The organism is Brevibacillus sp. HB1.3 (assembly GCF_013186635.1).
GTDB lineage: Bacteria > Bacillota > Bacilli > Brevibacillales > Brevibacillaceae > Brevibacillus > Brevibacillus brevis_D.
In genome coordinates, this window is the sequence record NZ_JABMIT010000009.1 from 171777 (window position 1) to 229447 (window position 57671).

The 57671-nt window shown below is 45.1% G+C and carries 35 protein-coding genes and 2 other RNA genes (2 of these 37 cut by a window edge); 13 read left to right on the forward strand and 24 right to left on the reverse strand.

Features of this window, described 5'->3' with window-relative positions:
* From HPY31_RS20790 to HPY31_RS20825, 8 genes are all read right to left on the reverse strand, one after another.
* Nucleotides 1-4207, reverse strand: partial view of a non-ribosomal peptide synthetase gene (locus HPY31_RS20790; RefSeq protein WP_172142288.1) — the 5' portion only. It extends 5336 nt beyond the left edge of the window; only the first 4207 of its 9543 coding nucleotides appear in the window; it begins with the start codon at nucleotides 4205-4207; its stop codon lies off the left edge, out of view.
* Between the two features lie 10 nt (nucleotides 4208-4217).
* Complete coding sequence (locus tag HPY31_RS20795) at nucleotides 4218-11321, reverse strand: amino acid adenylation domain-containing protein (protein ID WP_172142289.1); 7104 nt, start codon at nucleotides 11319-11321, stop codon at nucleotides 4218-4220.
* A gap of 860 nt (nucleotides 11322-12181) precedes the next feature.
* The gene (locus HPY31_RS20800) at nucleotides 12182-17146 is read right to left on the reverse strand and encodes an Ig-like domain-containing protein (RefSeq protein ID WP_172142290.1); all 4965 of its coding nucleotides are present in this window, start codon (nucleotides 17144-17146) and stop codon (nucleotides 12182-12184) included.
* A 224-nt stretch (nucleotides 17147-17370) separates the two neighbouring features.
* Nucleotides 17371-17898, reverse strand: coding sequence for a hypothetical protein (locus HPY31_RS20805; RefSeq protein WP_172142291.1), 528 nt, complete (start codon nucleotides 17896-17898; stop codon nucleotides 17371-17373).
* Complete coding sequence (locus HPY31_RS20810) at nucleotides 17879-19639, reverse strand: sensor histidine kinase (RefSeq protein ID WP_371811753.1); 1761 nt, start codon at nucleotides 19637-19639, stop codon at nucleotides 17879-17881. The genes HPY31_RS20805 and HPY31_RS20810 overlap by 20 nt, the downstream gene beginning before the upstream one ends.
* A gap of 20 nt (nucleotides 19640-19659) precedes the next feature.
* Nucleotides 19660-20340, reverse strand: a complete 681-nt coding sequence (locus tag HPY31_RS20815) for a response regulator transcription factor (protein ID WP_172142293.1) — start codon at nucleotides 20338-20340, stop codon at nucleotides 19660-19662.
* Between the two features lie 275 nt (nucleotides 20341-20615).
* Nucleotides 20616-23186 carry a winged helix-turn-helix domain-containing protein gene (locus HPY31_RS20820; RefSeq protein ID WP_172142294.1) on the reverse strand — a complete coding sequence of 857 codons (2571 nt, stop codon included), beginning with the start codon at nucleotides 23184-23186 and terminating at the stop codon, nucleotides 20616-20618.
* Nucleotides 23187-23374: 188 nt separating this feature from the next.
* Entirely contained in the window at nucleotides 23375-24493 is a 1119-nt protein-coding gene (locus tag HPY31_RS20825) for a hypothetical protein (protein WP_172142295.1), read from the reverse strand.
* A gap of 139 nt (nucleotides 24494-24632) precedes the next feature.
* On the opposite strand from HPY31_RS20825, the gene HPY31_RS20830 reads away from it, so the two are divergent.
* Complete coding sequence (locus HPY31_RS20830; protein ID WP_172142296.1) at nucleotides 24633-25706, forward strand: RDD family protein; 1074 nt, start codon at nucleotides 24633-24635, stop codon at nucleotides 25704-25706.
* A 47-nt stretch (nucleotides 25707-25753) separates the two neighbouring features.
* Here the strand turns inward: HPY31_RS20830 and HPY31_RS20835 are convergent, their stop codons facing one another.
* The 4 genes from HPY31_RS20835 to brnQ all read right to left on the reverse strand — a co-directional run bounded on the left by HPY31_RS20835 (nucleotide 25754) and on the right by brnQ (nucleotide 32244).
* Nucleotides 25754-28075: a S9 family peptidase gene (locus tag HPY31_RS20835; RefSeq protein ID WP_172142297.1), complete on the reverse strand. Its 2322-nt coding sequence runs from the start codon at nucleotides 28073-28075 to the stop codon at nucleotides 25754-25756.
* A 206-nt stretch (nucleotides 28076-28281) separates the two neighbouring features.
* A complete protein-coding gene (locus tag HPY31_RS20840) occupies nucleotides 28282-29874 on the reverse strand; it encodes a sensor domain-containing diguanylate cyclase (protein WP_172142298.1) in 1593 nt (530 codons plus the stop codon).
* Between the two features lie 171 nt (nucleotides 29875-30045).
* Nucleotides 30046-30693, reverse strand: a complete 648-nt coding sequence (locus HPY31_RS20845) for a 2OG-Fe(II) oxygenase (RefSeq protein ID WP_172142299.1) — start codon at nucleotides 30691-30693, stop codon at nucleotides 30046-30048.
* 204 nt (nucleotides 30694-30897) lie between these two features.
* The gene (gene brnQ / locus HPY31_RS20850; protein WP_172142300.1) at nucleotides 30898-32244 is read right to left on the reverse strand and encodes a branched-chain amino acid transport system II carrier protein; all 1347 of its coding nucleotides are present in this window, start codon (nucleotides 32242-32244) and stop codon (nucleotides 30898-30900) included.
* Nucleotides 32245-32870: 626 nt separating this feature from the next.
* Between brnQ and HPY31_RS20855 the strand changes: the two genes are divergently transcribed.
* Nucleotides 32871-34421, forward strand: coding sequence for a hypothetical protein (locus HPY31_RS20855; protein ID WP_172142301.1), 1551 nt, complete (start codon nucleotides 32871-32873; stop codon nucleotides 34419-34421).
* 287 nt (nucleotides 34422-34708) lie between these two features.
* On the opposite strand, the gene HPY31_RS20860 is transcribed toward HPY31_RS20855, so the two are convergent.
* Nucleotides 34709-36232, reverse strand: a complete 1524-nt coding sequence (locus HPY31_RS20860; protein WP_172142302.1) for an Ig-like domain-containing protein — start codon at nucleotides 36230-36232, stop codon at nucleotides 34709-34711.
* Between the two features lie 384 nt (nucleotides 36233-36616).
* Between HPY31_RS20860 and HPY31_RS20865 the strand changes: the two genes are divergently transcribed.
* Both HPY31_RS20865 and HPY31_RS20870 read left to right on the forward strand, forming a co-directional pair.
* Nucleotides 36617-36922, forward strand: coding sequence for a DUF6220 domain-containing protein (locus HPY31_RS20865; RefSeq protein ID WP_172142303.1), 306 nt, complete (start codon nucleotides 36617-36619; stop codon nucleotides 36920-36922).
* Nucleotides 36919-37542, forward strand: coding sequence for a DUF2306 domain-containing protein (locus HPY31_RS20870; RefSeq protein WP_172142304.1), 624 nt, complete (start codon nucleotides 36919-36921; stop codon nucleotides 37540-37542). The genes HPY31_RS20865 and HPY31_RS20870 overlap by 4 nt, the downstream gene beginning before the upstream one ends.
* 147 nt (nucleotides 37543-37689) lie before the next feature.
* Here the strand turns inward: HPY31_RS20870 and HPY31_RS20875 are convergent, their stop codons facing one another.
* The gene (locus HPY31_RS20875; protein WP_172142305.1) at nucleotides 37690-38334 is read right to left on the reverse strand and encodes a hypothetical protein; all 645 of its coding nucleotides are present in this window, start codon (nucleotides 38332-38334) and stop codon (nucleotides 37690-37692) included.
* Nucleotides 38335-39002: 668 nt separating this feature from the next.
* Nucleotides 39003-39731, reverse strand: a complete 729-nt coding sequence (locus HPY31_RS20880) for a hypothetical protein (protein WP_172142306.1) — start codon at nucleotides 39729-39731, stop codon at nucleotides 39003-39005.
* A 76-nt stretch (nucleotides 39732-39807) separates the two neighbouring features.
* Between HPY31_RS20880 and HPY31_RS20885 the strand changes: the two genes are divergently transcribed.
* A complete protein-coding gene (locus tag HPY31_RS20885) occupies nucleotides 39808-40521 on the forward strand; it encodes a hypothetical protein (protein ID WP_172142307.1) in 714 nt (237 codons plus the stop codon).
* 254 nt (nucleotides 40522-40775) lie between these two features.
* Here HPY31_RS20885 and ssrA (HPY31_RS29315) read toward each other — a convergent pair.
* The 7 genes from ssrA (HPY31_RS29315) to secG all read right to left on the reverse strand — a co-directional run bounded on the left by ssrA (HPY31_RS29315) (nucleotide 40776) and on the right by secG (nucleotide 48598).
* Nucleotides 40776-41126, reverse strand: a transfer-messenger RNA (tmRNA) gene (gene ssrA / locus HPY31_RS29315).
* A 214-nt stretch (nucleotides 41127-41340) separates the two neighbouring features.
* Entirely contained in the window at nucleotides 41341-43995 is a 2655-nt protein-coding gene (locus HPY31_RS20890; protein ID WP_172142308.1) for a KGGVGR-motif variant AAA ATPase, read from the reverse strand.
* Nucleotides 43996-43997: 2 nt separating this feature from the next.
* Entirely contained in the window at nucleotides 43998-44423 is a 426-nt protein-coding gene (locus HPY31_RS20895; RefSeq protein ID WP_172142309.1) for a hypothetical protein, read from the reverse strand.
* 131 nt (nucleotides 44424-44554) lie between these two features.
* Nucleotides 44555-44910, reverse strand: a transfer-messenger RNA (tmRNA) gene (ssrA, locus tag HPY31_RS20900).
* A 158-nt stretch (nucleotides 44911-45068) separates the two neighbouring features.
* Nucleotides 45069-45542: an SsrA-binding protein SmpB gene (gene smpB / locus HPY31_RS20905; RefSeq protein WP_016740379.1), complete on the reverse strand. Its 474-nt coding sequence runs from the start codon at nucleotides 45540-45542 to the stop codon at nucleotides 45069-45071.
* A gap of 148 nt (nucleotides 45543-45690) precedes the next feature.
* Entirely contained in the window at nucleotides 45691-48213 is a 2523-nt protein-coding gene (gene rnr / locus HPY31_RS20910) for a ribonuclease R (RefSeq protein WP_172142310.1), read from the reverse strand.
* A 142-nt stretch (nucleotides 48214-48355) separates the two neighbouring features.
* Nucleotides 48356-48598 carry a preprotein translocase subunit SecG gene (gene secG, locus HPY31_RS20915; RefSeq protein WP_007728789.1) on the reverse strand — a complete coding sequence of 81 codons (243 nt, stop codon included), beginning with the start codon at nucleotides 48596-48598 and terminating at the stop codon, nucleotides 48356-48358.
* A 281-nt stretch (nucleotides 48599-48879) separates the two neighbouring features.
* Between secG and HPY31_RS20920 the strand changes: the two genes are divergently transcribed.
* From HPY31_RS20920 to HPY31_RS20940, 5 genes are all read left to right on the forward strand, one after another.
* Nucleotides 48880-49275: a YqzM family protein gene (locus HPY31_RS20920; protein WP_026134028.1), complete on the forward strand. Its 396-nt coding sequence runs from the start codon at nucleotides 48880-48882 to the stop codon at nucleotides 49273-49275.
* Between the two features lie 82 nt (nucleotides 49276-49357).
* Nucleotides 49358-50110 carry an ABC transporter ATP-binding protein gene (locus HPY31_RS20925; protein ID WP_172142311.1) on the forward strand — a complete coding sequence of 251 codons (753 nt, stop codon included), beginning with the start codon at nucleotides 49358-49360 and terminating at the stop codon, nucleotides 50108-50110.
* Nucleotides 50107-50871: an ABC transporter permease gene (locus HPY31_RS20930; protein ID WP_172142312.1), complete on the forward strand. Its 765-nt coding sequence runs from the start codon at nucleotides 50107-50109 to the stop codon at nucleotides 50869-50871. Before HPY31_RS20925 ends, HPY31_RS20930 begins: the two co-directional genes overlap by 4 nt.
* Nucleotides 50872-50978: 107 nt before the next feature.
* The gene (locus HPY31_RS20935) at nucleotides 50979-51503 is read left to right on the forward strand and encodes an RNA polymerase sigma factor (RefSeq protein ID WP_172142313.1); all 525 of its coding nucleotides are present in this window, start codon (nucleotides 50979-50981) and stop codon (nucleotides 51501-51503) included.
* Entirely contained in the window at nucleotides 51493-52731 is a 1239-nt protein-coding gene (locus HPY31_RS20940; RefSeq protein ID WP_172142314.1) for a YjgB family protein, read from the forward strand. The genes HPY31_RS20935 and HPY31_RS20940 overlap by 11 nt, the downstream gene beginning before the upstream one ends.
* Before the next feature lie 41 nt (nucleotides 52732-52772).
* On the opposite strand, the gene HPY31_RS20945 is transcribed toward HPY31_RS20940, so the two are convergent.
* Entirely contained in the window at nucleotides 52773-53768 is a 996-nt protein-coding gene (locus HPY31_RS20945; protein ID WP_172142315.1) for an ABC transporter substrate-binding protein, read from the reverse strand.
* Between the two features lie 183 nt (nucleotides 53769-53951).
* Here HPY31_RS20945 and HPY31_RS20950 point away from each other — a divergent pair, with 183 nt between their 5' ends.
* From HPY31_RS20950 to HPY31_RS20960, 3 genes are all read left to right on the forward strand, one after another.
* Nucleotides 53952-54959: a FecCD family ABC transporter permease gene (locus tag HPY31_RS20950; protein WP_172142316.1), complete on the forward strand. Its 1008-nt coding sequence runs from the start codon at nucleotides 53952-53954 to the stop codon at nucleotides 54957-54959.
* Entirely contained in the window at nucleotides 54959-55996 is a 1038-nt protein-coding gene (locus tag HPY31_RS20955; RefSeq protein WP_172142317.1) for a FecCD family ABC transporter permease, read from the forward strand. The genes HPY31_RS20950 and HPY31_RS20955 overlap by 1 nt, the downstream gene beginning before the upstream one ends.
* Nucleotides 55997-56561: 565 nt before the next feature.
* Nucleotides 56562-57389: an ABC transporter ATP-binding protein gene (locus HPY31_RS20960; RefSeq protein ID WP_172142318.1), complete on the forward strand. Its 828-nt coding sequence runs from the start codon at nucleotides 56562-56564 to the stop codon at nucleotides 57387-57389.
* A gap of 167 nt (nucleotides 57390-57556) precedes the next feature.
* Here the strand turns inward: HPY31_RS20960 and eno are convergent, their stop codons facing one another.
* A protein-coding gene (gene eno / locus HPY31_RS20965) for a phosphopyruvate hydratase (RefSeq protein WP_015893463.1) crosses the window boundary here: on the reverse strand, nucleotides 57557-57671 show its 3' portion. It continues 1172 nt past the right edge of the window; only the last 115 of its 1287 coding nucleotides appear in the window; the start codon falls outside the window, past its right edge; the stop codon is at nucleotides 57557-57559.

Consider the following 57671-nt stretch of genomic DNA (forward strand, 5'->3'; position numbering starts at 1 on the left):
TGCCTCCCACATACATTTCCCCTACGAGACCGTCAGGAACTACCTTTACCATTTCGTTTAAGATATAGATTTCTGTACCATCGATCGGTTGACCGATCGGAACGGAGTGCTGAATTGCGCTCTTATTTTTTATAGGATAATAGCAAGTAAATGTCGTGTTTTCTGTCGGGCCATACCCGTTAATTACTAGTGTATCTGGTAACATGTCCAAGGCACGTTGCGCATGCTTGGCAGACACGATGTCGCCACCAGCCAACAATTGACGCACTCCGATTAAATCTTTGATCCGGTAATCGATCATTTGATGAAAGACGCCCGCGGTTAGCCATAACGTACTGATTTTTTCATCACGCAGCACCTGTCCCAACTCTTCCAGAGACAGACCGGGAAATGGATAAATCACCAATTTCGCGCCATTTAGCAAGCCCCCCCATATTTCGAAGGTCGCTGCATCAAAGGAGATGGACGCGAGTTGCAGCATGGTTTCATCCGGTGTGAGTGATACATAAGAGACTTGCTTCGTAAGGCGGATCACCCCGCGATGTGGGATGAGCACCCCTTTGGGATTTCCTGTCGAACCAGATGTATACATTAAATAGGCAAGGCTTTCTGAAGTTGTACTCTCACCTAGATTTACATCGGATTCCTTGCTGATCTCGCTGGCGTCCAGATCAGGACAAACGATTTTCAAACTTTCTGGCAGTCTGGATATCAAGCTTTCCTGTGTCAGTACAATGGAAATGCTTGCATCTTGCAGCATATAAAGCAATCGTTTCTCGGGGTAGGCAGGATCAAGCGGGACATAGGCACCGCCTGCCTTTAAAATAGCAATCATACTGATGATCATTTCAAACGAGCGATCCATATACAAGCCAACTCGGCTATCTGCTCCAACCCCACACGATTTTAAATAATGTGCCAATTGATTCGCTCTGCTATTCAGCTCTTTATAGGACAGGCTAATGCCTTTGTATAACAATGCAGTGGCGTCAGGATGAAGCTCCACTTGTTCTTCAAATATGGTAGGGATGGAATCCTGCGTGGAGACTGTAACCCTGTTGTGATTCCATTCGAGCAAGAGTTTGTGTCGTTCTTCCTCGTTTAACAATTCCAGCAAGGCCATCGGCACATCCGGTGCGTTTACAAGCTCTTGCAACCAATGCGCGAAGCGGTCTGTCATTTTTTCAATCGTGGATAGATCAAATAGATCTGTGTTGTAGATCATGTTCATTACGAGACCGTCCTCAGACTCACCCATGGATAACTGAAGATCAAATTTCGCCACATTGATCTGAACCGGCATTTTCTCTAATTGCCCACTGGACGTGCGATAGACAACTGCTCCCATTTCCGCCCATGTAAACACCGTCTGAAATACCGGGGAATAGCTCGTATTGCGTTCCAGTTGCAGCATTTCTACGATTTTTTCAAACGGGACATCCTGGTACTCCTGTGCCTGTAACGCTTTTTCTTTTACTTGGGCAAGCAATTGCTTGAACGTTGGGTTGTCTTGGAGGTTAGCCCGGTAGACGAGCGTATTGACGAAAAAGCCAATCAAGCCTTCGATTTCCGTTATATTTCGGTTCGCGATTGGGCTACCTACTAAAATATCAGTCTGTCCGGTATATCTGGATAAAAAGCCTTGGTAAGCGGCTAGCAGGGTCATGAATAAGGTGGTATTCTCTTGGCGACTGAGCGCTTTCAGCTTTTCAAGCAGCTCAGATGCCAGTACAATCTTGTGCATACTTCCGGCATAGGTTTGAATACTTGGTCTCGGTCGATCAATCGGCAATTGCAAGACAGGAAGCTCCCCAGATAGCTCCGCTTTCCAATAATCCAGTTGTTGGCTCATCACCTTATCTGTCAGCCATTCACGCTGCCATACCGCGAAATCCGCGTATTGAATCGGCAATTCTGGCAGCTCTGCACGTGTTCCACTCTCTGCTTCCTCGTAAAGAGCCAGCCATTCTTCCAATAAGATATCCTCTGACCAGCCATCCGTGATGACGTGATGCATCGTGCATAGCAAAAGGAACTGATTCTCTTCCACGATGATTAACCTGGTTTGAATCAAAGGCCCTCGCTGTAGATCAAACCTTCTGTCTGCTTCCTGCATGATAGTATCGTGGATTTGCTCCTCTTTTTCAGCGGCAGATCGATCGCGTAGATCAATCACCGGCAACGTTCGATACACATGGGGTTCAATGACCTGGAAAGGTTGCCCCCCTTCATTCGCAAACACTGTGCGCAAAATGTCATGGCGTTGCAGTAGCGCATTCCATCCTTTTTCCAGCGCCTGCACATTCCACTGCCCGGTTAACCGCCACATGTGAGGAACGTTATAAGCCGTACTCTCCGGCTCCAACTGATGCAAAAACCATAGACGCTGCTGGGCATGCGATAACGGCAGCTTGTCCCGATGAGTGACTCTCGCAATAGCTGGTGTCCGTTCTCTTTTGCCATCCCGGCCCAGCTCCATGATTTTAGCATCTAGGCTTGCAATCGTTGGGCATTCAAACAAGATGCGCAACGGGATCGACAGATGAAAGGCATCCTGCAAGCGGGACATGACCTGCGTCGCAAGCAGCGAGTGTCCGCCCAAATCGAAAAAGGAGTCATGGATGCTAAGACGCTCCACCTTTACTATTTCCCGCCAAATCTCTGCGATCCGATTCTCTGTATCCGTACGTGGTGCGACAAATTCATCCTTCGTCGTGCGTATTTCTGGCAACGGCAATGCTTGACGGTCTACCTTCCCGTTGGCTGTAAGCGGGAAAGCGTCCATTTTCACAAAATAAGAAGGGACCATATAAGGCGGCAATTGTTCACTCGCATACCGTTTCCATTCATCTACATCCCCGTCTCCCGCGATATAAGCAATCAGACGTTTATCATCTGCTCCATATTCATGGACAAGGACGACGGCTTCCCTTACACTCTCATGCTGGTTGAGAACAGCTACGATCTCACCGAGCTCAATCCGGTTTCCTCTTATTTTGACTTGATTATCTTTTCGACCGATAAATTCGATTCCTCGCCCCGGCACAAATTTCACCAGATCGCCTGTTCTGTATAATCGCACTTCGGAATCTTGTTGAAAGGGATGGGGAATAAATTTCTCTTGATTCAACTCCGGTCGATTCCAGTATCCAAAAGCCAGTCCCTTTCCCCCCACATATAATTCGCCCACAAGACCAACAGGAACGAGCTTTTGCTTATCGTTTAGGATAAAGACCTCCGTATCATTGATGGGTCGACCGATTGGAACGGAATGTTGAATCTCACTCTTCTGTGTTATGTGATAAAAGCAAGTAAATGTCGTGTTTTCTGTCGGGCCATACCCATTAATCACCAGTGTCTCTGGTAACATGTCTAAAGCTCGTTGCGCATGCTTGGCAGACACGATGTCGCCGCCAGTCAGCAATTGACGCACGCCTTTTAAATCTTCGATGCGGTAGTCGATCATTTGGTGGAAAACGCCTGCGGTAAGCCATAGCGTACTGATTTTTTCGTCACGCAGCACATGTCCCAACTCTTCCAGAGACAGACCGTGAAATGGATAAATCACCAATTTCGCGCCATTTAGCAAGCTTCCCCAGATTTCGAAGGTCGCCGCATCAAATGAGATCGACGCGAGTTGCAGCATGGTTTCTTCCGGAGTGAGGGTTACATAAGAAGCATGCTTCGTCAGTCGGATCACCCCACGATGGGGGATGAGCACCCCTTTCGGATTTCCTGTCGAACCGGACGTATACATCAAATAGGCTAGGCTTTCCGAAGTCGTGCTCCCGCCTACATTCGCATCTGATTCGTTGTTGATCTTGCTCGCGTCCAGATCGGGACACACGATTTTCAATCCGTCCGGCAGTCTGGACACCAGCCTTTCTTGTGTCAGCACAATCGAAATGCTTGCATCTTGCAGCATATAAAGCAATCGTTGCTCAGGGTAGGCAGGGTCAAGCGGGACATAGGCCCCGCCTGCCTTTAAAATAGCGACCATACTGATGATCATTTCAAACGAGCGATCCATGTACAAGCCAACTCGGCTCTCAGCTCCAACCCCGCACGATTGTAAATAATGCGCCAATCGATTCGCTCTGCTGTTAAGCTCCTTGTAGGTAAGGCTTGCATCTTTGTATACCAATGCAATGGCATCAGGATGAAGTTCCACTTGTTCTTCCAATAATGCGGTAATGGAATCTTGCATACAGCACCTCCTAATGATTACTCCACATTTCCAGCAGTTGTTTTTCTTCCTCTTCTGAAATCAGTCGCAAGCCTTCTATTGATTCCTCAGGATATGCCATCACTTGTTCGAGCCAATTCACAAAATGTCCGATCATTCGTTCTATGCTAGACGGATGAAATAAGTCTGTATTGTAGCCAAATGAAATCGTCAACGAGTGCTCTGAATTGACTTCTATGGAAATGGACAGATCAAATTTGGCAACCTTGATGGTGCTTTTCACTGGCTCAATGGTTCGATTTGGCCATTTCTTTACGTCTCTCAGGTGGGTCTGCATCGTAAAAATCGTTTGGAAGACAGGGGAGTAACTTGCATTTCGCTCTGGCTGGAGGACCTCTACGATTTTTTCAAAGGGCACATCCTGATTTTCTTGCCCGCACAATGTTTTTTCTTTGACTTGGGCGACCAATTGCCTGAAGCTTGGATTGTCTTCGACGTTTACTCTGTAAACCAACGTGTTTACAAAGCACCCGATTACCCCTTCCATTTCTTTTCGCGTGCGATTCGCAACCGGACTCCCTACTAAAATGTCTGTTTGTCCGGTATAGCGAGAGAGAAAGCCCTGATAGGCGGCCAGCAATGTCATGAACAGGGAAGCACCCTCTTGCTTGCTGAAAGCTTTTAGCTTTTCTAGTAACGCAGGAGCCAAATCGATATGCTGCATGTCCCCTGCATACGTTTGAATGGCTGGTCTTGGACAATCGAATGGCAACTGAAGCACCGTGAGCTCGTCTGCAAGCTCCTTTTCCCAATACGCCACTTGCTCTTTCATCGTCTCGTCTGATAGCCATTGTCTTTGCCACACAGCAAAGTCCCCGTATTGAATGGATAACGGTGGCAGATCGGCAGGCGTTCCGCTGACTGCTTCTTCATAAAATGCCATCCATTCGTCCAACAAGATATCCTCTGACCAGCCATCGAAGACAATATGATGGACGGTACAAAGCAGAACATACTCCGATTCATCCTGCTTAATCAGCTCGGCTTCAATCAACGGTCCTTGACTCAAGTCAAATACGCGATCAGCACTCCGTTGAATACAATGCTGGACCTGCTGTTCTCTTTCATCCGCGGAGATGCTACTTACATCAATGACGGGTAGTGCTCTTGGCTGATGCGGCTTAACGAGTTGAACAGGGACGCCATTTTGTTTTGCGAATACGGTACGAAGCATTTCATGACGCTCAATTAATTGGTTCAATCCTTTTTCTAAGCCGGCAACATCCCATGAACCGCTTAAGCGCCATACATAGGGAATGTTATAGACGTTGCTTCCGGGTTCGAGTTGGTCAAAAAACCACAACCGGTGCTGCGCAAAAGATAACGGGATCGGTTCCGTTCTATCCACTTGCAGGAGTGCAGGCAATGGAACCATTTTTTCACCTTGTCGCAATTCAGTTATCCGCTTAGCCAAGCCCTCAATGGTCGGGCAATCAAAGATCGCTCGGAGAGGTGGATGCTGACCAAATACTTCTCGTATGCGCGATACAACCTGTGTTGCCAACAGGGAATGTCCACCCAATTCAAAGAACGAATCAAATACTCCCATTTGGTTTACTTTTAAAATTTCACTCCATATGTGAGCGAGCAATTCTTCCGTTGAGTTTCGCGGCGCTGTGTAGTGATGACTGATAATGTGGATCTCAGGCAGCAGCAATGCTTTCCGATCCAATTTGCCACTCGAGGTGAGCGGCATTTCCTCCACCCGTACAAAATAAGAAGGAATCATATAAGGTGGTAATTGCTTCTGTAAATGACTTTTTAACGTCTCGACCTCTGATGCCCCACTGTAATAAGCAATTAATCGCTTGTCCCCCGGCTCATATTCATGGGCAATAATGGCAACCTCTCCTGCCCCCTGCTGCTTCCTCATAACCGCTTCGATTTCACCTAATTCAATCCGATAACCGCGAATTTTTACTTGATTATCCATACGCCCGATGTACTCTATATTGCCGTCTGCCATCCACCGCGCGTAGTCACCTGTTTTGTATAGCCTTTCAGATCGCTTGCCAAAAGGATTCGGGACAAAACGTTCAGCTGTTAACTCGGGCTTTCCGATATACCCTCGCGCAAGACCAATGCCCCCAATAACCAATTCGCCCATCACACCTATTGGTTGCAGGTCCCCTTCCCTATTGAGGATGTAAGCTTGAATATTATCCATAGGTTTCCCAATGGGGATTACCTCGCTATCGGCCTGGCAATCATAGTAGGTCACTTCAATGGTCGTTTCCGTAGGACCATACAGATTGGTGAGCGTCGTCTGATTCCGTTGCCCGATTAACCGATGAAAACGTTGAACCTGTTCCGTACTCAGAGCTTCCCCAGTCGTATAAACTCGCTGTAAAGTTTTGATTTCCTCAGCGCAATCCACGTTTTCTATATGGTCTAAAAAGATGCTGAGCATAGAGGGAACAAAATGAATATAGGTTATTTGGTGCTGGGCAACCGTTTTGACAATAGCCTCCGGGTCTTTCTCTGCTTGGGGAGCGAGGAAACATAGTTTGCTGCCAGTGAAAAACCACAGGACTAATTCCGTTACGGAAACATCAAAACAATAGGGAGTCTTTTGCAAGATGGTGTCATGCTCGTTCATGGGATAGCGATGGACCATCCAGTTCATCCGATTGACAACCGAGCGATGCTCGATCATGACTCCTTTCGGTGCTCCCGTCGAACCTGAGGTATAGATGACGTACGCCAAATTTTTCGAATGAGAAACGGACTCCAGATTCTCGCATTCTACATCCAGATCCGACCTATTCTCTTCCAACAACAGGACAGGTCCATTGAAATCAATCGCTGTCCTGAATTTCTCTTGCATGACGACGACCTTCGTATTGCTATCCTGAAGAATATAGGACAGTCTTTCTTTTGGAGCCGCTGTGTCCATCGGCATATACGCTCCACCCGCTTTTAGAATGGCAAGAATACCAATCATCATGTCGGGAGAACGCTCACTCATTAACCCTACTAATGTATCCGGCTTCACTCCCAGGTTTCGCAATTTGCTTGCCAGGAAGTTTGCCCGGTTGTTTATTTGCCTGTAGGTCCATTGCTCGTTGCCGAATACAACCGCCATTCGCTCTGGTGTCCGGGCAGCCTGCTCCTCGAAAATTTGATGGAGCGTTTTCTGATCATCAAAGTCAATAGCCGTGTCATTCCACTCTTGGAGAATTTGGCTCTGCTCAGAAGCGGTCAGCATAGGCATGGAATGAAGTGTCCGCTCACTATGCGTAAGAACGCTTTTCAGCAATTCAATATAATGTTGAAACATGCGGCGCATGGTAGATTCGTCATACAAATCCGTATTGTATTCCCAGTCAAGGCTTATACTTCCGTATTCATCCTTTGTTAAAAGGGAAGAAGCGAGCTCCTCGTGATTCGTCACTACGACGTTGATATCAAATTTAGCCGATCCGTTGCTAATGCCTTCGGTGAGTTGAATATTCAGATTGGATACAGGGAGATGAGTGACTTTTGCATCCTGGAAACTAAACATGACTTGGAATAGAGGGTTGCGGCTTTGATCACGCTTCAGTTTTAAGGCATCGACTACTTGATCAAAAGGAATCTCTTGATTCTCGTACGCTTCCAGGGCTGACCTCTTCACGTCTTGCAATACATCCCGGAATGTCATATTGTCGGTAAATTGCTGACGGATCACAATATTGTTCACAAACATCCCGATCAATTCTTCCGTGTCTTTCCAACGTCGATTCGCGATACCCGAGCCAACAATAATGTCTTCTTGATTGGAATAACGATGGAGCAAGGTTTGAAACGCAGCCATCATGACCATGAATAAGGTTGTGTTTGTTTTCATGCAGTAATCACGCAGTTGAAGATACAGTTCCTCCGGTATTAATTGGGTGAACATATTCCCGTGAAAGGTTTGATTGACTGGCCGTGGCCGATCAGTGGGCAATTCCAGAACCCCATTGGCCCCTTCCAATAGATTCTTCCAGTACGTTAATTGCTTGTTTTCTTTGCCACGCTTAAACAGCTCATTTTGCCATACGCAATAGTCTGCGAATTGAATCGGCAATTCAGCCAATGGAGACGGCTTATTTTCAAGATAGGCACTATAAAGCGTAAACAGCTCTTTTAAAAATTTGCGGAATGACCATCCATCATGAATCAGATGATGCTCCACAAACAAAATGACAGACTCCCACTCAGAAATCTTGTAAACAATCCAGCGCGCTAGTGGCAGCTTCGCGATATCAATCGGATTTTTGATCTCCCTTTGAATCAGTCGTTGGACTTCAGCAGCACGATCACTCTCAGGTAGGTGCGAAACATCCACAACAGGCAATTCCACATCGAATGGTTCAGAGATCACCTGATAGGGCTGCCCATTTTTCTCATGAAAAACGGTTCGGAATATTTCATGTCTGCGCACAAGCTCCGTAAAGCATTTATTAAGAATGGGGAGCTCCAGCATCCCACGCACTTTCATTGTGGCTTGAAAAATATAAGCCAAATTATTCGCGCTTAGCTGCTCTAAAAACCACACTCTTTCTTGGGAGTAAGAAAGCGGCAATTCTCGAACTCGTGACACCCTCTTGATGGCTGGGAATGCATCTCCTGCATTTACCTCATCTGCGGCAGTTACGATTGGCACGATGCTCCGAATCGTCGGATAGGCAAACAGAGCAGACAACGGAATCTCTTTCTTGAAAAGAGCACGGATTCTCGCAATCACCTGAGTCCCCAACAGCGAATGTCCGCCTAATTCAAAGAAATGATCCTCGACTCCAATCTCGTCGTATCCGAACAAATCCAGCCAAATATCCAAGAGCTTCGTTTCCCATTCTGTTTCCGGTTTTACATATTCCGTCGAAACATGCGGGCGAGTATTGCCTACCGCTGGCAGTGACTTACGATCAATTTTTCCGCTGGGAGTAAGCGGGAAAGCATCCATTTTCACAAAATACGCTGGAACCATGAACTCTGGAAGCTGAGCCTTCAGATAATCACGCCATTCTGTTACCGTGCCAGACCCGATCACATAAGCGATCAGCTTGTTATTTTCATAGGCGTCTTTTTTCGCCACAACGACTGCTTGTTCCACAGTCGAATGATTGCCTAACGTGACTTCAATTTCCTCCAGCTCAATTCTGTACCCTCTCACTTTTACCTGGCTGTCATTGCGCCCGATATACTCCAGGTTTCCGTCGGCCAAGTACCGAGCCAAATCTCCCGTTCGATACAAACGCGAGTCTGATCCTGGACAATACGGGTTGGAAATAAAACGTTCCTTTGTCAATTCAGGACGGTTCAAGTAGCCTCTTGCTACGCCTGATCCGCCGACATACAGTTCTCCGGCAACTCCGACAGGTTGAATTTGTAAATGCTCGTTCAACACGTACAACTGTGTATTGGCATTCGGTTTTCCAATGGGTATTTGCGTGTGCGTTTCGTCTGGATGGCATTGGAAGCTAGCAACCTCGACTGTCGTCTCTGTCGGCCCATACGTGTTGTATAAGCTTGTACCGTGCGGAATGGTCAATAGATCGATACACTTCGTAACAACATGAGGCGAAAGCACTTCCCCTCCAACTGTGACGTATTTCAAGGAGGATAACGCAGCAGAAGAATCCTGATTTTCTATATAATCCAATACGGCTTTCAACATAGACGGTACAAACTCAAGGTGGGTAATTCGATGCGTCTCGACTGCTTTCACAAGCAAGGCAGGGTCTTTCTCATCGCTGTTCGGAAGGATGTACAGGCTAGCACCTTTCAACATCCACCAAAAGAGTTCCCAAACAGAAGCATCAAAGGACACAGACGTTTTTTGCAAAAGCCTGTCCGTATGTAAAAGAGGACTGCGACTCTCCAGCGTCTGAAGAAAATTCATAACGGAATGATGCTCAATCATTACCCCCTTGGGATTTCCTGTCGAACCGGAGGTATAGATGACGTAAGCAAGATTGTGTCCGTTTACTTCGATTGCAGGTGGCTCCGTACTTTCATTCGACAATATTTCGCAATAATCCGACAACTTAACCACTTTTATTCCGTCAGGCACTTTCGTCGCAGACGCTTCATCCGCAATCACTATTTGTAAAGCCGCATCCTCCATAATATAGTGGAGTCTTTGAACAGGATAAGCAGGATCGATCGGTACATAAGCGCCTCCTGCTTTCAACACACCCAAGATGCTCACGAGCATTTCAATGGAACGCTCTTGGCATATTCCCACTAGCACTTCAGTCGTTACCCCAATCTTTCGGAGGTTATTCGCTAATTGATTTGAGCGGATATCCAATTCCCTGTAGGTCATCTTCTCTTGCTTAAACACGAGTGCAATGGCATCGGGATTCTGAGTGGCTTGGAAATCAAAGGCGGACAAGATTGTGTCAGGAACATTCGAGGGTTCATCATTCCTGCACCACTCGTCTACCAGTTCCCTCTCTTGGTTTTTGGTTATCAGTCTCAATAAATCGATAGGCGTTTCGACATGAGTGATTACTTGTTCGATCCAGTTGCAAAAGTTCTCGATCATTCGTCGTATCGTTTGTTGTGCAAACAAAAAGGAATTATATGTAAATGTTATGCGCATTCCCTCAGCCTCTTCGACATCAACACGCAGTTCTACATTTGCTAATTGGGAATCGACAAAAAGTTTGTTATCGTCATCCCCGGCTTTTCCTACTCGTAAAAAGGTATGAAATAATTTCGTAATTTCGGAGCTGCTAGCAAGCTTCTCCTCCACCCTATTCTCTTTGATTTCGTTCAACAGCTGCTTAAAATTCGTTGTTCCACCAACAATCACTCGACTTGCAAAAAAGGTAGGGCCATCACTCGCTATCGCACCGACCAAAATGTCGTTTTGCCCCGTATATCTGTAAAGATAGCTATGGTATGCAGCTAAGAGTAGCGTAAATATGTCAGTCTCTTCCTGCATGCAAAGTAATCTTGCTTGTTCCCCAACCGTTTTTGACAGATCAATCGATTGCGTCTCTTCTTCATAACGAGCATTCTTACGTCTCGGGAAATCAAACGGAAGCTGCAGCAATGGAGCCTCTTCTGCCAGTTGATTCACATGATCTTTCATGGCCATGGTTATCCTCCCTTTTTGAGCTTGATAATGAAGGGGGAACCCTCTAAAATTATGAAGTTCCTCACCTGCTCTGCTTGACAGACTTTTCAAATGGATATTGGTCGGTAAGCCTCCCCCTCCTTTACTAAGTAGGCGTTGACTCATCGAATCGTCCACGTTAAAGACCGGACACCCGATTCGTTTAGGTGAAGCAAGTAAGCAGCGTCAAAAAAGGCCAGAATAGTTGACCAAAAAAAACATGTTTCTTCCAAATTCTATTGGGCATGTTCAAAGCGGCTACAAACGAGATGTGAAAGGGAAGGTAAGTGAATCGAATTGCTATGAATTCGCGAAAAGTGGAGTAGTGTTTTGAATACAGTTAAGTATGAAACACCTATGAAGTGGAAAAGCAGCTGCAGATTCTACTAGGGATAGGGGGATTCTCGGAATAATTTCCTTTTAAGAGAATAAATGTAATAGATTACCAATTACAGGCATTATATCACATCTGAATTTTATGTCAATTATTAGCGTCGACATTGGTTTATCATAAAACAAAAATAGACATGCTTACCTTCTCGGGTAGATTGGTGTAGAAATGGATCGATACCTGAGAAGGCTGAACATGTCTATTTTTCTATTAACCTTGAAAAAGGGTATACCCTCCTACTACTATCGAGACTGCAAATAAAATACCAAAGTACCACTTCGTAAACCGAAGACTGAACCACGAGCCTTCCCACCATAAGATCCAAAAAAAAATGGCTCCAATCAAGATGCTACTTGCAAAAGCAAGGAGTGCATTCTCCATCTTTCTTCACCTTTTAAACAGAATGGAAAAGAGGCTGCCCTCCACAGTAGATCGAACAGCCCCTTTTCATTTACCTGACCGTAATGTTAATCGTAATAGTCTCGCCGCCGTATTCTACTGTAATGGTTGTTTTACCAGATTCCAGTGCGGTCACGACACCATTTTCTACAGTCGCAATCTCAGGATCTTCCACTGTCCATTCGGCATCCTTGGTGACGATCTCCTCGTATCTATTTTCATAGACCGCATACAGGACGATCTCTCCAGTATTGTCTGCCTTCAAGTGCAGCGAAGAGCGCGATACTCGTAAATCTTTCACTTTCTTTTCCTCTACGACCAGCACACGATTGGTTACCTTTTTGCCGCCGTATTTCGCAGTAATGACAGCCTTCCCGGAAGCCAGCGCTGTCACTTTTCCCTCTTTTGTTACCTCGATGACCTCTTCGTCGCTTGTGGACCAAGTTGCTTTCTCTGTCACCTCTTCGGAGTTCTTGTCATTGAAGACGGCTGTCAGCGTTAGCTGCTTCTCCTCATCGATCTCCAGCACCAAATCCTTGAAGGAGGTCGTCAACGAACGAATCGTTTTCTTAGAAACCGTCACTGGAATCTCCAGTTTCTCGCCCATATAGCGAACGATAACGATGTCTTCTCCCTCTTCTTTGCCTGCCGTAATGCGACCCTGCTTGACGGTAACCAACCCGTTTTCCGTGTCGTACTCAACATCTTTGTCTCTCGTGATGTCTTTGCGTTTTTTGCCTTCTACCTTATAAACTCGTAAGGTTGTGGTTACTCTCGGCTTCATCCAGAAGGACGGTTCGTTTGTTTCCAACTGGAAGGTGGGTATTTCCTTAACGGTTACTTCCACCGAAGCGGTTTTGTTCCCGTCTACGGTCGTCACTGTAATCGTCGCAGTCCCAGGAGCTACTGCCTTGATCTTGCCCTCCTCATCTACCTCGACGATCTCAGAGTCGCTGCTTTCCCACTTGACCCGTTTGTTGGTGGCATTCGTTGGTTTTACTGTGGCTCTAAGGCTTTCTGTATCGCCAACACGCAATGTTAACTGCTCTTCCTCCAACTCAACCCCGGTGACCGGCTCTCCTGTTGGTGGATTCGGCACATTTGGCACGTATAGCTCAATGGAATCATCCAGTTCAACGGTGTTTCCTGCCTGGTCGCGAAGCTGGATCAGAACCTTTTTCATCCCATTGCCATACGTCAAGCTCCACGCTACTGTTCCCGTCACTTTTTCCCAGCTGCTCCACTTGCCTTGGTCATTGGAGATACGCATCTCGACATCTCCCAAATTGTCCGAAGCAGTAACATGCAGTCTCACGCTGGTGGAGCTGGTTAGACGATCATCATTGTTGATGACGAACGTTCCTGTTGGTGCTGTTTTATCCAAAGTAAACGTGATCTTGATTTCGTTACCGGAAGCATCTACAACCCGTAGTTCATGCTTACCTTCACTTGTTACCCGGTCGCCACTTGAGAACGGAGCACCGTTCAACGTCGCGGTTCCTTCGTTGAATGTGATGGTCACGTCATCTTTGTAAATGCCTTTGTCCTCGACTCCAGTAACAACGGGCGCATCTGCATCCAGCTCGATCGTATCGGAAACGGTTGTAATGTGCCCTGCCCTGTCTGTGATCTGCATCTCGACAGTCTTGGTTCCATCACCGGACTTCAACTGCCATGCTTTGGTCGCAGTTACTGCCTCCCAATCGCTCCAGTCGTTGTCACCATTTGCGAAGCGGATTTGTACATCACTGGTACTGTCGTTCGCTGTGATGGTGAGCGTAACCTCACGAGACTTGGTGGAATTGTCTCCGTTATTGATCGTGATAGATCCAGTCGGCGGCAACACATCCAGTACAATCGTACCACTTAGCTTTGTGACGTTCCCCGCTTTGTCCCGCAGCTTGACATAGACCGTTTTGGTGCCGTTTGTACTGCCATCGGCCAGCTTCCATGCTTTTGATTCCGCAAAACGCTCCCACGTACCCGAATTGTCATCGGCGTTAGAGATCGCCATTTCAATGTCGTTGGTATTGCCTGACGCAGTGAGTTGCAATGTAACGTCTTCTGTTTTCGCAAATTCGGCTCCGTTATCGATGCTGAGCGTTCCAGCCGGTGGTGTTTTATCCAGCGTGAAACGAATCGTCGTACGATTTTGCGCATCATCCGTGACGACCAGCTCATACGATCCTTCCGCAGTGACGGCAGAACCACTCGTAAACGGATTGCCGTTTAGTAACGCTGTTCCTTCATTGAAGGTAATCGTTACGTCACTCGCATAGACACCATCCTGGGTGACTCCTGTAACAACTGGTCCAGCGGAATCCAGCGTGATTTGTTTTTGAAGGGCCATTTGGTTTCCAGCCGGATCTCTTAGCTCCAGATAGACCGTTTTGGTTCCATCGCCACCGCTCAGCTCCCATGGAACGTCGCCAGTTGTCGGCGCTGTTTTCCAATCGCTCCACGTCAGGTTGTCATTCGACAAGCGCATTTCCACACCATGAGCATCAGCCGACTCCACACTTAACGTAACCTTGCTCGTGTTGGTATACGACTGACCTTGATTGATCTCAAAAGCACCCGTAGGGTTGGTCATATCGAGTGTGATCTCATCGGTAAAGCTGGCAATATTCCCCGCTTTGTCCTTTACTTCCATGGAAACCGACTTGATTCCATCTCCATTCAGCAAGGTCCACGCCTTTGTTGTGGTCAGCGTTTCCCAAGAAGTCCAATTGGCAGGATCACTCGTATCATGGGAGAAGCGCATTTGTAGTTCATTGCTGAAATCGGTAACGGCAATTTGTAATGTGGTTGCTAGTGTATTGGTATAATCGGCGTCACCATTGATCTCAAGACTGCCTGACGGCTTCGTTTGATCAATCGAAAATGCAAGCATTGCTGTATTGCCAGCTTCATCTGTGACAATCAGCGTATAAGCGCCATCGTCATTGACGATTTCTCCGTCAGCTATCGTCTTTCCGTTCAAGGTCGCCTTTCCTTCGTTGAAGCTGATCGTCACACTCTGATTGTACAGCTTGTTGTTCTCTACCCCTGTGACTACAGGCGCAACCGTATCGAGTGTAATCGATGCCTGTAAATCATGGGGATTACCAGCTTCGTCGATCAACTGTAGATAGACCGTTTTCTGTCCATCCCCATTTGTTAGCTTCCAAGCCTTGGCGGTCGCCACATCCTCTAGCGCACTCCAGCTGATGTTATCGTTGGACAGCTTCATTTTCACCTTGCTGGAAACGTCAGTGGCATCGATTTGCAAAATGACATCCTGGTTATTCGTATGAGTGGCTCCGTTATTGATCGCAAGTGTTCCAGTCGGCGCGGTTTTATCCAGGGTAAAGGTTACCGTAGTCGTATTCCCCGCTTTATCCGTCACTACCAGCGTATACTTGCCCTCCACACTCACCTTTGTGCCGCTGACAAAAGGAGCACCATTCAATGTTGCTGTGCCGTCGTCGAAGACAGGTGTGACATCTGCCGTGTAGAAGCTGCCATTCGCTACCCCTGTCACAACAGGTGGCGTTTTGTCCAACACGATGGTACCAGATGTATAATACATATTCCCTGCACCATCACGGAACTTCGCGTAGACTGTTTTTTGTCCGTCTCCACTAGCCAAGTTCCATTCAAGCTTGTTGTTGACAGGAATAGGTATCCAGCTGCCTGTAAAGCTGTTATCATTCGACAACATCACTTCTACCGGGCCGTTCGCATCACTTCCCTGAATGGTAAGCTCTACCTTTTCTGATGAAGTGGCTACGTTCCCATTATTGATCTCGATAGTCCCTGTCGGTGGTGTTATATCCAGCACAATGCTATCCTGCGCTTTCAGGACAGTTCCTGTTCCGTCACGCAGCTCCATGAAGACCGTTTTGGTCCCTTCGTTTGTCGTAAAGGTCCACATTACAGGTGTCGCAAACGACTTCCATTCGCTCCAAGGACCGCCTTCCACGTTCGTCAAACGATATTCGGGCTGGGCCGCGTCAGGATCATCATGGGCCATGGTGAGCGTCACATTGGGTGAATTCGTAAACGCAGCGCCGCCATTGATGGTAACCGTCGCTGTCGTGGGTGGTTCATCTACATCCGTTACCTGGATGTTCATCACCTTGGTGAATATATTGCCAGCCGAGTCTGTTGCGGTGATCGGTACAGCGTAAGTCGACTTCGTTTCAAAATCAAACGTTTCTGTCGCCTTCAGTTGATTCCCCTCAACAGTAAATGGCACCGTAGTGTTTTGAATATGGAACGTAACAGTGTCTCCTTGATCAGGATCTACTGCCGAAAGCGTACCAACTACCGATCCTTTTTGATTGTTTTCGGGAATCGAATTGGACGATAAGAGGATATCGGTTGGTGGAGTGTTAGGAGCATACGTGATTTCTAGCTGAGAAGCATAGCTAACATTTCTTTTGTCGTAGAAAATAATTTGAGGCTGATACAACAGAGGAACAGGTGGTGCTGTTTGTCTTCCTCTTAAAACAAAGGTAGCTTTTTTGTCTGGAATATTACTCATGACAAAGCTGGTTACATCAAACGATTTCCACCCTGTGAAATTAGTGGGAATAAACTCATTTGTTATGATTCTTTCATGATGCGAGGGCAGCACAGTTGCAGAATCATCGTTCCAATTGTCATCAGACGAGCCCCATAGATCAATGAAAGGCATATCTCCGCCTGTTGCTTCTGCCTTATGCACATAAATTTTCAGAACAGCAGACTGAATTTTCCTCTCACTTTTCACGCCGCTCAGGTCAAACAGTAGAGCAGCATTCGCAGCCCCATAATCCCCACCAGAGTCTCGCGCGTAGCCGACGATCAACGTGTTCGGAACTCCTTGGTAATCCAAGCCGTCAGGATAGGCACCATACGCATCCACGAACTTGTCTGCCTGTACTCTAATCACATCAAGTTCCGCTGCGTTGGCTTTTTCTTGAATAAGCATAGGTTGGACAATTGCAAACAGCAAAGTAAATACCAACAAACGAGCCATCATTCTTTTCATCAATAACGTTGTCCTCCTTCCTTCTTCATTTCAACTCCCCCTACTGTCGGACACATTCCCCCAGCAAAACATCTAGGTGAAACAAAAATATGGTAACAACAGTCTTTTGCAAAAAATACTAACTAAAGTTATGTCTTTTCGTGATTGTTTTTTTCAATAAAAAACCCCACCGTAATGTTGCAAACAAAAAGAACCCCAAAAATGGGGTTCCAATTTAGCGGGTGTTATTTAAGGGTTAGCTCCTTCTCCCATGTCTTTTCATTGCCTTGCTCATTTTTAAAGACCAAGATCAATTTCCCCTTTTCCCCCTTCAACTGATCCTTGTAAAAGAAACCGGTAAACTGTCCATTGCCGCTAATGTAAAAGCCATTCCCACCAGAGATACCTTCTGTGTCGTTTTTGATCGCTTGCTCTATCGTGTTTACGATGTCAGTTTTCTCAGACTTCCACTGCATGCTAGCTAACGAATAGCCGGCAGGTAGCTGTTCAATAAAGAAATCGAAGCTATTCCCCTCGATGGGTTTCGGTTCCTGGTCGACCACGACGAGAATCTCTTTTTCCTGCTGTTCTGTGGCAATGTCTTTTACAACGTTCTCCGGTTGTTTCTCCGTGTTTTCTTTGTTTTCCTGAGGAACTTGCTGCGGCACTTGACCAGTCGATTCTGAAGGACCCGGTGTGCCACAAGCACTAGTAACGAGTGATAGAACCAATACAGCCAGTAAGCTTTTCATATTATTCTTTTTCAAATTCATTGTCATTTCCACCTTTGTTTTCATTTTCAACTAACGTGAAGGAAAAAGCGACTCCATTCACGGTATTTTCCGCACCATAATCACTGCCATGCAGATCGAGGATATGTTTACAGATCGCCAAGCCGAGACCCGTGCCGCCAGACTTCCGCCAGCGAGAGCTATCTACTCGAAAAAATTGCTCCCATATCCGCGTTAGTTGATCGTCTGGGATGTGCGCTCCTTCATTTTCAATTCGAAACCGGATGCACTCCCGCTCGCGTACCCCGGTAATCCGAATCTCACTTGATGGATTGGCGTGCCGGACTGCATTACCGAGTAAATTCACGATCACTTGCTCGATACGTCTTGGATCTGCCCATACGTTGATCTCTTCAGGTAAGTCAAGCCATAATCGTACCTGCTTGTTTGCCAGCTGTAGTTGAAAAGAAGCGGCTACGCGATGTATTATTTCCGATACGGGAAACGATTGTCTACGAAGCATAATGGCTTTGGCTTCGAATTTGGACAACTCCAGCATATCCATAATGAGCTCGTTCATCTTGTCGACTTCGCTTAAAATGACGTCCATGTATCGCTCCCGCTTTTCATGTGCGACATCATCTTTTAATCCTTCCGCAAAGCCCTTCACAATGCCAAGCGGGGTCTTGAGTTCATGAGAGATGTTTGCAATCAATTCTTTGCGAAGCTGCTCCATTTTTTCCTTATGCTCTAAATCCTCGCGAAGAGTGACATTGGCACTTTTCAGATCTTTTAATGTCTGATCCAGCTTACCAGCTAACGTATTCAGATGGCGAGAGAGCTCACCGAATTCATCCTGAGAATGAATCGAAGCAAGTTCTGTGAAGTCCAGATTAGCCATACGTGAAGCAGAATGACTCAACGTAACTAATGGTTGCGTGATGATCTTCGAAAAGACAAAGGAAAGCAGCAGTAAGATCACGAGGATGACTGGCGTCGCGTATAGGGAATAGCTGGTCAGCATACTTACCGCATCGCTCACTGGTTGCAACGTCGTCACCGCCAGGATATAATTCGCCCCGCCCTGATAGGAGAATCGATGAATCACGATGGCATAGTTTACACCACTCCATGGATCCGTCCACTTCCGCTGGATGAATGATCCACTTTTCATCTGTGTAATCTCGTCGGATTGCTGTGTCAGCCATGGTCCGATTTGATCCGCTACGAGAGAATCCTGATAAAAAGGGTTATGTGCCCGCTGCTGACCAGGCAGCATGAGTTCAGAAATAACAGCCGTAACCCGGGTAAGTCCATTTTCGGACACATTTGTGGATGGACTTTGCCTCGCAATCCGTATCGGCTTCATGATCGTATTGTTCTCATCCATATAGATTCCGTCGATGGTAATCGTGTCTCCAACATGGAGTCCTTCCGGAAGATCGGTGCTTTTCATTTCTTTTAGCGGTAAGGTAATCACTTGATTTTTATTTGCTACTTTTATTTCTAGAAAATAGGGGTCGAGATTCAATTGCCTGAGCTGCTCATCTACGATCGCGATGCTGGCATCTGTGCGATTCATCAATGTACCCACCAGCTTATCCAGCTTGTGCTTGTCGGGAGGGAGTTTAGCGTACTCATCTGGGAAGGATGCCATTGCTTGCGAGAGCTCGCTTACTTTCGCATGTAAATAAAAGCGCTCAAAGAAAAACTTTTCCCCTATCAATATCAAAGCGTAGAGCAAAAAGACAAAAACAAAAGTGGCGGCAAATAATTTTGTCACAACGTTTAGTCGAAGTCGTTTCATCGCTTTGCCTCAAACTTATATCCAAAACGGATCATCGTCTGAATCAGATGCTGCTCTGTATCCAACTTGGCCCGCAGTTTTTTCACGTGGGTATCAACGGTGCGATGGTCGCCAAAGTAGTCCATCCCCCAAACCCCATTCAATATGCTATCTCGGGACAAGACCGTCCCTTCATGCTTGATGAAGAACAGAAGCAGCTCATACTCTTTTGGTGTCAATGAAACCGGGACGCCGGCAATCGTGACAGTGTGAGCTCGTTTGTTTACCGTCAATGCTCCAAACTGAGCGATATCATCTCCCCTCCCGATGCTCCCCTCTGCTCTTTTCATCAGAGCCTTGGCACGGGCCACTAATACTTTTGGGCTAAACGGTTTGGTGACATATTCGTCTGCGCCAAGCTCAAAACCCATCAACTGGTCATCGTCGTCTACTCTTGCTGTAATGATCATGATGGGAATGTCGGATTGTTGGCGGATTTTTCTGCACACCGACCAGCCATCCATCTCGGGCATCATAATATCTAGCACAACTAAATCGACAGAGTGCAGAGCGAAAAGCTCCATCGCCATTTTACCGTGCTGTGCTTCGTACACTTCCCAAGCTTCTTTTTTAAAATAATCCGATACAAATTCACGTATGAGCTCGTCGTCCTCTACGAGTAACACTTTCCGTTTCATTTCCGCACTCCTTACTCGTGGTTGTGCATTTATTGCATAGATTACCAATTTATTGTGAAATTTACGAATCCGTATCTCACTGCCAACCTTGCTTTTACAAGATGAGTATAGATGGTTGATGTGACCGTTGTGTGTACATGAGATGGATTTACAAAGAAAACAAACACCCGAAACATGGCTTAGGCCACTGAAAGCATGCAAAACGAGCCTAAGATCGATTCCAGAGGCTCGTTTTCTTTCGTTATTTTGTTGATCTCCGTATAAGCAGGGTGATTCTATTGGTTGATCTCACTCTCTCTTAACCTGACGATTGCTTGTGCACGATTTTTCACCTGGAGCTTGCTAAAAATTTGATGCACATGCCCTTTTACCGTCCCCAGTGTGAGATGCAGCTTGTCCGCAATATCCGAATTCGATAACCCTTCACCGATCAGTGCCAGCACTTCCGACTCTCTTTCCGTCAATTTTTCCAATGCAGGGGATACCCGAATTTGAATATCAAGCGTAGGAAATTCCTTCTCCACACTTTTGAGCAGCATCGAAAGATAGGCCATCTCTTGCTTGGATACGTTTTTGCTTTTATAGAGTGAATAGAGCATTTTGGCAACGCCAGGGCCTTCATCCAAAAAAGTGCGTACATAGCCTTCTGGCGCGGCTAAGGTCACCGCCATGCGCATACACTCCATCGCTTCATGCTGCTGTTTTTGGATCATGTAAGCTTGGCTGAGCAGAAGAAAGGCTTCAATCCGACTCCCGAGCCGATCTTTTATTTCCGCCTCGTGCTTTAAGCTGGTTAGCAGCATGATAGCTGCACTGTCGTTTTTTAAATAGAGGTATACCCGGGCCAACGTCATTCGCTCAAATTCATGCCGGGAAGCGACAATATCTACATTCATTTTCGTATAGGGCTCGGCCCATTTTTCTATTTCTTCCCGTCGATTTTCTTCGATCCATAATCGGACGCGGAACGTTTCTACAAAAGACATCCAATGAGGAGGCGCATCATGCTGGCGGCATAGCGATGTGATTTCCTCCATGGACAGCCACATCTCGTCGTTACGGTGCTCTGCTTTTCTCCATCGAGCCAACGTCAGATAAACCGGAACCAATACACCGAAGTTCAAAGAGATCGTGCCTAACTGAATCGCACGAGGTACGAAATATTTCAACTGCTCAAAATCATTTTGCTCATAATAAAGCTCGCCCAAAACGATAGAACCGTAGGCCAATATCCCAAGACCACTGTGCTTCCAGATCGCCCTTAGCTTTGGATAGTATTCATTCACGTTAGACAAATACCCGCTCAAGGCCACACGACTGCGCAGGACGTATGGCTCATCCGAATTCAGTTCAATGCCGACGATGAAGTAGCGGCTAAATTTTGGCTTCATGTGAACGGATTCTTCCATATATTTGAGGGAAAGGTCTACATTTCCCCGCATCACTTCGATATATCCCCGAAGCACACACATTTCTACGCGGCAGTCGTCATAGCTCCCATGATTGATCCGAGTTGCTTCGTCAGCCAATTGAAGGAGGATTTCCGCCTGATCAATTTCATTGGACACAGCATGCAGCCAGGCAAAAGCAATGCACAGCTCGGGGGTGCTTTCCAACCAGGACGAATCAAAGTATCTCATCCATCTGCGAAGTGTAATATTTTCGTACTGTTTCAACATCCACGGCGCATGTGCGACGATCAAACGGCTTGCCCGGTTCCAATCTTTTCCGAGAAACGCATGCTCAGTCGCCTCCATGATCCACCCGTGACTTTCAAACCAACCGCTCGCAGAGATATGTAGAGCAGGAAGCAGTTCGTTATATGTTTTCCTTACATGGGAAAGCAGAAGATCTGCGAACAAATGGTGATAACGATACCACTCATTTACGCCATCCAGCGCGATCACAAATGAATTCGTTCGCTCCAGCATGCGAAGGATGTCGTGAGCGTCCGGCTCTCCGGTAACAGCTGCGCATAAATCGCCTGTCAGACGCGGCAGGATGGCCGTTTTCAGCAAAAACATCTGCACCTTTTCTGGATGCCGTTTCAATACTTCTTCCGTCAAATATTCCCCGACGTACTTGTCGTTACCGGAAAAATGATGAATGACCTTAGACGCTTCGGGCTTTCCTTGCATGGACAGCGCTGCTAACTGCAAACCGGCCACCCATCCCTCCGTTCGTTTGCTTAGTAAGCCAATGGCTTGTGCTGACAAACTCAGGCCCAGTTGCTCACAGAATAAGCGCCGGCACTCCTCCTCATTGAACCGAAGAGTGTCTGAGCCCAGTTGCTTCAACTGTTTGCGAACGCGTAGACGGTGTAGGGCAAAAGGAGGCTCTTCCCGCGTAATCAGGACGACATGCATGTAGAAGGAAGCATGCTGGATCAGTGTCTGCAATCCTTCATGAATAGAAGGCTCCTTTATGAGGTGGTAATCGTCCAATACCAGATAAAAATCACGTTCAAATCCCGCAATTTCTTCGAGTAATACGGACATCAACTGCTCAGCAGAAGCCGTGTACTGTGGGTGAAGCACCGAGGAAGATTCTTTGCCCACGCCTTCCTGTGCCATATCAATTGCCCTAGCAAAATATCGCCAAAAGCGCACGGGATCATTATCTGATTCATCCAGGGAGATCCAACCGGTCGGTTTGCCGGAATTTTGCGTCCATTGACTGACTGCAGTCGTTTTACCGAAACCGGCTGGCGCACACACGAGAATCAATCTTGCGGCGCCAGCGTCATCGATTTCTTTCCATATCTGATGCCGAAGTAACAAGTCCGAACCATACTTCGGAACATGAAGCTTGGTTGCGATAAGTGGACTGTACGTTAATAAATCCATACGCATCTCCTGCCTAGAAGTAAAATGACATTCATGAAGGAAACATGGAGCGTAGCCTTTCTATCGATGACTGGACGCGTATTGAGGTTGGCTAACGGGGGAAAATGGGATCATATAATGATAGGAAATATTGCTCAGATTAAAGATACAGCAAAGTCGCTCCTGGGTGGGTATTTTTTTTATGAAAGTCATCTAAGCATTCTGTTGATTCGTCTGGCTTCTATCGCAACCTTTTTACTGTACAGCCTTTTAAGCCGTTTGAGTTGCAGCACCTTGGCACATTGGTGCGCCTTTCTCAAAACGTTCTTGCTGTAGTTGTTTGTCGCTTTCAACATCTGATCAGCCCAGTGGTACGCTTCTCTAGCCAAAACCTCGTTGCTATCCTTTGCCTGCCAGCTGATATCCAACAAGGTCTCGCTCAAGCTTCTGCCCAAACCGGCACTCCTCCAGGAAGAAAAGAGTTTGAGCTCTGGTTCGCACTGCTTGACGCTCGCAAAAGCCTGGACCCAATCCTGTTTGAACAAATGGATTTCGGCGATTTTTAACCAAAGGAATACTTTATCAAACGAATCTTCCTGCTCCGGGAGATCTAGTGTGAGATAGTGAAGTGCCTTGTCGTACTCTTCTAATTGTTTTGCCTGATGATACAGCAGAGAATAATTCTTTTTGTCAGAGCCGAGCTGCTCCTCTAGCTTCTCCAGTAATTTTCTGGCTTCTGCCATGTTACCGAAATCACAGGCTCTGTCCATTAACGTAATCAAGGACTCATCCTCGGGATTGGCGGGGTAATTCCTCGCCTTGGATTGAAACCATCGCTCCATATGTTCAGCCGAATACATCGTTGCCAGCTCCTCTTTCTTATCCTGAAAGAAAGAGCTGATTCGGCACAGATCGTTCTCTTCGATATATGTGATCGCCTCTTCAATCCCAGCCGAAATGATATACTCGGTATCAAAACCATAATAGGTATCAAAATTGCTTAATTTTGCCTGCTCAAACAGTGGGATATGGCTAACATCCTTATACTTCGCCAACAGGTAAGCCACGATGTCCATCGATTCATGTAATCCCTGATACGGATGAAACTTATGCATCTCAATCTCTTGGCTCATCAAATAGTACAGGAGCTCCTTGTCTGCTTCTGTCACAGTCTGATCGTATTGAAGCTGAACGATCAGCGCGTATCTTTTCAGCCCGTTTTTGTCATAACCATAGGCATCCTTACATTTGCTATATGCAAAAGAACCCCAAAGGTCTTTGGAATGTTTGATCAATGGCAATTGCTCGGGTATTTGGTGGATTTCCATATGCTATTCTCCTCTCCCCTGCATGGGATAGCCGCGTGCCTTACTTATCTTTTCCCATTCTAATCGTCTACAATTGACAATACAATTTTCAAAATGGTTAAATGTAATATGTTTACATTTCTTCAGGAGGTGCACAAAATTGGAGCAACAACCACCATCATCATCGGTACCGACAGAGTTTTCTCCGCTTGCCCAGCAGGAACCACCCAAAAACATGGGAGATTTATCGAAATCGTACGACAGGGCGACGATTTTTTTTATGAGATGGGGAGCCCATGTTCTTGATTATATTCTTCTCGCTTGTTTTCTAACCGGCTTTCTCTCGTTTGGGGTTTCCATCACCAACGACGTCTACAGTCTCTTTTTCTTCATCTTAGCCGCGATTATCCTATGTTCTTATTATGTACTGTTAGAAGGACTTACCGGATATACGATCGGAAAATTTACGTTCCGCATCATTGCTGTTAATGCAGAAGGTCGACCACCGGGGTTATGGAAATCATTTATCCGTTCCCTCATTCGTCTATTCGAAACAAACGTATTTCTTCTAGGCGGATTGCCAGCCGGTATCAGTGTGTTGGCTTCCGACAAAAAGCAACGGTTAGGCGACCTGGCAGCGAATACATACGTCGTGAAAGTGAAGGATCTGAACAACGTCAGCAAAAAGCAAACAACCGTACTCGCTATTGTCTTTTCCATCGTAGCCGTTTTATCCATCATTGGTATGATTTTGGGGATAATCAATTTCGCATCAAGAACGCCTACCGAAGAAATTTTCTATAGCAAGGATAAACAGTTTCAAATATCGGCCCCTTCGGATTGGAGCAAGGATTCATCCCTTCACGATGAAGCTGATATCGAAATCTCCAATCGTATTCGCGAAAAGTATTTATTGGTACTGTCAGAATCGAAACAGGATGTAGATAGTTCATTCACGCTTCAAGAATATGCCCAAGTCATTGAAGCAAACCTTCAAGAGGCAGTCGATCATGTATCCATTGATAAACAGATTCGTACTGTAGTCGACAACCAGGTGGCCATCCAATTCAATGCCAAAGGCGAAGTAGACGGCATTAAGGTCGCTTATATTGTGACACTAGTCGAAACGCCTACACATTTTCATCAAATCATGGCTTGGACAGAAGAAAAAAGATTTGCGTCCCTCAAGCAAGAACTGCAAAAGGTCAGTGCAAGTTTTCGCGAGGTAAAATAGTGACAGAACATAGAAGCCACCTTCATCAGGTGGCTTCTTTTCTCGCACTACTTTTCTATCGGCTCTTTATCACTGGCCTTTTTGTTGGCTATTTGATTTCCCCATGGCGGTTCTGCTCTCATCAAGTGCCGTATAAAATAATCCCATTTTCTGCGGATAAAGTACGGCTCCATAGAAAATCCGTGATGTCGGTTGGGCAAAATCAACATGTCAAAGTCTTTATCGGCTTTAACCAATGCATCCACCATCCGAATCGTTTGGGAAGGATGCACATTATCATCCATATCGCCACTCACCAGCAAGAGCTTTCCTTCCAGATTCGCTGCTAGACGAGCATTGTCTTGATCTCTGTACAAGTCCGGATCATACAATCCTTGATAGCGTTCTGCCCATGCTGCTATATACAGCCGTTGATCATGATTCCCACACACGGAAACAGCAACCTTGTAACAGTCAGGAAATGAGAGCATGGCCCTTGCCGAAGCGTAGCCTCCTCCTGACGAGCCCCAGATGCCTACCCGGTCAACATCCACATACGGGTAGCGCTCAGCCAATTGCCTTACCGCTATCACATGGTCAAGCAAGCCTCCTGCTTCCTCCAGCTTTCTGTCTGAGATGTCATGGAACGCTTTCGAACGATAAGGTGTTCCCATTCCATCCAGGATCATTACGATAAAGCCCAACTGCGCTAATGACTGTCCACCCCCCAGCGGGTCATGGCTTCGGCCCGGATCGAGCGCGAAAGCTTTCGGTGTGATGATGATCTGTGGTCCCCCGTAAATGTAATCGACAACCGGATACTTCCGGGAAGGATCAAACGGGAATGGACGCAGCATCACCCCATACAGATCGGTCACGCCGTCTCGTGCTTTGACGGTAATCCTTTCTGGAAATTGGTACCCCATCTCGAGCAGCATTTCCACATCAGCGTACTCCAATTCTCGAATGAGGCTGCCATCTACCGAGCGGAGAACAGTTACTGGCGGTAAATCAACTCGCGAAAACGTATCGACGAAATACTTCATAGTGGGAGAAAACACAACATCATGCTCTGCATCTTCAGGCGTTAGCAACGACAAACCGGTTCCATCCAGACGAACGCGATACAAGTGTTGATAATAAGGATCGCGTCCTTCCTCAAGCCCCCCTCCAGTGATGTACACCCATCCCTGCTGCTCGTCCACTGCCATCAGCCTACGTACCGTCCAGGGGCCCGATGTGATCGGATTGCGAATCTCTCCCGTTTTGCCATCGCAATGGTAGAGGTGACTCCATCCATCACGCTCTGAATGCCAGATGAACGAGCCATCAGCCAATAATCGAATATTCGGATTAGATGCTCCGAGATTATGCAGGTCTTGGTTCAAAAACGTATCGCTTTGTTCCCGCAGTAACGTGCAAACCTCACCAGTGCAAGCATCCGCTACGGAAAAGTCGACAGAACGGGCATCACGGGACATCCGGGTGATATAGATCTGTTTACTGTCGGATGACCATCCGGCCATTTGCATCCCCGGAGTGAGGGGGGAAACTGGGCATGCCTGTAAAGGCTCGCTTTCAATTCGGACTGTGGTTCGCCTTTCCAGATGACAGATGACCAGCTCTGCCAATGGTACATGTTGATCCCCAACTATTGGATAACGGTACGAGTGCAGTACTGGTCTGGCCCCGTCCCCTTTTGGAACAGATTGGATCAGATGCATCTCGCGCACCTTTCTTTGGTCAAGCCTATGGGTCAGCAGCATCTTGGAATCGGGTGACCAAATCACCACTGGCGGAAGCTTAATGCCTTTCAATCGCTCCGCCACGGTCGAGAGCCTACATTCAGGTTGGGTTCCATAATCATAGTAAGCCTGGCCGTCATAGGTAAGCCTGATACGCCTTCCGGTTTCGAGTGATCGAACATACAAGTTGTGATCATAAACGAACGCCACCCATTTTCCATCTGGAGACGGCAGTTCATCCATCGACGGCTTTTTAAAATGATCGATGGGCTTGCAGCTGTATTCCTGTAAATCACACTTCCAAGCCGTACCGTCCATCTCAAACTGGAATGCCGATCCACTCTCGGTAAACATAAGTTCCCCAAGTGGCAATGTTTCTGCGCTATACGTTTTGCCTGCACTACCTGACAAACAGACAGCTAATCGTTCGTGATCGAATGCTGGCTGACTCGTATTCTGTTCAGCATCCACAATCACATATTGCCTGCCAGTACCCTTTTCCAGACGTAGTTCACGGACGTACCAGAACTGATTCCCACTGATCCAGTTTGGCCTGACAAAAACATTGAATATTGCATCGTAATAATTAGCGGGATGCAAGCGTTGTGCCCTCTCATACTGTTCCCATGTGACAACATTCTCCATGCCAATCCCTCCTCTTCAAAGTGAGATACAAGAATCGTGTGCTTCACATTTTTGAGCAACATTTTTCCTTAATTATCCATTTATTACATACATACGTAAAGAGCGCGATAATATATCTGCAAATTTACTATTTTAGCACCTGACACGTGAAATTTTTTCCAAGAAGAAAGAGGCGATCTCTCGCCTCTTCGCTCCTAACATAGATTTTATTCCGCTTCCGCTATCATGGTTTGGTTCCTACCCGCCCTCTTCGCCTTGTACATGGCCTCGTCAGCTACATGCAGCAGACCTTCAGGAGAAACAGCATGAGAAGGATAGTGCGCGATGCCTTGTGACACGGTTAGTGGCTGCCCGATTGGGTTTGTCCGTGTTTCTAGGGCACGACGTATTCGTTCGGCCACCTGGTAGGCCTCCTCCAAACCAGCATGAGAAACGAGGACAACAAATTCCTCACCGCCAAAGCGGCAGCTGACATCATCAGGCCGAAGTGAGGAAGAAATAATTGTCGCAAAATGCCTCAACACTTCATCTCCAGCCTGATGACCATATGTGTCATTAATGGCTTTAAATCGATCAAGGTCCATCATCATAATAGAAAAGGGGATTTGCTCCGCTATCCATTTTTGCATGGTTTCCTCGAGCGTTCTTCGGTTCGTTAGCCCTGTCAAAGGATCTGTTCGAGCGTCATGGGCCAATTGCTCCGTCTTCTTTTTGATATTGGTTAAGGCAAAGCGAATGGCACGAGATAACAGCTCAGCCTCCCGATTCCAATGCTGGCTACCCTCTGAGAGTTCCACCTCTTGTCTCCCGGCCTTACTCACAAGATTGGCCAAAGATACGAAGGGTTTGGCTATTTTGCGCGCAAGTCCGATCACAACCAGCATTAATAATAAAAAGGAAGGCAACATATACAACAAAACGGATTGAATATCACGATTTAATTGTTCTTGAACAACACTGATAGGTGACACGACAACGACACCCCAGTCATTCGCTGGAACCTTTACGTACGCGGCTAATACCTTCTGTCCCCTCAAGTTGACGATTTGTTCATAGCCACTTATCCCTTGGATTAGCTTGCGTACGGCTGGATTGGCACTGATATCCTCTCCAATCCGCTTTGTATCACGGTTGAACAACAAATGACCGTTTGATCCCACGATGTAAAAAGATGAACCTAGTTCGTCTGTTGGGTTGCTCCCAAGGATCGTATTTAAAATGTTCTCTTCTTGAAGATAAATCGTTCCTCCGATAAACCCACGGTAAATTCCGTCCTTATCGAAAATAGGCTGGCTAATAAGCAAAATGAGACGATTCGAATGTGCAGTAATATATGGAACAGAAATATATGGCTTTTTTAGTGCCAATATCTTTTTTCCTTCTTCCATTCTCAAATATGTTCCTGTAGTACCAATTGATTTGGGAGACACACTTCGAACAAGCCCGGTTTCATCCACCACGATAATCGAATTAAAATAGTTGTTTGTGCGACGTATCAATTCAATCTTCGCATGGATTTCATCGGCATCCATCCCATTCATATCGGAAAAGATGCTCGCCGAATACTGTAAGCTACTCCGCATGGATTTTATCAAAGCGTCTATGGTGTGACTCATTTTGAGTGCACTTGTGTGATTTAGGGTCAACGTCGTGTTAATCAGTGCCTGTTTTTTGGATTGATAGAATGAGATAAGGAGGATGGTGACGGTCAGAACAACAGATAAGGAGACTAGTCCTGTTAAAAGTGTCACCAGGCTAATCCTTTTCGGGCGGTTTGCTCTTTTTTGTAAGACAGGCATTGGATGCCCCCTTGTATTTGGCATATAACTATTATGCAACAAATAAAAAATAGTCTAACACTTGATAATATTCATTTCAAGTATACAAGAAAGTTCAAGCAGCCGACCTTGGCCTGGGGACATAAAAAAGCCACCTTTATCAGGTGGTAGTTTCACATCGTCCATCATCATCTAGGAGACCCGAAAGCTCTGTCTTCTCATCCACATTGTTGCAACCCACTTTTCTCCACGGATCACTTGTGCACCTGCATGCAAAGTAAGCTCGTTTACTTCTTGATTTCTATAAAAATATTCAAAGTAGACAGCCATACCTTTAGTGGGAAAAATAGATAAATGAAGCAAAGGGAACACCGTTTCTCCGCCTTGTTCCACATCATTCAAATACATCACGAGCGTACTAATGCGATTGTTCGTACTTGCGCGACTTGTTTCTGCAAAGAAATCATAATGAGGTTTATATTCTTGGCCAGGAGTATATCGTAGAACTTGCAAGCCATCACCATGCTCAATCGGAATGTTCATGATTTGAGAGATTCGCTTCTCAATCCTTGTAATTGTCTCCGTCTGCTCGCAGAACACCCCGCTGCTCGTTCGAATAGAATTGACTGAACGATCTTCGCCTATTTTTGAGCGTTGCAATCGTTCTCTGGAATGTTCAATTAGCTCATCGCATTCGCTATCGCTAAGCACATTTCCTAACACGACAACCAGCGGTTCCTCATACTTGGCAAGAATTCGAATCTCTCGATCTTCTGTCTTGATCCTATTTCCAGTCTGAACAAATATCGTCCGTTCTTTCCTTGTCGTGTGCCCCATCATCGCTATGCACCCCATATATATGACATCCGTCGCAAAAAACAGAATACCATAAAATGGGTAATGAAAACCCGCAGACTTCAGAAAAATCAAAATTTTTTTCAACGCCCTCATCATAAACAAAACCCGTCTCCTATATGTGAAGAGACGGGTTTGCCCTATTGAAAGCATCTTCTAAGTGGCATGTGTCTGTATGAAAGGTTATTTTCATGCTTCCTTTTGTTTTTGAACGTGGTACATATTCTTTCGGAATACACTGATCATGTATCCGCATACCCCACCTATAATAGAAGGCAACAGCCAGCCCAAACCAACGTCATACAGGGGAAGGTACTGAGAAAAATAATGATAAACAAAACTATTTTCGACTCCAGCAGCCTTCAAGCCATCAAACAGACTAATCAGAAAAGTGAAAAACAAACTTCCTTGATACACTTCTGGTCTCCCATTGAATGCTTTGTGCAGAAACGTCAAGAAGAGTAACGAGATCGCAATCGGGTACATCGTCATTAAGATCGGAACGGAGACCTTAATGAGTTGCGTTAATCCAATATTAGCAACGAGTGTACTGAAAACAGACAAAATAACCGCAAATTTTTTGTAAGAGATCTTTGGAAACAACGAATGAAAAAAAGTAGAGCAAGCTGTAATAAGCCCTACACTTGTCGTCAAACATGCCACTGTAATCATTAATCCCAATAAAATGGCACCATAAGAACCAAAGTAGTAATTGGAGACTTTTGCCAAAACCTCAGCGCCATTTTCTAAGTAGCCCAGCTTTTCTACACTAGAGGCACCCATAAAGGAAAGTGCGGTATAAAAAAGTGCGAGGAGTAAACCGGCTATCATTGTTGCCTTTGCGCACGTAGCCAAAACTCGTTTTTTGGCAGTAACCCCTTTTTCTTTAATTGCATTCACAATGATCATTCCAAAAACAAAAGCTACAAGCGCATCCAAGGTCAGATACCCTTCTTGAAAACCCTTGAAAAATACATGGGATGTGTAATCTGCTTGCGGGGCTTGAAGGGCTCCAATTGGATAGATAATAGCCGTTATCGCAATAATTCCGATAAATGTTAATTTAATCGGAGTTAAGATTTTTCCGACTACATGGATAATTTTCATAGGATTGAGCGATAAGAAGCAGGCAATGGCAAAAAACAGGATGGTAAACAGAATCAGTGGTGCCGGACCTGCCTGTTCTGATAGAAAAGGCTTTATCCCAATATCAAACGATACATTGCCGGATCTAGGTATCGCAAAAAACGGACCGATTGCTAGATACAGAACAATCGTGAATACCATTCCGAATACGGGATGCACGCGACTGGCCAAGGAGCGCAAGTCGTCTGCTCCCGAAAAAACAAAGGCTGTGATCGCTAGTAAAGGCAACCCAACCCCTGTAACCAAAAAGCCTGCATTGGCTATCCATACATTTGTTCCTGCTAATTGGCCAAGCATTGGCGGAAAAATTAAATTACCCGCTCCAAAAAACAAAGCAAATAACATGAATCCGATCGTAACGACAAAAGAAACTGGCGCTTTCTGTGACACAATAATCCTCCTAATTGTTCTCTATCTCTCAATCATAAATGTTCGTTCAGATGACTGCTTACCCAACCCTCATTTATTCATTCTGATACTATACTCCAAATAAACATTCTTTTCAAACACACCATATTTCAAAGTACCGCTCGCAAGCTTACATCCCTGATACAGTTTACTACAAGTACCCCCATATCGCATCTGGAAGTACCTTCCCTAGAAACCAAAGCATCAAGGACTTTAAAAATATTTCAGAAAATATTTATTTTTCTTAACTTGAAATCAATTAGCAATATTCCTTATAATTACATTCAAGCCTATTAATTCCACTCTACTAGAAAGGAGGTGTACACTCATGAAAAAGGTCGTAAAAGTAGCAGTAAACAAGAACAAACAAGTGCAAGAAATGAAAGCATTGAAATGGCGCGTAGTTGTTGATGTTTGCTTGTAAGAGAGTCAAAAAGCATACATGATTTCCATAAATGATAAAAGGTAGGAAGGAGGGAATTGCCCATGAAAAAGGTAGTGAAAGCACAACTTTCTAACAATCAAAACGTTCAAGAAATGAAATTGCTTTTCCATCCCATTATGACACTTGCGTGTAAAAAGTAATCGATCGTTCAAGAGCACCTCGTGTGCTCTTGAATTTTTTACATAAGGTTCTCGCTTTCCAGGCAGTAAGCAAACATGACGGGACGGTGCAGATTATGAACCAAGCGGTTTTGTTGGAAAGATACCATCAGTTGAGAGAACTTGCCGAGGATCCAGACACATGGCTAGAATCAGAGATCGGTTCCGATCTTTGGGTGGATGGAATTAACGTATTTTTAACGGTATCACCAGAGGATTTCATTGAGGGACTTGAGCGATTCGAGAGTAGCTATGGTTTTAAGAGCGATGAAATGGTAAGCACGATTCTTCAATTTCAACGTTATTGTAGAGAAGCATCTGCGGATGGTGAATTTCCTTTATACCAGGCTCTAGCAGTTGGGATGACCTGGTTGAGCTTACAGCCTCAAATAAACGGCGGCTATTTCAACCTGCCTGTTCAAATTACCAATCACTCCATCGCTTTGTTGTTAAGCCCAACCTACTTAGCTGTTTGGGCACATAGTTACAATGAAGGCATTGGATTATACTTAGATTTACATTCGACGCTACCCACGTTATTCCGACCCGAGCATGGACGGATCTATCAAAATGCAGGATCGTATTTGGAGGGAACGCACATCAAGTTTCCTTTTCAAAATTACTTCCACGAAATTGCTCATATCCTCTTCTTCCATGACGTCTATCAACGTGTACTAGGGAGCGTAGACGAATGTAGAAGCTACTGGACACATATCGAAGCATGCATTTACGGACTTGAGGAGCAGGTGCTCGCTGAAATGATGGAAGTCCAACCAGATTTGCACGCCATCGATGATGGATTCGGAAGCAGTAAAGGTTTCGAGGATTTCATCTCTTATCGCTTTGGAATTCTTGGTGCTCAAGAGGACCATTCGATACCAAAAGATACGGTTCGTACTTACATTAAAAGAAACATGCAATTAGGCGAAGCGAATGAGAACATCCCTGATAATGAGGTAAAAGCGAGGATTCTTGCTAGTCATAAGCTAGATGAGGAACGATTAGAAGACCTCGATACTCACTGCAAGGCATTTGCTACGGCATTGCAGGTACATAGCTTGTGGGGAATCAAAAGCTATCAACGAAACTCGATTCCAGCGTTTCGTGAAGTGGTAGAGCTACTCTCCCCTGATGCGTACTGTCTGCAAAAACTTGAAGAATCTATGCGACCAGATTCATGGGGGACATTAGAGGATTTGTTATCAAAAAATCCGTTCGATGAGATATGCTCGCAAACAAGGGAAAAGAATATTCAAGTATGGAACTTGCGTGATACCCTGTCTCGCTTGGCAGAAATGCGCGGTTATTTGGCAAACGCGAATGAACCTGGTTACGGTGAGACCAATCAAGAGCTATTTCAGATCGCAAATCGTTTAGCTAGAGTCATTCACGAGAAGAAACAAAAAGAGGGCCCGGAAGAGCAGCTTGAGAGCCAATACGCGGACATGAAACGAGAAATTAGCGAAGCATTAAACCGATTGCCTAACGTGGAAGTACGCGACCACTTGCACAATCTTCTCTCCAAACCCTATTACTTTGTGTTAGAGCCCAATTAATAGCTGATGATGAGTCAAAGACCGGCGATATTTCCTATGTTGGTCTTTGTTTTTTTATGTATACATATCCCACGTGTTCAGAGAAAATAAAGTATTAGACTGATGTTGTTGATTTGTTGCTATTACTGTCTAAGAAAGCTCTTTACCTTAGAAAAATAGGTATTAGACTATTCAATCCTTCCATACAAAAGGCCAGTCAAAACACAAAAATAAAGTGTTAGACTGGCCTGGTTTATTGAGCTATCGAAACCCCATAACTTAAATAATATGGCTGGATGTATGATGTTTTACTGTTGCACAGGTTCGATGTTAACAATCATATCGCGATACGTTGCAGCCCTTTGCTCCTTTTTCCCATCCCCTGTCTCAAAAAACACTTGAACAACCGCTCGTACAGTCTCTCCCGTATCATTTGTTTTCAGTAGAATGGCACGCCGATGATCTTTTGTTATTCTTATATATTTTTGCCCAGTTTCTCCAAATACCCATGACACTCTGATAGATACTTCTTTATTTGGTATCATGCCATCCTTAAGTTGTACGATCCTGTCTGTAATGTCTTCTCCAGCGACCACTTCAGGTGTAATCGTTGCATCATCATTGTACTTTAACATTTCTTTTCTGATTATATCAAATGCAATTTCGTCAACGATTATACCATCTAGTCTCTTTTGAACATCTTCCCTAGATTTAAAAGGTAATTGCTCAACCGTTGCAATCATTTTCCTATAGACGAAATATTTTATATCCTCCGATAGTTGCTCAAAATCTTGAGGAAAATCAAGATACAATGCAGGTGAATTCAACGCTTCCCTCATCAATTCAATGCCGATCATATGTTCACTTTCTTCTCTGGAATCTTGCCAATTTTGCACATGGATTGCATTAATTTTTGCCAAAGCCTTAGCAACTTCGTCATCATCAAGGTTAATTACTCTGACCGTAAGCGTAGTACTTCTTCCACCATAAGATATCGTAACATTCGTGCTTCCTTCTTTTACTCCCGTTACCGTCCCTTCGAACACAGTGAAGAGCGTTTTATCTTCTGGCGTCCACTCTGCTACTGCTGAAACGGCAGATACCCTTTTGTCATTAAATATTGCCTCTACATATACATACTCGCTCTTGCCAACCGGCACTTCAATTGATTTCTGGCGAAGTACCAATTTGGAAGGCTCTTTGCTTAGTTGGACTTTTACATACATCTTGACAGTTTTTCCGCCGAAACTCGCGCTTACGCTTGCTGTTCCAGGTTTCAATGCGGAAATCAAACCTGCTTCTACAGTAACTATTTTGGTCGATGATGGAGTCCAAGTTGCTTTATCAGTGACAATTTCTGTAGTTCCATCCTTATAAAACACTTTCAATTCCACTTGCTGTTGTTTATACTCTTCCAACTCAATTCTTTTACTATCCAATATTTCTAGTTTGCTAATTTCCTTGGTTTCTGTGACTTTTACACTTAACGTGGCCAATTTATTTTGGTATTTAGCTTTTATGGTTGCAGTCCCCGGTGCTATCGCTACGATCTTTCCATTCTCAATAGTTGCCACTCTCGGTTTGCTGCTTGTCCACACTGCCTTATCATTTACCAATTCAGTCGTTTTATCTGTATAGACAGCATTCAAATCAAGCTGTTGTACCGTATTTTTTATCATTGATACTTTATTGCTACTTACGGTCAGGGATTTTATCTTTTTTTCTACACTTTCTTCTGCTGAAACTTTACTTATTGTTCCAAGCAATCCGGCTGTTTGTGCACCAAACATAAAGATAGATGCTGATACGATAATGGCTAAAAACCGTTTCATCTTAACTCTCCTAAGTTGTAATAGTTTGGATATCATGTAAAAGCATTCTATCAAAGTGGGCTTTCTTAAACAAGAAGCTTAAACTGCCTTAACTTAACGGCTGTTGGATGGAGAGTCTATGTCTACTGAAGAACTCCTCAAATCAAGGGTAACGTAAAACTGCCCGTTAGTTGAATAACAGGCGCCAGTCTAACACTTTATTTCTCAGTCTAGTACTTTATTTTTCGGTCTAATACTTGATTTTACAGTCTACAACTTTATTCTTACGGAACACCACGATGACATTCAGATTTTATCCTTTTTTTAGAAATCGTTTATGGTTTGTTTTGAACTTGCGTTTAGGATGGGGGTAAGACAATTTATCCAGATGGGAGCGGTTTTTACATGCTTGAGATGAATGAGAAGATTCCCCTTCCCCCTCATTGGGGAATGCATAGAACCTTGGCTCAATATTTTGCACTGCTACCTGTCGGCATGTTGGTTCTTTCTTTCCTTGGAAAGTTGCCCGTACATCTTCGTTGGATTTGTCTCGGATTATACCTCATGATCGTTGCACAGTTCCTTACCGTTATTTATTCCTCCAACTTAGGAATCCACTCTGCTCTTCACCCGGTCATTGCCTTGTTTCTCTTCTGGGGATCTCTTACCACCGTAAAACATGCTTATCATTTAAGGGGGAACGAAGCATGAAGCTCCCTAAAATTTGGTGGGCGTTATTTCTTGTATCGCTAGTGGTTATCGTTCCATTCATGGCTCCCTATTTAACATTCGATCCTGCAAACAGTCGCATAACGATTATTCCCGGCACTGTTCAATATCCTATATTAGTTGCTCATATCGTGTCTGCTTTCATTGCCCTTCTCACTGGTTTTTTCCAGTTTGTCGACCGAATTCGCTTGAAGAAACCAAGAATACATCGTTTTCTTGGAAGGATTTATGTGTACAGTGTGTTTATTAGTGGACTCCTCTCTTTAGCGAGTATCTTTTATGCAGAAAATTTCATGAAGGCAACAAGCTTCCTGCTCTTATCCTTGGCTTGGCTGTTCACTTGCTGGAAAGGGTACCGTACCGCCATCAACAAGCAATATGAGGAACACCGAAAATGGATGATCCGCAGTTTTGGAATGACATTAGTTGCCGTAAGCGCGCGTCTGTTGGTGCCTGTATTACTCCTTCTGTATTTTGTACTACACGGTTTTTCTCTTCCGCATGGTATGGAAACCGTTATTGGTGAGGTATTGAATGTAAACATTTGGGCTGGTCTCGTTCTTAATTTTGTTATTGTAGAGTGGGTTATATTGAAGAAATAGGCTTGCTTCGTCACGTCACATGAGCGTTGAAGTGGTAGCGCAAAGAAGGACTATCTCGATCGTTGAATCGGGACAGTCCTTTTTGTAGATCGTTATTCGTCAGACACGGCTTTCCCTCCAGGAATCAGAAACAATTAGGAAAGTGACCTAGAAGTAAGAGTTCCGATGCAGACTGCGTTTGCTTTTTTCCAGTGTCTTGATCAGCAAATACTTTTGTACGCCCTTGGATTCGGCAATAGCCCGTTGACCGTAATGTTCTGCTTCTGCCATGTTTCCTTGATGATAGGCCACTTCAGCATCGAGTAACAACTGGTAGATACGGCTTTTGATCGCGGATCGTTGTTGGTTGTAGGTATCTTCGTTGTTTTTAAGTAGTGCTAAATGTGCGGAGTAATAGTGTCGATGCTCGATTGAATCAAACTTGCTGAGTGCTTTTTCTACTAAATCATAGTTGCCGCGATGGAGTTCTACCACTACGGTGATGTAGGCGCGAAGCTTATCGGATGTGATTTTTGCTAGTTCCTTCTCGGCTTCCTCTTCGTTGTCGTGCAGATAGGCGTACAAGAAACGATAGTAAGGTTGTTTTGAATGTTTGACGTAGCGTTCAACTGTATTCATGTTGGTGCTGAATTTAAAAATGTACAGGTCTTTGCCAATGAGAAGGACGAACGCGATCAAGAAAAAGGTGATCCATACGATTAGGGTAGGTTCTATGTCTAGGAAGAAGATCGTTAAGCCACCTGCGGCTCCGAGGAGGAGCATGGTTAGTAGGTTACGTAGAGTGGAGGACATGAGGGTGCTCCTTTGCTTTTTGGAAGTATTCTTTTAGTTTAGCATAAGAGAAAGAGCCTGCATCCCCAAATTAGGGTAAGGGTCATGTGTGGGCTTTATCGATCATCTACTTTGCGAGTCTGTTGTATCTTCTAGTCTCAATGCGCAGTTTTTCGTTTCAACTGTCGTAATATAACATACGATTGCAATATCGCACTTTCCAAACCGCAAGGAATAGCAAATCTTCCCCCTTAAACGAAAAAAAGCCAGCCTGCCTGTTACTTCCTTCCACTAAATAACAGTTACAGCATAATCCTCCACAGCTAAACCCTTTAATGTATTAGAACATTCAAATTCGCCTTATCAAGGATTGGCATAGCAACAAACTTTCCATCCTGCTTTATTTGTAAGTAAGCTCCCGTTGTTTCGGTAATTGCCTCTTTCTCAAACACAACCAAACAAGAAGTGTACGTATGTTGTTTGGGCGAACAGAAGAGGATCATGCAATAGTAAACTTTATTTTGCTTACTTTCATTGTTGTATCTCGCAATACAATTGGTATAATTTGGTTTAAAATATAAAAATAAAGTTGGTAAAGACACTTGCAAGTGGTCCTCGCACATGAGCAGAGATAAAATGTAACGTAAATTAATTATGACAAAAAATCCAGGGATTAACCCTGGATTTTTCTAGAACTCATCGTCATACGATAGGCCATAATCATCTACGTCATATTGTTTGCCATGCACTTTTCCACTTCCGTTTTTAATAGCACGACGACGGTCAGTTTCATCACCTGATCTTACATAATCAAGAAGTACACTTAGACGGTCTTCATCAGGCAACCTTGCTCCGCTCTCGTTCTTTTGATATTCAAGGGCCAAATCATCAATCTCTCGCTCGATTTTAGAATGGGAGCCTTCAAAGTTCCAAGATTGCACTACGTGATCGAAAAGAAATGCAAGCCCTTGAGTGCTTATGATTCCAAATTTGTTTGCCAGTGATTCTGCCCGATCAAAGTAATCTTGTGCATGCTCGACCTGAATATCTTGCATCTTAGATTTTGTTCCCATTTCTTGAAATGGTTCACGCCATTCGGCTTTAACCTTACCAGATTTTCGGGACTCAGTAATGCTATCGCCCCAGCTTACCTGTTGATTCTTGCTGTAGTCAAAGACAACTTTCTTCAATGTAGCTGCCTTACTGGTACCAAAAATACTTTTAAATTCTGATTCGTTATCCCGGATATAGTCTTTCAAGACCGGCTGCAAAGTCCCTTTACCAAAGTTGTACTGAATAATACCAAAAGATAAGCCCATGCCATCAAAGTTCCCTGCAAGGTTAGAGAACCCGTCGCTCCCTTCAAAGAAGCCTGTACTTTTTAACAATTTTTTCTTGAGCGATTTTGAAATTGCCATGTTTAATTCCTCCTTTTGATTTGTCATATATAAAAGAGAAAAAAACATAAATAATACAACCTATAAGGAGAAAAATATGAAAAAAATATTTTGTTTCATTTTTGCTTTATCCATGACTGTGCTTACAGTCGGTTGTGGTGATTCTTCACTCATTCTTTCTTCTAACTCCAATGGTACCCAGGTCCAAAACGTGCAGAAAGAAGCAGAACGATTAACTTTTTCATTAGATTCAAAAGAATACTCAATCCCGATTCAAAAGGTTGACTCCATTAATAAATACCTTGAACAATTCGATCAAAGTGATCGAGAAACCGAGATAAAACGAATAAAGGCTACAGCCTTCACCTCAAATTCCGGGATTATATACAGTGATTTTCAATACAGTTGTGGTACAAAGCTTTGCAACCATACATTCGTTCAGATTAAAAATGATGAGATGAAATCCGTCCCTTTGCACTCTGGAAGCATCTTCTCTGATCATGCTTTTTCTCCAAATGAAAAGAATCTCGCAATCTTACTTGGGAAAAATGAAGGTACAGATGTTATCCGAAATAGTGTAATGGTCATAAACACAGAATCCTTAACGCTAGCCGAGCTTAATGACACTAGCGATATTGTCAATAAGTTGACATCTACAGATTTTAGTATCCCAATACTTTCGTTAAATTGGGAGAATGATACAGCATTAAAGATAACCATACCAGATCTGACCGACTATTCGTTTGAAACACTTAAGCAATGGCAGCAAAAAGAGAGTAAAACGAAAGAAGTTATATTAAGTATTAAGTGACTTTAAAGAGGTTTCAAAGTTAGGAAGCTTTTTCTCTATTCTTCTATTTCTTACTTTTAGACTGTTTACGAGGAATTTAAAGAGGTTGAATATAGCACTTAATGGATTCGACCCTGCAAACAAAATGCAGTTCGTACAGTCTATGTTATTTGGAATATTCATTGAGAATTTAGAAAAAATGTATTGGAAAATAAGAAGTTTTTATTTATAAATAAAAAAAGCCACCTATTCAGGTGGCTTCACTTTATGTATTTTGGTGGAGGCGGGGGGATTCGAACCCCCGTCCGAAAACAGCGATACATGAGCATCTCCGAGCGCAGTCACTCATTTAAATTTCGGTACCGGATTCGCGGAGTGACGCGATGACCCGTTACCTAGCCTGATTGATCTTCTTCCTTCGGCTCCAGGCGGAAGCCTCCGGCGTATCCCACTAAAGTTGAGCGCTAGTCATGCCCATGTAGGAAGAATAGTGATACTCAGTTGTCAATTTTTATGTGATCGTACAACCACAAAGAAGAATTAGATTAGTATTCACTTCCAGCATTTTTACAGAATCTGATCTAATCTATGTAGCATAATCATTTCCATGCAGCGAAATGGACCCCTTGAATCAATGACTGTGGCTTTCGTCTTTTCTTAAATACGGTACTTTCGCAATTATAACTCTTTATACTTCCCCCCACATAAGGGGGATATTAATGATTAAAACGGAGGCCGAGTACATTCGGTCATGTCCTTTTACATCCATTCCTTTAAAAGATAAGACTATAATAAAGAAAATGTTACAGCCTGCGGGATTAAGAAGGCTGTAACATTAGTTTATTTTCTACGTTGTGCTCGCTTTAATAGCGCAAAAACTTTTGGCCTTGCACCACTCTGTAGATTAAATCCGAGGCCTCTTCTAATAATTTCTGGCATGTAATAACCTGTCTCAATTTTCACAAGGTATCCCTGTTGTTCTAAAAATCTTGCTTCCTCGTTAGATAAGCCGAATTCTTCTAACTGGAAAGGTACTTGTTTCTGGTCAGGAACTTTAGTCTGTAATTTTGAAAATATTTTTTGGACTAGTGGCATTTCTTGCTCTATCTCTTTTATTTTTTGTTCAGAGCATGGCTTAATAGCATTACGTATTCCTGATGGGGATAAATAACGGTCGTTTAAAGGAGTCGTGTTAGTACTTTCAATAGCTGCATATCTTAAAAACCTTATTATATCACGGGCTTGTAATTGTTCATTCAAGTCAGATAAAACAGCAATAATCCAGTTAGCTGAATAAGCTTCTTTTGAATCCTTCCTTCCTAATTTAACTCCCCACAAAGGGTATAGTTTTTCTTCAAGGGCTTCTCCAGTTAAGTTCTCTATTGGTATCTGAGATGTACAAAATGAACTGTCTACTTCACAACTTAGCCACAAAGCTAATCTCAATGCTTCTACATTAGTCCATTTTAATTCAAACGAAGAATATTGAGAATAAAACTGTGTCCAATTCTGTTCCACAGAGTTAATTGCAACATCCCTGCGTAAAAGCAATATTAACCCAATTCGCCCATCTGGTATAGATCTTAGTTCATTAATAATTCCCTGACACAAAGCTCTAACAGCAGTCCGTTCTTTTGAAGAGTTGGTTACGTTCAAAAATAATTCTTCAAGACCATCCGCTACAAATAAGACTCTTTTATTTGCTTGTTCTAAGTATTCTTGTAACTCTTCAAACCTTTCAAAGGGTAGACCCGTAAACTTAATAATTTTCTTTCTCCAAAACATTTTCCATTCTGCTTCTGTACCAGTCTTTGGCTCAAATAATTCTATCTCGTCAATTAAATTAAGCATACTTCTTATATTCAATTTAAAGCCCAATTCAGTATTCAATTCTTCCATATGTTTAGCCATATCATTTACTGACTCTTCAGCAAGATTCTTGGGTTTCATAAAAGGTACTACATGAGTTATAGTTTTAAAATTATCATTATTACCCTCTACTTTATTCACAAAATTTTCCCAAGTTGCGGAACGTAGTAATTGTAAATATGCAAAAGTCTTACCAGATCCTTTTGCTCCTAAAACAACGGATATTGGTGAAGTATAGCGATACTTACGAGTAATGTTCTTTAAAGGTATTGTAGTTAAAAAATTTGATATTAACTTAGTTTCAGCATGCTCCATCTCAGTAGCTGTAGTGACTAACTTTCTTAAAAACTGTGTTTTTTTCTTATCAGAAATAATTTTCTCTTTCTCAAAATTAGCTTTAATGTCCACCCAATCTGAAACAAGGACTTCTATACTTTTAGACATTTCTGAATTGGAAAGCTTTCCATCAATAGAATCAAAACCCTCTAGATGAACTAGATTAGACGAAAATGAAAGAAACTCTACAAAGCGATCAAGAGGTCTGTCGATATCTTGCTCTTTATCCTTGCTTTTAAAGACTTCAAGAAATTCATCAGCCATATTCATACGATCATCATTATCTACTTCTTCCGGTACCATAGATATTAGTACAGAAGGATTGGGATACTTTTCATGTAGCGGTTTAGCATAAATTTGTTTTAAGATTGTTTGTAACCCGCGTCTTGATTGAAGAGAAGTAGAAGAAACATAAATTTTTCTTACTCTTGGATCAAATAAAAGAGGAGCAGAAAACTCACTAATGCCTGCTCTTAAATCTATTAGAACTGCATCGACCTCTAATTCCTTACCAAGTTCTGAAAAGAAATCTGAAATTACCCACTCCCTGTCGTTCATTTTTATTATATTTTCAGGCGTAGTTGGCATATGCATTACTTGTTGAACTTCTCGATAAGCTGGCAAGAAAAAATGTTCAACTATCTGTTTTTCAATAGGTAAGCGAAGTGTAGTTTCTTTTATCTTTTTTGCTACAAATGGTAGTACCTCTTCCCAATTTTTATTATCGTGAACCAGTGCTAAAGCATCTAACAAGCTCATGTCACTAAATAATCCTTGTGTTTCTGCTAACCAAGTCAGTCCAGGAGCTTCAATATCACTATCAACAATTAATAGACGATATTGACGATTCTTTTCGGAGTTTCTTTTAGTACTAAGAGCTTTTACAGTGGAAAGTAAAGATAAAGTACGCCCTACACCACCTTTATAAGAATGAAACGCTATCACAGGAACACCTTTTAGATCTTTGGGTTCAGATAATCTCCTAGCTATATCTCTGAATAATGGTAACGACTGGTTTTCAGCGAAAACAATACCTTCAGAATAGTCATGCGTCACTTTTAAAACCTTATCGCCAAAATCTAATCGAATATACCTGCCTTCTTTTGAATAGTGATGACCGAACATTTCCTTCAAGGTGTTATCTGATACGGTATAATCTTCTTCAGAAAATTGATTACAAGTATTAATTACTATCTCATCATTATATACATCTACACTCTTCCATTTATCATTCCAATTCTGTAACTTAAATTTCCTTTCAACATCGTACCAGGTATAGAAAAGATCCATTATTAAATCCTCCTATTTATCCAATCAACAATATCCAACAACTCTTGAATTATTTTTTTCTCTTTTTCATAATCTACCTCAATACCATAACGCCAAACTTGGTTATATTCAGAAGGTGATGCCGCATCCCCATTTAAGCATGTAAGATTAGGGAGAAAAAAGTGACCATAACCCAAATAATTGAGGATATATTTAATATTATGCCCATTTTTCCCATTTAACTTATCTTTCAGGTCACTATGTAGCATAAAAGCCTCTGTGGTATTTCCCCTAATTTTTTTTAGTAGTAAAACCTTCAATCCACACTCAATGGCATAAAAAAGTAGTAATTTATGTGATACTTTTATATGTGGTTCGCTAACACTTCTGGAAATGGAATAATGGGTAGTGAACACCTTTTTTAGCTCATGAATCTTAGCATGTATCATTTAATTTCCCCTAAGATATCAGAATGAATAGATTAATTCATTACTTTCAACTGATTTCCAAGAAATCCTGCAAAAAAAGAAAAAACGCCTATTTCTTTATAGAGAAACAGACGATTTATGTATTGAATTTTTGGTGGAGGCGGGGGGATTCGAACCCCCGTCCGAAAACAGCGATACATGAGCATCTCCGAGCGCAGTCACTCATTTAAATTTCGGTACCGGATTCGCGGAGTGACGCGCTGACCCGTTACCTAGCCTGATTGATCTTCTTCCTTCGGCTCCAGGCGGAAGCCTCCGGCGTATCCCACTAAAGTTGAGCGCTAGTCATGCCACATGGGCGATGGAATGGTAGCGCCTCACTGGTTATTAAGCAGCGAGAGAAAGTTGTTTGTTGCCAGTTAATGGCGTTCCGCGTTGTTGACGAGGTCCGCAGCCCCCCGGCTCGCTTCTCATGCTCTACCATCCCCGTCGAATCCAGAACGCCCCCAGGTAGGTAAGAAAAAGTCTAAGTGAAGAGCCATTAAATCCACACCTAGACTGTATTGTAACTAATAGTGTATTGGCTTTTTGTTGCTTATTAAATATAGCACAGGCGACAACCAAAACTCAACGTTGATTGCTGCCAAGCCTGCCAGTGCAATCCAATCAGCCCTTTTGGCGTTCGCGCAGAGCGCGCTCAATATCTCGCGCAGACTCTTTTTTCTTGAGGTCTTCGCGCTTGTCGTAGTTCTTTTTCCCTTTGACAAGTGCGAGCTCGACCTTGGCCCAGCCGCCCTTCAAATAAATGCTGAGCGGGACCAGCGAGTACCCTCTTTCGCGAATCAGACCATTGAGCTTGAGGATTTCCAATCGGCGCATCAGCAGCTTGCGTGTCCGCTCTGGCTCATGGTTAAAGCGATTTCCCTGCTCGTACGGACTGATGTGCACATTGTACAGAAGCAACTCGCCATTCTGTACACGGGCGAAGCTGTCCTTGAGCTGGACACGTGCCGCACGCACGGACTTGATCTCCGTACCGGTCAGCTCAATGCCTGCCTCGTATACTTGCTCGATGTGGTAATCGTGGCGCGCTTTTCGGTTTTGGGCAATTGTTTTGGTTCCGGCCTTATCTTTTGACATGGAGATCACCTCACTTGTACGTACTGCGTTTCGTACCAGTTAGTCTAGCAAATTTTGCCCATTATGGCAAGTCATTTACCCGGTAAATAGCCAACCCCGAAAAGGGAAACGGATCGTTCCGCGTGCTTTTCGGGGTTTAAGCAACTGTTTAACGGCGTTTCCGTTTCGCCTGACTGGCTACATTTTTGCGGGTCTTTTTCTTGGACTTGACGAGATCCTCCCAGAATCCCTTCTGGCGTTTCGTTGGGGTATCTCCTTCTCCTGCACCAATTGGCAGCACTTCTTCACCGCTCGATGCTTTACCCGATCCAGCGCGACGAGGAGGTTTGTTCCCTTCCGCTTTGCGGCGATCCTTGTATTTCTGACGGATTTCCGCCGGATGCTTTTTGTCCTTTTGTCGATCTGGTCTACCTGGGCGTTCTGGACGATCTGGACGGCCTGTACGTGAACGATCTTGTTGCTTGCCACGTGTCGGCTTACGATCCCCACCGCGACCATCTATTACGCGAGGCGTACGCTCACGGCTGCCACGGAAGCCAGCCTTCGGCATCCCGACGATTTCGAAGTCGATGGTGCGTTCATCCACGTTGACATTCGCTACACGTACCTCAACGACATCCCCGATACGATACTGCTTTCCTGTACGCTCACCGACCAACGCAAACATTTTCTCATGGTAATGATAGTAGTCGTCGGTCAAAAAGCTGACGTGCACCAAACCTTCAATGGTGTTAGGCAGCTCGACGAAAATCCCAAACGAAGTGACGCTGGAGATGACGCCTTCGAATTCTTCTCCCACTCGCTCCAGCATGAACTCCGCTTTTTTCAGATCGTCTGTTTCACGCTCGGCATCGACAGCCAACCGCTCACGCTGTGACGTATGCTCCGCGATTACTGGCATTTGCTCTGCCCAGTACCCCAGACGTTTTTCTGAGATTTGATTCCCCAGCTCGATCCATTCGCGAATGCGGCGGTGGACGATTAGGTCGGGATAACGGCGAATCGGTGAAGTAAAATGGGTATAAAACTCCGTAGACAAGCCGTAATGCCCCAGACTTTCCGCGTCGTAGCGCGCTTGCTTCATCGAACGCAGCATGACGGTGCTGATAATAATTTCTTCTGGCGTTCCTTTTACCTCTTCCAGCAACTGCTGCAACGCACGCGGATGAACAGAATTGCCCTTCCCGCGGATCGAGTAGCCAAAATTCGTGATGAACTCCATGAAGGCCATGAGCTTTTCAGCGTTCGGGTCTTCGTGAATCCGGTACATGAAAGGCTGTTTCATCCAGTGGAAATGCTCCGCCACTGTTTCGTTGGCAGCGAGCATGAACTCCTCAATGATCTGCTCCGCAATCGATCTCGTACGGAAGCCGATTTCTGTAGGGGTTCCCTCTTCATCGACGTAAATTTTCGCTTCGCGGAAGTCGAAGTCAATGGCGCCACGCTGCATTCGTTTTTTACGCAGCTTCAAGGCCAGCTCTTTCATATCCTCGAACATCGGGACGAGTCTGCTGTACTTCTCGGTCAAGGCTTCGTCCTTGTCTTCCAAAATACTACGTACATCTGCATACGTCATGCGCTCATCTGTACGAATCACGCTCAAAAAGATGTCGTACTTGACGGTATTTCCGCCCGCATCCATCTCCATATCGCAGGATATTGTCAATCGATCTACCTGCGGATTGAGACTGCATATGCCGTTGGACAAGCGATGTGGCAGCATCGGGATTACGCGGTCAACTAAGTAGACACTGGTACCGCGACGATACGCCTCATTGTCCAATTGGGACTTTTCACGAACATAGTAGCTGACGTCAGCGATATGCACGCCGAGTCTTAGGTTTCCGTTTGGCAGCCTCTCCAGGGAAACGGCATCGTCCAAGTCTTTGGCATCCGCACCGTCGATCGTAACCATCATCCGCTCACGCAAGTCACGACGACCGCTGATTTCCTCCTCGGAAATCTCATCTGGCGCTGCCTCAGCTTCTGCTAACACGTCCTCTGGAAATGCTTCTGGCAGGTTGAACTTGCGGATGATCGACAGGATATCGACGCCCGGATCGTTCTTATGGCCAAGAATCTCGACGACCTCACCCTCAGGATTCACGCGCCCCTCTGGGTAACGAACGATGTTCACGACTACCTTGTGACCATCTACTGCTCCGTTGAAGGAGTCTTTCGGGATGAAAATATCTTTGCCGATTCGCTTTTCGTCGGGGATCACAAACGCGTAATGCCTCTCGTCCTTAAATGTCCCTACGACCTGCTTGATCCCACGCTCGACAATGCGGATGATCTGCCCTTCCAGACGATTGCCGCCCGCTTCTTTTTCCACGCGGACAAAAACCGTATCGCCATGGAGCGCCCCATTCATATCATTCGCATGTACATATACGTCATCCGAGTCAGGTGTCTCCGGGATCACAAATCCGAAGCCCTTCGGATGACTTTGCAGACGTCCACGTACCAGATTCATTTTTTCAGGCACACCATACCGATTCGCCCTGGTGCGGATCACCTCTCCGCTCGCTTCCAGTGCATTCAGTGTTTTCACAAGCTCCTTGAACTTGGCAGAATCCTTGATCCCAAACGCTTCTTCCAGTTCCCTCACCGTCATCGGGTGGTATGCTTGCTCTCGCATAAACGCGAGTATTTTTTCTTGATCTTCCATTCACAAACCTCCTTTTTCGCGTGGCATTCCCGCGTTTCTCTATGACCATCCTATTATGTAGTATTCACCGTTCCCGCATATCGCAATCGGAATAGAGAAAAAGACAGCAAGTTGCACTCGCTGTCTTCCGGCCATTCGTCTATTACGCTCCTGATTTCAAGAAATACCCGAGCAAAATCGCAAAGATCATGAAGCCAACCGCAAATACAACGGTCAGTTTCCCTAAAAGTGCGTCAATCCCGCGGGCTTTTTGTTTGCCCATCAGTTGCTCTGCGCCGCCACCAATCGCTCCGGAAAGGCCGGCACTTTTTCCCGATTGCAGCAACACGACGATAATTAAGCCAATACTTGCGATCACAAGTAAAATTTTCGCAGCCAATGCCATTTTCATTCACCTCAAAACGTATTTCCAAGGCGGAAAAAACCAATACAACAACTTTATCACACTTGTCTGGTAACAGCAACCCGCTAACCCTTCCATTATAAGAGAAATTCTCTCAAATAATATTGACCGTTATAAGGTAGACTAAGAGCAACGTGTTTTTACGAAAAAATGGCAAATTGTGTACTTTCTTTGTCTTGTTGGGTAGTCGCCTTGATATTGTCAAACTTTTGCCGTAAAATTACAATGAAACTTTATAATTCGCTTTGGGAGGTCTTTGTCAGATGGCTGGGTCCAACAAAAAAGACATGAATCAAAACGATGTAATTGATTCCGCGAAGGCCTTTTTTACTTCGTTTGGTATCTTGTTTCTTGTTTTTCTCATTGCACTCGTAGGATCAATCATTTTCCCACCAAAACATGGCGAAGAAGCAAATGGTGGCGGCGCACCAACTGCACAAATTGACGCTGCTGCTGTATTTAAACAAAATTGCTCTTCCTGTCATGGTCAAAATCTCGAAGGCATTGCAGGTCCAAACCTGACAAAAATTGGAGCAACGCTCAGCGCTGACGACATTGCTAAAATCATCAAAGAAGGTAAAGGCGGCATGCCCCCTGGAATGCTAAAGAAACAACCAGAAATTCAAGCGGTTTCACAGTGGCTGTCGGAGAAGAAATAAGTACATAGATAGCCTGTAAGAAAGAAACACCGAAGACTTGTCCTCTTCGGTGTTTTCCGCGTTAATGGGGAGGCTTTTACATATGACCATCCAGATTGAAGCTTTGGGGAAACAAATCCACTCCCCTACGCGTACATGGTTGTTCCGTGACGTAAACGCTAGCATTATGGAGCCTACGATTATTGGAATTCTGGGAAAATCAGGCCAGGGAAAAAGCACCTTGCTTCGTATTTTAGGCCGTCTCCTGCAACCTGATGCCGGTACGGTTTTCTTGGAGAAGAAAGAAATGTCACTGTGGGACCCGAGAGCTTGGCGAATGAAAATCAGTTATGTGGCACAGCAGGCTGTTATGCTGCCAGGCAGCGTGGAAGACAACCTGCGTACAGTAAGTACCCTGCATCAGCGTCCTTTTGATAGGAAGCTCGCCTCTGACTTGATGGAGCAGTTATATATGGAAGAAATCGATTGGTCAAAACCAGCTACTCAACTGTCCGGCGGCGAAAAGCAACGGCTCGCTCTCGTTCGCAGCCTGATGCTCCAGCCATCTGTCCTGCTACTAGATGAGGTCACCGCTTCCCTCGATACGAAAAGCAAGCAGGCTGCTGAGCGTCTCCTCGTAGATTTGCACCACCAAACGGGCACGACCTTAATTTGGGTCACGCATGATTTAGAAGAAGCACGAGTCGCTTGCAAGCGCATTTGGTTTATGGCCAATCACCAGTTCGCAGAGGACACGGAATGTGAAGCGTTTTTCCACTCGCCCCAATCCGTGGAAGCTCGTGAATTTTTACAGGATGGAAATGTCCATACTGCCCTCTGTGAGGTGCAGCGATGACACATACGTTTACGGGTTCATACATGTGGCTACTCTTTGCCTATGCCTTTGTTTTCATTGCCCTCCTGCTCTCTGTTTGGCAGAAGCTCGGTTTGGAGAAAGACATTTTGATTGGCACCATCCGCTCTACCGTTCAATTGCTTGCGATCGGCTACGTTCTACATTTTGTCTTTGCTACCGACAGTGTCTGGTTTATATTATTGATCATTCTCATGATGATCTTGGTCGCTTCGTGGAACGCTGCAAGCAGAGCGAAGCAATTATCGGGGATCTTTTGGCGGATCTCCCTTTCACTTGCGATAACAGAGATCATCACGATGGGACTGTTAGTTATACTCGGGCTTGTCTCTCCCACGCCGCAGTACCTCATTCCGATGAGCGGCATGATTATAGGTAGCTCTATGATCGTCACGAGCCTTTTTCTCACGCATATGAACAGAGAAGTAGAAGCCTCGCGTGGGGAAATTGAAACACTGCTTTGTCTGGGAGCGACTACACGCCAAGCCGTGCATGTGGTGTTGAAGCGCGCTGTCAAAGCGAGCATGATCCCTACCTTTGACACGATGAAAACAATCGGACTCGTCCAATTGCCAGGGATGATGACCGGCATGATTGTCGCAGGGGCCAGTCCCATCGAGGCCGTGCGCTACCAAATCCTCATTATGCTCAGCTTCAGCTCCTCTGCTGCCATTTCGGCGGTTCTGATCAGCATGCTCAGCTATCAGCTCTGGTTTACGCGGGATTCCATGCTCCACTCTTAAATGCACACACTGTCGGACATTTGCTTCCGGCAGTTTTTTTGTTTTTGTAATGAAATGCACCCTGAGTCGTCAAATTACAAGTAGAACGTACAAAAGGTGGTTCAGCTATGGACAAAAACGGTTTAATGGAGCAATGGTTCCTTCGCTATGGCGATGATATTTACAAATTTCTTATTTACTACACAGGAACCCGCGATGTAGAGGACCTCGTTCAGGATGTCTTTTTAAAAGCGCTTCGGTCTCTCGACGCATTCGAAGGCAGATCGCAACCGAAAACTTGGCTATTGACGATCGCGAGGAATACCGCCATCGATCATAAACGAAAGCAACGTCTACGTAACTGGCTGCCAGATAAATGGCTGGCGAATGTAGAGACGGAAGAAAAAACACCGGAAGAAATTCTGCACGTACACGAGGAGCAGCAGGCACTTTACCATGCAATCCGTGAAGTAAAACCCGCTTTCCGCGAGGTGCTCATTTTGCGCGGAGTCAAAGGACTGTCCTCTAAGGAGACCGCTGAAATACTGGGGTGGTCCGAAAGCAAAGTAAACGTAACACTGCACCGTGCCATGAAAGCCGTCAGAGAAATACTTGAGCGTGAGAAAAAGGAGATGATTGGCGATGCAATCTAATTCAGACCATGACTTACTAGCTAAATTGAAGGGGATGCCGGATATGAAAATGAGCGGAGAACAAAAGCACGAGATCGTTTCTGCTATTCGCCAAACAAATGTGAGCAAATCTGGGGGAACTGCTTCTTTTCATGGTTTCTCTGCGCTTGGCAAGGGATTGGCCCTCTGCTCGGTACTTGCTGTGACTGTCTGGCTGGGAGCCTCGCTCCTTACGAATCAACCGCAGAGTACAATGCCAGACACTGGTGCACCTATTGCTCCTGGCTCTCCTACCGCTTCTCCGGGACCAGCTCAAAACAACAACGTAACAACACAGCCTATTTCGCAGTCTGAGGAGCTCTTGTCACAAATTCGCTCAAATGCTCAAGAAGGCAGAGTTATCTCCCTTCCATTCGTTCTGGAAAAAACGACAGATGATGTAGAAAAGGGCTGGGGAAAGCCTGAGAAAACCTACACAGCAAATGGACTGATCTACTCCGCTTACCCGAAAAAAGAAGTCGTGTTTGGCTACAACAAAGGCATGCAGATCGTAGACATGCACAGGACAGATTCTCGCTTACAGCAAATCAACCTGTCTGCCGTCGAAAAGAGCTGGGGAAAACCGAGCCGTATCAGCGAGTTTGGCGATCGTACGATTTATACCTATGATGTGACGAGCAAATATCAGGTCAAACTGCTCTTCCAAGGAACAAAAAGCACGAGCAAGGAAGTCCTGATTCTTGTTGAATACCAGCTGTATTACCCGCAAGGAAATAAAAATCTCATGCTTTATGGGAACAATGCCGACTTGTTACAAGGCGTGCGTGATCTCGCGGGGAAAGGCCAAATCTTTGGCAGTCAGTATCGTTTAGAAAAGGATGTATTCGATGACGCAGAAAAACAGCTGGGCAAACCGGATGTCGTCTCTTTCGTCAATGGCATCACGTACAATACGTACCGGGATCTCAATCTAGTCTTTGCCTTTAACAAAGGAATGCAGATCGTCGATATTCGTTCCTATGACCCACGCTTGCAAGCAATCACACTTGCCGAGGTGCGTAAAACACTTGGGGAGCCAACAAGCAAAGCCACAACGGGCGGCCAAACCATCTACACCTACAAGGTGACTCCTGATTACGAATTGAAATTCATTTTCTCAGGCATCATGACCGATGATCCAAACACAATCTACATCGATCACGTAAACATTTACTACCCACGTGGAACTTTCAACAACATGGCGGGGTAACCACACAAAAAAGACGGGAGCATTAGTCCCGTCTTTTCTCATTATTTACCGATGATGTAGCCTTCCAGCTCATCCAGTACTTTATTTGCAGCGATTACGCCACCGGAGGTATTCCAGATGGTATCATCCACTTTGAATGCTTTGCCCGCTTTCACGACGTTCAGGTTTTTCCAGAGCGGATCGTTTGTCCACTCTTGCTCCAGCTTGGACGCCTCGCCTTTGCCTGTTTCGTACGTGAAGTAGAACATGATGTCGCCGTCCATCTCTGGAATGCGCTCTTTGGTTACTTCTGCTGCGAAATCGTCTTTGTCTTGGGCAGCTGGACGTGCCAGGCCAAGGTCTTTGAAAATCGCGCCAGTGAAGGTGTTTTTGTAGTAGATGCGAACTTTACCAGGCATGAAGCGTACAACGGATACTTTTGTATTCAGCTTGTCGCCCGCTTTTGCTTTAAACTCTTCTACGCGCTTGTTCCAATCAGCGAGGATTTTTTCACCCTCAGCCTTTTTGTTTACTGCTTCTGCGAACAAGGAGAAGTTTTCTTTCCAGTCACCGCGTGGCTCATCCACAAATACGGTTGGAGCGATTGCAGTCAATTGTTGATAAATTTTTTCATGACGGAATTTCATACCCAGAATCAGGTCAGGCTTCAGTGCCGCGATTGCTTCCAGGTTAGGTTGTCCTTCTGTACCAACGGATTTTGTACCCTCAAGGAAGGACTTGGTGAAATCGTAGAATTGAGTAGGATCAATGGTCGAGCCTACAGCCCCTACTGGCTTCACACCGAGAGCCATCAGAGTTTCAGTACCTTGGTTCGTCAACATGACGATACGTTCTGGTGTACCTTTGATGGTCGTTTCGCCCATCGCGTGTTTAACTGTATAGCTTTGGCCGGAACCCTCCGAATTGCCTTTGGCTTGATCGGCAGGCTTTTGTTCGCTTGCTTGGGGAGTACCACAACCGGTAACAACCAACAAGGTCGCCATTAAGACAGCAAAGAAAGCTTTACCGCCTGCGGTCCGATATGTACGAGAAAACATGATGAAAGGACCCCTTTCCCTTTTCTATAATGAGAATTCATATCAATGACAGAGTCTATCCTACTCCCCTGCCTGTCAAAAGTCAATCACAAATTGATAATGACTATCAACGTCATTGACACTTCCTTTATGTAGCTCTACACTTAACTATGAAACCATCTAAGAAATAAGGATGTAGCCATCATGAATACTTTTTTAGCTAGCAACTTTCGTAAAATTCTGGGACTGGTATTCGCCCTTCTTCTCCTGACCTACCTTAGTTATACCAGCCTCATCTTTGGCGTCATTGACACGAGTTGGCAAACTGCGATTGATGCCTACACGAATTTCAACGGCTCCAATGAACACATCGTTATTAAAGAAGTGCGAGTACCGCGTGTGCTCAATGCGCTAACGGTCGGTTTCAGCCTCGGCTTGGCCGGAACTCTGCTCCAATCCTTGACGAGAAACCCTGTTGCAGACGTTGAACTGTTCGGTCTTAATGCAGGTGCTTCTCTTTTTGTTGTGTTCGCCGTTACATTTGTCGGGATCAGCTCCTTGACCCAGTTTACGTGGATTTCCTTTTTAGGAGCCGCTGTAGCAGGTTTGATCGTCTATTTGCTCGGTTCATTTGGCAGAGATGGACTTTCGCCTGTGAAGCTGGTTTTGGCGGGTGCAGCTATCACCGCTTTGGCTTCCTCGATCCGACACGGCATGATGGTCCTGAATGAAAAGGCCACAGACGAGGTGCTTTTCTGGCTGGCAGGGTCAGTCGGAGGCAGAAAGCTAGAGTATTTAGCCACTGTCTTTCCTTATATGTTCATCGCCTGGATCGCTGCATTCGTCCTTGCACGCCCGATTCAAACGTTGTTGATGGGTGATGACGTAGCAAAAGGTCTCGGACAGCGCACATTATTGGTCAAATTCAGTGTCGGAATCGTCATTGTTCTCTTATCCGGTTGCGCAGTTGCTGTTGCTGGACCTATTGGTTTTGTCGGTTTGGTCACGCCGCATCTGGCCCGCTATCTCGTCGGAATAGACACTCGCTGGGTACTTTTGTACAGCGGTCTGCTTGGTTCCATCCTGCTACTGTTAGCAGACATCGGCGCTCGTTATATTGCAATGCCTGCTGAAGTTCCTATTGGAGTAATGACAGCCCTGATCGGGATTCCGTTCTTCATCTATGTCGCACGCAAGGGGCTGGATAAATAATGAAAGACTACCTGTCTCTTCGCATCGGCAAGCGCTTTTCATCGTTTCAGCTACATAAAAAGACGCTCTGGTTTTCGCTACTCGCCTTGCTGATCGTCATCACCATAGCGGTTGTCAGTCTCGGAATGGGTGAAATGAAAATCGCTCCGCTCGATGTGGTAAAAGTTTTGTTGGGAATCGGTTCAGAAGAAAATGCTTTGATTGTAGAGCAGTTTCGCCTGCCGCGCATCGTCATTGCCATTCTGGTAGGTGCCGCACTCGCAGTCGCTGGTGCCATCATGCAGGGTCTCGTTCGCAATCCATTGGCTTCTCCGGATATTCTGGGGGTATCGGGTGGAGCATCTGTTTTTGCAGTCGGCTTTTTGATGCTATTTGAAACAGTGAGCATCAAGTGGCTCCCTCCCATCGCTTTTTTGGGAGCAACATTGACAACATTCCTGCTGTACGCGCTCTCTTGGAAAAAAGGCGTCACGCCGCTTCGTCTCGTCATGATCGGTGTTGGAATCAAAATCGCAGCGGGTGCCATTGTCACCATGCTGATCATGTTCAGTCCGTTTTTGCTGCAAAATAAGGCATTGCTCTGGCTGACTGGAAGCATCTACGGCGTTGACTGGAATGACGTATTCATGATTTTGCCGTGGGTAGTCGGACTGATTCTCGTAGCGTGCTTGCTTGCAAGGCGCGTGAACATTCAACAGCTCGGCGATGATCTGGCGACGAGTCTCGGCAGTTCCTTACAATTGGATCGCTTCCTCCTCCTCATGATTTGCGCGGCTTTGACGGGAACAGCCGTCTCTGTTGGAGGCGATATCAGCTTTGTGGCTTTGTTGGCCCCCCACATTGCCAAGCAACTGATTGGTCCGTCCTTTGGCGGTGCCATGACACTCTCGGCTTTCTTGGGTGCCATTATCGTATTGCTTGCGGATTTGATTGCCCGCATGGCTTTTTCACCAATCGAAGTGCCTGTAGGAGTATTCACCTCTGCCATCGGCGCTCCGTTTTTCATCTACTTGCTGTATAAAAACCGAAATCGCTAGAAAAGAACTTTGTCCCGCTGTGGTGGTGGGGAGGAAACAGGAGAAAACGCTCAGATTCTTGTCCCACCCGCTGGGGGATTCACTGCCCGACTCCATACAAAAAGCGAAACCGCGTCCAAAGTAGTTCTTTCAGGATGTTTTTCAGAGGTGGACGCTTAAGAGCATGTTTCGCTTTTTGCATTCCGTCTCGGTCGGTGTACCAAAGATCTTCGCTTATTTCTCCTGTTTCCTCTACGAGCTTTCCATGTTAGTCCGATTTTAAAAGCCTTAAAAGAATGTAGAGCATATTCCGTTACGCCAGAGAAGAATATTTCCAGACGTAGCGACTTGTGGAGTCCGACCGAGCGGAGAGGGATTCGCGGGCAAAAGAAACGCAACCGTGCCCATACGACGTAGCGGCTACTACTTTTGCCTTTCCCCGCGAATCCCTTCGGAGCGGACAGTCCCAACCCTCAGCGGGACGGAGCACTGAGCCTAGACTGGAAATATTCTTCTCCCCACCGCAGCCACATGCGACCCTGAATATATTTTTTAATTCCTATACGTTGAAAGGAGTCCAACCCATATGCAAGCTTTGGAAACCCAACGACTTACGTTATCGTACGGAGAACGCAACATCATCGAAGCTTTAGATTTAAACATTCCGCGTGGAAAAATCACCGTTTTCATCGGCAGTAATGGCAGTGGCAAATCGACATTACTGCGCTCTCTGGCACGTTTACTCAAACCAAAGGAAGGCGCCATCCTGCTTGAAGGAGAATCGATCGCGAAACGCTCTACCAAAGAGGTAGCCAAACGTCTTGCCATCCTTCCTCAAGGGCCATCTGCACCAGAAGGATTGACGATCCTGCAATTGGTCAAACAAGGACGTTATCCTTATCAAAACTGGCTACAGCAATGGTCGGAAGAAGACGAGCAGATGGTCAACAAAGCATTGGCAGCTACTCAACTCACAGATATGGCAAACCGCGCCGTCGACAGTCTCTCTGGCGGCCAACGTCAGCGCGCCTGGATTGCGATGACGCTCGCTCAAGGAACCGAAACCATTTTGCTGGATGAGCCTACGACTTATTTGGATATGTCGCATCAGATTGAGATTTTGGACCTGTTGTTTGAACTGAATCAAACGGAACAGCGCACCATCGTCATGGTTCTCCACGATCTGAATCTCGCTTGCCGCTATGCCCATCATATCGTTGCCGTTCACAATCAGACCGTCGTGGCAGAAGGCTCTCCGAACGAAGTGCTGACGACCGATCTTGTCCGTACGGTTTTCGATATGGATTGCCAAATTACGCAAGACCCTCTGTACGGAACTCCTATGTGCATCCCGTACAGTAAAAGCCGTCTGGGCACTGTGCAGACCGAACGAAAAGCATTCGCCATGTCATAAGCCTCAAACAACAAAAAGACTGTCCATCGCGTAGTATGGGCAGTCTTTTTTTCGTAGATAAAAGCTTGAACATGCAACGAATCGAGGCTTCTGGTGGCATATGTCGTTCATCCAAAAAACAGCGGCAGTTCCGGACTTTTTTGCGTCCTGAACTGCCGCATGCAAGCTTATTTCTTCAGGTTGTAGAATGCAGAACGACCACCAAAGCGAGCTGTATCAGCCAGTTCGTCTTCAATACGCAGCAATTGGTTGTACTTCGCTACGCGGTCCGTGCGGGAAGGC

Coding starts and splice junctions, on each gene's coding strand:
- HPY31_RS20835 (WP_172142297.1), bottom strand. CDS start 28,075: ATGGAGAATGTTGTCACATGGGAACAGTATGAGAGGGCACAACGCTTG.
- HPY31_RS20925 (WP_172142311.1), top strand. CDS start 49,358: ATGACCATCCAGATTGAAGCTTTGGGGAAACAAATCCACTCCCCTACG.
- HPY31_RS20890 (WP_172142308.1), bottom strand. CDS start 43,995: ATGGATCTTTTCTATACCTGGTACGATGTTGAAAGGAAATTTAAGTTA.
- HPY31_RS20815 (WP_172142293.1), bottom strand. CDS start 20,340: ATGAAACGGAAAGTGTTACTCGTAGAGGACGACGAGCTCATACGTGAA.
- HPY31_RS20955 (WP_172142317.1), top strand. CDS start 54,959: ATGAAAGACTACCTGTCTCTTCGCATCGGCAAGCGCTTTTCATCGTTT.
- HPY31_RS20825 (WP_172142295.1), bottom strand. CDS start 24,493: ATGGAAATCCACCAAATACCCGAGCAATTGCCATTGATCAAACATTCC.
- HPY31_RS20875 (WP_172142305.1), bottom strand. CDS start 38,334: ATGTCCTCCACTCTACGTAACCTACTAACCATGCTCCTCCTCGGAGCC.
- rnr (WP_172142310.1), bottom strand. CDS start 48,213: ATGGAAGATCAAGAAAAAATACTCGCGTTTATGCGAGAGCAAGCATAC.
- HPY31_RS20840 (WP_172142298.1), bottom strand. CDS start 29,874: ATGCCTGTCTTACAAAAAAGAGCAAACCGCCCGAAAAGGATTAGCCTG.
- HPY31_RS20880 (WP_172142306.1), bottom strand. CDS start 39,731: ATGGCAATTTCAAAATCGCTCAAGAAAAAATTGTTAAAAAGTACAGGC.
- HPY31_RS20920 (WP_026134028.1), top strand. CDS start 48,880: ATGGCTGGGTCCAACAAAAAAGACATGAATCAAAACGATGTAATTGAT.
- HPY31_RS20865 (WP_172142303.1), top strand. CDS start 36,617: ATGCTTGAGATGAATGAGAAGATTCCCCTTCCCCCTCATTGGGGAATG.
- HPY31_RS20930 (WP_172142312.1), top strand. CDS start 50,107: ATGACACATACGTTTACGGGTTCATACATGTGGCTACTCTTTGCCTAT.
- HPY31_RS20935 (WP_172142313.1), top strand. CDS start 50,979: ATGGACAAAAACGGTTTAATGGAGCAATGGTTCCTTCGCTATGGCGAT.
- HPY31_RS20805 (WP_172142291.1), bottom strand. CDS start 17,898: ATGAATTTGAAAAAGAATAATATGAAAAGCTTACTGGCTGTATTGGTT.
- HPY31_RS20895 (WP_172142309.1), bottom strand. CDS start 44,423: ATGATACATGCTAAGATTCATGAGCTAAAAAAGGTGTTCACTACCCAT.
- HPY31_RS20845 (WP_172142299.1), bottom strand. CDS start 30,693: ATGATGGGGCACACGACAAGGAAAGAACGGACGATATTTGTTCAGACT.
- HPY31_RS20885 (WP_172142307.1), top strand. CDS start 39,808: ATGAAAAAAATATTTTGTTTCATTTTTGCTTTATCCATGACTGTGCTT.
- HPY31_RS20860 (WP_172142302.1), bottom strand. CDS start 36,232: ATGAAACGGTTTTTAGCCATTATCGTATCAGCATCTATCTTTATGTTT.
- smpB (WP_016740379.1), bottom strand. CDS start 45,542: ATGTCAAAAGATAAGGCCGGAACCAAAACAATTGCCCAAAACCGAAAA.
- HPY31_RS20800 (WP_172142290.1), bottom strand. CDS start 17,146: ATGAAAAGAATGATGGCTCGTTTGTTGGTATTTACTTTGCTGTTTGCA.
- HPY31_RS20960 (WP_172142318.1), top strand. CDS start 56,562: ATGCAAGCTTTGGAAACCCAACGACTTACGTTATCGTACGGAGAACGC.
- HPY31_RS20945 (WP_172142315.1), bottom strand. CDS start 53,768: ATGTTTTCTCGTACATATCGGACCGCAGGCGGTAAAGCTTTCTTTGCT.
- HPY31_RS20795 (WP_172142289.1), bottom strand. CDS start 11,321: ATGGCCATGAAAGATCATGTGAATCAACTGGCAGAAGAGGCTCCATTG.
- HPY31_RS20940 (WP_172142314.1), top strand. CDS start 51,493: ATGCAATCTAATTCAGACCATGACTTACTAGCTAAATTGAAGGGGATG.
- HPY31_RS20950 (WP_172142316.1), top strand. CDS start 53,952: ATGAATACTTTTTTAGCTAGCAACTTTCGTAAAATTCTGGGACTGGTA.
- HPY31_RS20870 (WP_172142304.1), top strand. CDS start 36,919: ATGAAGCTCCCTAAAATTTGGTGGGCGTTATTTCTTGTATCGCTAGTG.
- HPY31_RS20820 (WP_172142294.1), bottom strand. CDS start 23,186: ATGGATTTATTAACGTACAGTCCACTTATCGCAACCAAGCTTCATGTT.
- secG (WP_007728789.1), bottom strand. CDS start 48,598: ATGGCATTGGCTGCGAAAATTTTACTTGTGATCGCAAGTATTGGCTTA.